Origin of the sequence: Gluconacetobacter entanii (assembly GCF_013155425.1) — a bacterium.
Classification (GTDB): domain Bacteria; phylum Pseudomonadota; class Alphaproteobacteria; order Acetobacterales; family Acetobacteraceae; genus Novacetimonas; species Novacetimonas entanii.
Map to the genome: position 1 here is coordinate 1 of NZ_JABJWD010000047.1, position 55608 is coordinate 55608.

The window sequence follows — 55608 nt, forward strand, 5'->3', positions numbered from 1 at the left end:
GCCCAGTCATGCACCCCCGACAGCGCCCGGTCCATCGCCAGCGCCCCCACCCCGCGCACCCCCGGCGGCGGGACATAGGGCCGCAGCCCGTCCCGCGCATCGGGCGGCAGGGCAGACGCCGCACGGCCAAAGCGCGGCATGGCGTCCGCACGCGGCACGACACGCGGTTCACGCCGCACGCGGGGCGGCGTGGGCGCGCGGTGGAACCAGTGTTTCATCGTGTTTTTTCCTGAACGTGTGGAGGCGTCGGCGTGTGCAACACCCGGGCGCTGCCCGGACCCGGCAGGGAGCGCGCTCCCTGCACCCTGATTCATTAAAAGTCATGGTTTCCAAAGGGCAATGCCCTTTGGTGGGGGTTCGGGGGCAAAGCCCCTGAGGACAGTCTCAACGTGCACCATCCGGGCGCTGCCCGGACCCGGCAGGGATCGCGATCCCTGCACCCTGATTCGTTAAAAGTCCTGGTTTCCAAAGGGCAATGCCCTTTGGTGGGGGTCTCGGGGGCAACGCCCCTGAGGGACAGCGTTCAGATCCCCCGCAACGCCGCCGCCGTAAAGGCCGGCATGCGCCGACGGTTGCGGATCACGCCATCCAGCGCATAACGCAGGGCATCAATCCCGTGGTCCCACCCATCGGCCAGCACCGGCAGCACGTCCCCCGTCAGGCGGTCCACGCGCCACGAATACATCCGCAGTTCCCGGGCGATGTTCTCACAACGCGGATGGACGCGGATGCGGCGGAACGCACGCAGGCGGGCGATGCCATCCTGCACCGATCCGGGCCATTTCGCCGCCGCCGTGATGCGAAAGCCAAAGCGCGTGGCAAGGTAGCTGATCGTTTCCGGCCGCGACGCATCGGCGCGCACGGGCCAGTCGCGCGATCCCGGCACCCGGTCGAACAGGGTGGCGAGTTCGTCCATCTCCACCCCCGTCGCAAACACCTCGTGGTCAACATGCACGATGTCATCGGCAATGAAACACCGCACCATCACCGTCGGATCACGCGCAAAGCCCCAGTCCACGCCAAAATACAGCCGCGCGTCGGGCAGGGTGGTGAATTCTGCCACCTCCACATGCCCGCCAAAGACCACCGCATCGCTGCGGGTCCGGCACTCGCCCTCCCACACATGGTCATAGGCGTCCGGGTCGTGGCGCAGCATGCGGCGGCGTTCGGCGTCCAGTTCGGGGGGAAACCACGGGTTGTCGCGCCATCCCACCCGGCGCACGATCGCGTCCGGATCATCGCGCAGGGCACACATCATCTGGTGCATCGGCGCGTCCTCGCGCTCCGGGTTGTAGGTGAACCAGATTTCCGAACCCGGCGCGCGGATGGTCGGCAGAAGGATGTCGAGGCTCGCACGGCTCAGCGTCTGGGCTTCCTCCACCCAGCACAGGTCCACCTTCTCCGTCGATTTGATGGCCTCCACATTGCGGCCCAGTCCACGAAACAGGATTTCCGAACCGCAGGTCGTGGTCATCAGGTTTTCACGGATGCGAAACCACGGCCCCAGGCCCAGCGCCGCAATCTGGTCCGACAGAAGGCGACGCACCGAATCGGCCATCGAACTGTGATATTCCCGACAGCACAGGATGCGCATCGGCCGGGCGGCAGCCATGGCGACGATCACCCGCGCCACCGTCCAGCTTTTGCCGCTGCCGCGCCCGCCATACAGGATCTTGTACCGCGCGGGACGCAGCAGGCCGGCGCAGGCGGGCGGGATTTCGACACGCATCACCGTCATGCCTGCGTGTCCTGCCCCGCCGCCGGGGCGGGCCGCAGCAGTGCTGGCGCAATCAGCAGCGTCGGCGCACCCGGCGCGGGCGGGGTGTCGGCGCTGCTGGCGGCGACCTTGCCCCAGCCCCGGTCGAGCATCTCCTTCAGCGCGGCAAGGCGTGTCGCCTCGCTCGACGCATTGCACGCAAGATCCAGCAGCGCCGCCACCACCACGTCGCGATGGCCGCGCAGCACCGCCTCAAGCGCATGCTGGGGGGATGCGCCGTCGCCGTGATCGGGCATGGGCGGTCCTCCGTCATAACTTTATCCGATGAAAATACCGGCGTTTGCGGGAACCGCCCCCTTTTTACGAAAGCGGTGTCCCGGATACATCCTGGCATGTGGCTGGTGCCTCAAGGTCGCGGGCGCACCCTTGACCGAGTAAGCGCAATATGTCGCGAAACCTGACATCCCTCAAGCAAAAAACGAAACCGCGCCCCGGCACGCCGACAGACCGAAGTCAGTCCCACTGTATCGCGGCGGCTTCGTGGATGATGACCCATTTCTGAAATTCGTTGATGGTTTCATAAATAATGCCATCGTCGGGTTTCTGCGTGTCGGTCACGAACCCGACCCGCCCGATGGAACATTCCAGTACGATCCGTTTTTCCCGGCCCCGGAACAGGGGGGTCCAGATCTGTCCGCCACAAACATGGAAATGATGATGCTTCATGATCAGCATATCTCCCGCACTCGCCTGAAAATGGATTGCATCCATATGGATAAATAAAGGTTAACGCGCGACAATAATCTAGGAATTTCGCCGGATTTTCGTCGAATATTCACGGCCGGACCTGTCCGCCATACAAAACAGCCATGGCAGGCATACGTGGTTTTCAATATGAACGTTGATCATATTCCGGCTCCTGAAGACCGGGATGCATAAAAATTTTGATGCATTTCGTTTCTACTTTTATAGATACATCCAGAATATCAGTTTTTACATCGCAATACTGAACTTTGTACAAAAACGATCCATATTCGTTTCGTTTGTGCCTGGCAACACAAATGTCGTTCAAATCCGCATCCCGTTCCCCTGCCCGTCACGTGACGCACATGTGCAACGCAATGGGGGTCTGTTCCGTTGGGGCTGCACTTATTGTAACCTGCGCGGGCGAGACTGACGCCAGAACGGACAAGGACACCCATGAGCAGCCCCCTTCCCGATCATGCCGAAACCGTTGCCCGGATTGGGGAACTGTTCCGCACCCACGGATATGCCGGCACGTCACTGTCGCAGATCACGCAGGCCACCGGCAAGGGCAAGGGAAGCCTGTACCATTTCTTTCCCGGCGGAAAGCAGGACATGGCCGAACAGGTCCTGGCCCAGGTCGAAGGCTGGTTCAGCGCCAACGTGTTCACCGTGCTGGACACCGCCGCGCCGGATGACGCGATCGCGCGCATGTTCGCCGCCGTGACGCAGTGGTACCGCGCGGGACGGCGCGGCAGCCTGTTTGCCGCCTTCACGCAGGAGGCCGCGACCCGTGCCCTGTTCGCCCGCCGGATCGAGGTGTTCTTCCGCCGCTGGGTCGTGGCATTGCGCAACATGCTGCGCCGCGCGGGCGTGACCGGGGGGCAGGCGACCTACCTAGCCGAAGACACCATCGCCGCCATCCATGGCGCCCTGATGCTGGCGCAGGGGCTGGACACGCCGCGCCTGTTCACCCGCATGATGGACCGCGCGCAGGAGACGCTTTACAACGCGCTGCCGCAATAGGGGATTTCGGGAAGGGCCGGTGGGCCTTTTCCACAGATTCTGGGGAAGGATTCACGCACAATCCTGTGGATAACGGGTAAGTACCCCCTGAATCACGGGAGGTCATCCCCACACAGCCGCCGGTCCCGCGCGGCGTCGGCGGCATCGGCGGCGCGGTTTTCCGCCGCGTCATGCGCGCGGTCCGCGGCCTCCTGCCCCACCCGCGCCAGCGCCGTGCGCAGGGTATCGCACTCATCCTCCAGATAGCCCAGCAGGTCCGCCCCGTCATACGTCCCGTCAAAGCGCGTGGCCGACAGTTCCGCCCGGATCTGCCCCAGTCGCACCAGACGCGCCCGCAACTGCGCCTCATACCGCATCGCCCACGCCTCCACTTCCCCAAACCGCATGACCGTGCCCTCCTGATGTCTGGTCCGAGGCATGATTGTGCGATTTTTATGCACAAAGGCACAAGGGGGAAGGTTATCGGCGCACGCCACACCCGGGCTCTGCCCGGACCCGGCAGGGAGCGCGCTCCCTGCACCCTGATTCGTTTAAAAGTCATGGTTTCCAAAGGGCAATGCCCTTTGGTGGGGGTTCGGGGGCAAAGCCCCTGAGGACACGGGCCGCCACCGTGCAAAAATTTCGCTTGCCTTCCGTGCGCATTTGTCGCACACCAATCTGTATGAAAAAAATGCACACACAGCCGGACCGAGATCCGGCCCCCTGCATCCGGGCGGCGTCACCGCGTCCGGGTGCGGGCCGCCGCACGCGCCCGCCGCGCATTGACTGGTCCCGCCTGGACCCGGAGGTCGCGCGCCTGCGGGCAGGCGGCCTGAGCAACCGGGAGACGGCGCGCCGCCTGAACCTGAACGTCAAGACGATGGAGACACGGTTGCGGCACCTGCGCCTGCACCGGGCGGGCACGCATGCGACCCTGCGCGCGGACGAGGTCCGGCGCACCTGCCTGAACTGTGACGCGCCGTTCATTGCGGACGGGCGTTTCCTGCGCCTGTGCCCGACCTGCCGGACGATGTTTGGATGAACGGCGAAACCGATATCCCCACCAATGCCCCGGCCCCGCTGTCGCCGCCGGAATGTGACCTGCGCGGGTATGACTTCATGCCCCTGTTCGGGCATCGCCTGTTCTGCGGGCGGCTTTATACCCAGTGTACCGATGCGGAATTCCGCGCGGCCCTGCGCCTGTGGTGGGCGGCGTGGAACCAGGTCCCGGCCGGCAGCCTGCCGCGCGATGACCGTGCGCTGGCGACGCTGGCGGATTTCGGGCGCGACCTGCGGGCGTGGCGGCGGGTGCGGGGGCGGGCGCTGGACGGGTTTGTCGCCTGTTCGGACGGGCGGCTGTACCATCCGTTACTGGCGCGGGAGGCCGTGCGCGCCCATGTCGGCCGCCTCCGGGCGCAGCGCCGCCGCAATGACGATGCCGAACGCCTGCGCCGCTGGCGTGATGCGCGCGCCGATGCCCCCGACACACACGACAACATGCCCGGCGACACGCCCGCGAAACGCGTTTCATCCGGCGTGGACAGCAACAGTCAGAGTGACAGTGACCCCACCGCCGCGCGCCCCGCGGCGCGTCCGCCGGGGGCCGGCGCGCGGGATGTGGCGGGGATGATCGCACGCACGGGCGACCTGACCGGGCGCGGGACGCGGCAGGCGCGCGCACTGGTGGGGCAATGGATGAAGATGGCGGGGGATGACGCGGCGTTGCTGGACGGGGTGCTGCATGATGCGCAGGCCCTGCGCCCGGCGGACCCGGTGGCGTGGGTCCGTGCCTCCCTGCACCAGCGCACCGGCGGCGATGGCACGGCGCGCGCCACGCACCTTGCGGCGTGGGACGCGATCCCGAACCTGCGGGGGATCTGAATGATGCACGACATGACCACCGCGCATGCGCACATCCCCGCCACCGTGCCCGACGGGTGCGCGTGGCGTCCGGCGACGGGCGATGTCGGCGGACTGGTGGCGGCCCTGCGCGCGGGGATCGCCATCCTGCCGCGCGACCTGACGCCCACGCGCCTGCACGCCCTGCGCACGCAGATGGCCCACGCCGACATCGCCGCCCGCCCCGCCCCGCCGGTGGTCATTGCCGCGTGGCTGAAGAAACTTGCCCCACTGGTCAGCAACCCGCCGCCATCCGCACTGGTGGTCGGACAGACCGCCGCGATTGCCGAGGTCTGCGCCGACATCCCCCTGGGCGCATGGACGCCCGCCACCCGCATGGCCTGGTGCCGGCAGCCACCCCGCAACGGATACCCCACCGGCGCACGCTGGCCCGCGCCCGGCGAACTGCACGCCCTGCTGTACCCAACGGCACAACGCATCCGCACGGAGCAGCATTACCTGCGGCGGTTGCTGGCATTGGGGGAGCGGGCGTGAAGGGTGCCTCAGGGGCTTTGCCCCCGAACCCCCACCAAAGGGCATTGCCCTTTGGAAACCATGACTTTTAACGAATCAGGGTGCAGGGATCGTGATCCCTGCCGGGTCCGGAGCAAGCCGCCCGGATTCCTCAACATCCTTACAACATAACCCGTTTTCAGGAATCCCCCACATGCCCCGTCTTCACTCCCCCACCTCCCCACGTCCCGACATGGGCGCACCCGGCCCGGCTGCGCGGGCGCGGGAGGTCGTGTCCGACATGGTCGTCACCACGCCACACACCCCGGCGCAGGCAGTGCGGCGAGTGCGGTGCGAATGTATGCTTGACCGGCTGTTTTACCGCGCCAACAGCGCCATCGATCCCGCACAGTATCGCGCGGGCCTGCGCTTTCGCGGGTTGTGGGCGCGCGCGGCGCGGCAGACGCCCCTGACGCAGTCCTATCGCCCCACCACGGGGGCCACGCGCGGCCCGGCGGGCGGGCATGACCCGGTGACGTGGGCGGTGCTGGAACTGAACGAGGCCCTGTCGTGCCTGAGCGCAGCGCAGCGCCGCGCCGTCATCGCCACATGCGGCATGGACGAACCCGTCGGCCTGCGCACGCGCACGCTGCGCGCGGGACTGAATGCGCTGGACACGTTCTGGCGCAGGGCCGCGCATGCAACCCCAGACGCATGAATGGCCCCCCGCTTCGTCAAACGTCATGGTTTCCAAAGGGCAATGCCCTTTGGTGGGGGTGTCGGGGGCAAAGCCCCTGAGGCCGTGCCGTATGGGGAATTTCCGTGGTGAGACAGGAAACCCGTCAGGTGACGTTGCACGTGACTGCCGATGCCTGCGAAAGGCAGGAAATCAGGAACAATCCGGCGCATGACATCGCGACCGGAAAGGGCACCAGACCCCCGCCAAGTGTCCATGACAGGGCGGGGATAGGGATGCGGTGCGCAGTCGCGCGGAAATGGAACTGGCCGTCATGGCATGGAAAAGCCGCAACCCCCGTCCCGTTTCGGCCAAATAATGGTCTTTACAGGGCAATACCCATTAACGGGGTTTCAGGGGCGTTGCCCCGGAGGCACAAGACACCGTCATACTCGCCTGTTATGCGCCATACCAGAAAAGGTCGGAGACGTATGTCTCCGGCAATGCAGATGGGGTGCGCACGGGCGGCGGCGCCATCCTGTGCCACCCATGGCGCATGGTCCGTCGCATGCGACAACACGCTGTCGCGCGATGCGCGCGGCTTTGACGAGGACAGCAACACCGGCGCGGAGGTCGTCTTCACCCGCGCGGCATGCCCGGCGGCGCGGGGCACGGTGACGCTATACGCGCCCGCGCCCCTTGCCCGCACGGCGGTCCGCGTGGATGACCGGACGCTCGTGCTGCCGGATGGGGCATGGGTGTATGCGGGGGATGGCGCATCCCTGACGACCGACCGGCCTGCCGCCGTCGCCGCCTTTGTCGATGCCCTGCGCCATGGCGTGGCCCTGCATGTCGGGGCGGACGCTGGCCCGGTGCCGCTGGACGGGATGGTCGCGGCGCTGTCCGGTATTGACGACCGGCAGGGCCGCGCGGGGGGCCGGACCGCATTGGTACAACGCGGCCCCCGTCGCGCCAGCGCCGTCCCTGCCGCGCCTGCGCCCGCCGTCCTGCCCGCCGCGCCCACGGTGACGCTTTCCCGGGTGGAGCAGCACCGCCTGATGGCGCGGGCACGCAGGACGCAAGCGCGCTTCATCCGCGCGCAGCACTGCGCCCCGCCCGGCGACAGGATGCGGCGATTCCTGAAAAATGGTGTCCATGGGCTGGATGATCGCAACGCCCTTGTCATCATGGGGTGCGAGATGGGGCCGTATCAGGGCAGTTCGCTGCTGTTCGTGGCGTCGCGCACGCCGGACGGACCGGTACAGCCCGCGCGGCTGCCGGTGCCGGTGCTGGATCCGGGCGATAGCGGCGATCAAGGGCCCGTCCTGACCAACCCGGACCTTGACCCCGCCACGGGCACGCTGGACACTGTGCAGATGGGGCGGGCGCTGAATGACTGCGGCATGCAGGCGGCGTGGCGCTGGGACCATACGCATTTCATGCTGGCCCGCATGACCCTGCAACGCCCCTGCGGCGGCAGTGCGCCGCGCGGCGACTGGCCCGTCCTCTACCGCTCCGTCATGTGAGGGGGCGTCGCATACGCGGCCCCTGTTGCCAAGAATTACCGATTTCCAAAGGGCCATGCCTTTCGGCAAGGGGACGGCGGTTAAATCCCTGAGATACCTGCAACATTCCCGGGCAGGGAATGCGGTCCCTATTTCACTATTTTTATGGTTTTAATTATCGTATGTGAAAAATATTACATGTTGACACGATATTTTAGCGCATATAGAAGCCGATTAATACGAACGGTATTAGTTTATATCGGGTTCAACACATGAAAGCGTTTAGTCTATTTCTGTTCTCGACGGTGGCCGTATGGACTGGACGCTCCTATGGGGCAGACGTCGCAACCGCGCACCGCACCGCCAGCGGGAACAGGGTGCGCCACCATGATGGGCAGCACCTGCCGCATCCAGGTGCCGCGCCAAGCGTGGAATCCATCGCGGTATCGGGAAGCCGGCATGTCTCCCACGGGCCTGAGCAGTTCGTCAGCCGCGAGGTCATGGACCGTTTTGTGCCGGGAACAAGTCCGCTTCAGGTCCTTGCCGCGACCACGCCGGGCGTAAGCTTTGGCTCGGACGATCCTTTTGGCCTGGATGGGGTCGCCAACACATTGTACCTGCGCGGGTTTACGCAGTCACAGATCGGCGCAACGCTGGATGGCATTCCCCTGGGCGATCAGGGTTTCATGCAATATAACGGCCTGGACATCAACGAAGCCGCGATACAGGACAACATTTCATCAATCGGCGTATCGCAGGGGGCCGGGGCCGTTAATGTTGCATCGGCGCAGAACCTGGGCGGCGTGATCCGCTATTTCACGTCCGACCCTGCGGACAAGGCAGGTGGAAACCTGTCACAGACATTCGGCAGCAACATGACATTCCGCACATCTGGCAGTGTCGATAGTGGCGCCCTGAATGCGACGGGCACGAAATTCCGCGCCAGTTTCGCCCGCACCGACAACGACAAGTGGAAGGGCTATGGCGACCAACTGGAATACCAGGCGAACTTCAAGCTCGTCCAGCCGATCCAGGATCGCGGCAAGATCAGCGCCATCTTCAACTGGTCGCAGTTCGACCAGTACAATTACATGAATTACAGCCTGAACATGCTGAAGAAATTCGGTGCGACGGGTTCCGACTTCCTGACGCCGAATTATGCTGCGGCCTATGAATCCGCGCTGGGCAACTACCCGTCCGATATCGCCGCGCTGGGCAATGCAACGGATGAATCCAACGCCACGCAATATGACGGCGCGCAGATCCAGCGCAATTACCTGTCCGCCATCACCAGCCAGTTGACACTGGCGCCGAACCTTGAAGAAAACACTGTCCTGTACGCCCATCTTTCCAGTGGCGATTATGAGGCCAGCCCGACATTCCCGTCCCCGACTGGCGCACCGTTTTCCCAACTCGTCAGCCACCAGGGCATCCGCAGGATCGGATTTACGCAGTCCTTTCGCTATACCATCGCCAGAAATCACATTGATACAGGCGTGTGGTATGAAAACAACTCCTACTGGTTCCCGGCCGAACTCTACAGCCAGCCAGCCCTCGGGCAGGGGACGCCGCGCAATGCGCTGGGGCCTTTCCTCAATCCCTATGCGACGTGGTTTTCGGATTCCTTCAATACCAATACGTTCCAGTTCCACCTGCAAGATACCTACGACATCCTGCCCAACCTCCAGATCAGTGCGGGTTTCCGGTCGTTGATCGCCACGACGCATGGTGGCGCCGTTTATAACAACCAGTCCCTGACGGGGCAGTCCGAACTCCCCCGTGGCAGCCTGACGGCAGCCAGCGCCTTTCTGCCGCATGTTGCGCTGGATTATCATTTCCTTGCGCATCATGAATTCTATATCGACATCGCGGAAAACATGCGCGCCTATACTTACAACCCGTTCCTGATGGCGGACGGCGCATGGTCCGTCGAAAACCAGTCCGAATTCCAGTCCGTCAAGACCCGGATACGCCCGGAACGCACATGGACCTACCTGGGTGGATATCGTTATAATGGCGAAAGGATTTCCGCGCAGGCCGACGCCTACCACGTCGATTATTACAACCGGCTGGAAAATATCACGACCGGAACCCCGACCGACCCCATCAGTTCCTTCGTCAACACGGGCAAGGAGACGATGACCGGCGTGGACGCAACCCTGACGCTACGCCCGGTCCGGGGGCTCGAGTTCTTCAACAGCATGAGCTACGCCAGGGAACAATATGGCGGTGGCGTCGAATATGAAGGCACCTATTATAACCTCAAGGGGAAAAAGCAGGTCGGATACCCAAGCTGGATGTACAAGACCAGCCTGTCCTACACCTACCATCAGGCCCGTGTGGGCTTCAACGCGACTTATACCGGTTCGCGCCCGCTTTCCTATGTCAATGACACCCATGTCGCGCCATACTGGCTGGCCGGGGTGTCGGCGTCCTATAATTTCGGATCGATCGGGTTCATGAAAAATTTCGGTGTTAATTTCAACATCTACAATCTTTTCAACACCACCTATGTCGGCGGCATGGGCCTGTTCGGCTACCCGATGTCCGGCGACTCGCCCACGCTGTTCATAGGCGCGCCCCGGCAGTTCTTCGGATCCGTGCACGCGTCATTCTGACATGACCGCGAACACACACGACAGGGGCGCGCCCGCCGCACCCGCGCGGCGGTCCGGGCTGGGGGTGGCGCTGTTCCTGGAGGCGACCGAGCGGTTCAGTTTCTACGGCATGCTCAGCATCCTTCTGGTCTACCTGCTGGATGTGCGGGGGCTTGCCGCGCCGCGGGCCAACCTGTTCGTCGGCAGTTTCAATGCGCTGGCGCTGGTCAGCACGCTTCTGGGCAGCCGCCTGGGGGGTGTGGTGCTGGGCCCGGCGCGGACCGTCCTTTATGGCTGCGCGATCCAGTTCATGGCGCTGGTGCTGCTTGGCCTTTCGGTCATGTGGCCCGTGCTGTTCCTGCCGGCGGCGGCGGCCGTCGCGGTGACGAACGGCCTGACACGGACGAACATGGCCGTACTGATCCTGCGCCACGCGGGCGGGGGGCGATCCGCCGACGGGCTTGCGACCCTGTACACCTTTGCCGTGAACCTTGGGGCGATGTTTTCATTCCTCCTCGTGCCATGGATCGGCAGGCGCCATGGCTATGCGCTGGCGTTCGGGGCCTGTGCCGCGGGGCTGTTCATGGGGGCTGCGGCCGCGCTGCTGAACCGGCGGGCACTGGCGGGCGGGGCGTCCGGCGGCACGGCGCGGGCCGTCCCCCGGGCGGTGGCGGAAACCGGCCTGGCCATCGTGTCCTACTGGGTTGTGCTGAACTTCCCGGCGGGGGGGCACTGGATCTTCTGGCTTGTCACGTCGGCCATTCCCGTGTTCTGGGCATGGGCATGGCGCAACGCCACCCCGGCGGAACGCCCGGGCATCGCGATCTGCCTGATCCTGGTTGCGGAGGCGATGTTCTATGGCATGTTCGACGAACAGACGACATCGACCTTCGTCCTTTATGCGCTGCATGACCTGAACCGGCAGTTCAGCGTGGCGGGGGTGACACTGTTCGAACTTGACGCACCGCAGATCGTCGCCATCAATGCCGGGCTGACCATGCTGCTCGGTCCGGTGTTCGTCGTGCTCTACCGCCTTGTGGATGCGAGGTTCGGCACGGTTGCGCTTTCGGTCAAATATGTCTGCGGTTCGGTCTTCATCGTCATCGGCTTCCTGGTCCTGTGCCTTGATACGGCGGGCGGGGCGCCGGGACTGCGCGCACCGTGGGGGATGTTCGGGGCCTATGCCGCGCTGTCGGTCGCGGGGCTTATCATGAACGGCCTTGGCCTGTCGGTCGTCACGACCTACCTGCCGGCGCGCATGCGCACCATGTCCGTGGCCGTCTATTACATCTCGACGGGCCTTGCGATGTATGGCGGCAGCGTGCTGGCGAACGCGATGGGCATTGGCCGCCTGCATGCCGCCACCCCGATCCCCGAAAGCCTGTCCACGTTCCATGCCCTGTTCCGGGGTTTCACGCTGCTGGCCGCCTGTGGCGCGGGCGGGATCGTCCTGCTGCTGCCGGTGTTGCGGAGGCTGGAAAGACGCGCAGGGTAGACCGGCACGGTGTTGTGGGGTAACATTTCGACGAACAAGAGCGGCAATTACTTTCTGGTTGCGCACGATACAGGCAGGAACAGCCGGCATTTTCTTGCGCGCCAGCCTGGTAAAACGCCCTCCCTGTTCCGGACCCATGCCGCATCGGAATGACGAGCCTACACCATGTTATTGATACTCAGCGTGCTGGTCGGCATTTATTCAATCCACCTGATCGACACGGGAAGCCATGTGACAGGTGGCCTGCTGCTCATCACGGATATCCTCTGTGTCATGTGGGGAATTCCCGTGGCAAGAAGCGATCCCCGGACGCAGGCACAGGCCGATGACACGCAGGACCAGGTGCCCGCGCCGCATCAGGATGCAGAACGGCCCGGCCCGCATGAAATCCCTCTGGTCACGCCGCACATGACGGCCGATGCCTGCGAAAGGCAGGAAATCGAAAGCAGCCTGGCGACAGACACCCCTCCGGCGGGATCGACGGCTTCGGCCATGAAGATGCTTCGTACGCTGGTGGATGATGTCGCGACCGGAAAGGGCACCAGACCCCCGCCCAGTGTCTATGACAGGGCGGCGGAAGCCGGGACCATGACCGTCCACAACGTCCTGGCGCGCATTGCGCAGGATGGCGGGAATGTCGAGGAAGCGCGCAGCCACGCGGAAAACATATTCTGTTCCGGATTCAACCAGTATCTGGACGAAGAAAACGTGGACAGCCAGTCGCAAGAAAGCCGCGCGGAAATGGAACTGGCCGTCATGGCATGGAAAAGCCGCAACCCCTGATCCTTTGGTGGGGGTTCGGGGGCAAAGCCCCTGAAATGGTTGGCACACGCACCATCCGGGCTCTGCCCGGACCCGGCAGGGATCACGATCCCTGCACCCTGATTCATTTAAAAGTCATGGTTTCCAAAGGGCAATGCCCTTTGGTGGGGGTCTCGGGGGCAAAGCCCCTGAGGATACAGGCGCACGCCACACCCGGGCGGCTTGCTCCGGACCCGGCAGGGATCGCGCTCCCTGCACCCTGATCCGTTTAAAAGTCGTGGTTTCCAAAGGGCAATGCCCTTTGGTGGGGGTCTCGGGGGCAACGCCCCTGAGGGGCTGCATCACAAATAACGGAAGACACAGGCTTTTCCCCCGCACGCTGCGTTAGTGCCTGCGCCGTGGTGCATCCTGCACCGCCGGGACAGAAAAGAAAGAACATCGTTCATGTCTCTTGTTGGGAAAGTGGCAGTCGTGACGGGTGCGGCACAGGGCATCGGGCGTGGCATTGCGCTGCGTCTGGCGCGGGAGGGCGCGGATGTGGCGCTGGTGGATATGAACGCCGACCGCCTGGCGCAGGTGCGGGGCGAGATCACGGCGCTGGGCCGCCGGGCCATTGCGCTGACGGCGGACATCAGCGTGCGCGAACAGGTCTTTGCCATCGTCACGCAGGCGATGGAGCAGTTGGGCGATGTTGACGTCATGGTCAACAATGCGGGCGTGGCGCAGGTCAAGGCGCTTTTGGATGTGACGCCCGACGACATGGGCCGCATCTTCCGCATCAACGTGGATGGCACGCTGTGGGGGATTCAGGCCGCGGCGGAGGCGTTCAGGAAACAGGGGCACAAGGGCAAGATCATCAATGCCTGTTCGATTGCCGGGCATGATGGCTATGCCCTGCTGGGTGTCTATAGCGCGACGAAGTTCGCGGTGCGCGGCCTGACGCAGGCGGCGGCGAAGGAACTTGCGCCCTATGGCATCACGGTCAACGCCTACTGCCCCGGCGTGGTGGGCACGGACATGTGGGTGGAAATCGACCGCCGCATGGCCGAGGAAACCGGCGCGCCCATCGGTGCGACCTACAAGAAATATGTGGAGGGCATCACGCTGGGCCGGGCGGAAACGCCCGACGACGTCGCGGGCTTTGTCGCGTGGCTGGCGGGGCCGGATTCCGATTACATGACGGGGCAGTCGGTGCTGATCGACGGTGGGCTGGTGTTCCGCTGACGCCTGCGCGGCCACATGTCGTTCACGCCCGCGTGTGCCCGGTGGCGCGGGACGGGGCGGGTGGTGTACGCTGTGGCCGTACGGATGCAACATCATGACAGGGACCTGAACCATGAAGATCGACCTTGCGGGCCGCACGGCCATTGTGACCGGATCGACCGGCGGCATCGGGCTTGCCATCGCCACGGGCCTGGCGGGATGCGGTGCGCGCGTGGTGGTCAACGGCCGCAGGGCACCGGCCGTTGACCGGGCGGTCGCCACCATTGCGCAGGCAGGCGGGACGGCGGTCGGCTTTGTGGGGGACCTTGGCACGGCGGACGGGTGCGCGGCCCTGGTGGCGGCGCACCCATCATGCGATATCCTGATCAACAACCTTGGCATTTTCGAACCGCGCGATTTCTTTGACACCCCGGACGAGGACTGGACCCGCTTTTTCGAGGTCAACGTCATGTCGGGCGTGCGCCTGTCGCGCGCGTACCTGCCGGGCATGCGCGAACGTGACTGGGGGCGGGTTGTGTTCATCTCCTCTGAATCCGCGCTGAACATCCCGGTGGAGATGATCCATTACGGCTTCAGCAAGACGGCGCAGGTGGCCGTGGCGCGGGGACTGGCCGAACGCATGGCCGGGACGAACGTGACGGTCAATTCGGTCCTGCCGGGGCCGACGCTTTCGGAAGGGCTTGCGGAAATGCTACGGCCGGAGCAGGAAAAAACCGGAAAGACGCTGGAGGAAGTCGCCGCCGAATTCGTGATGGAGCACCGCCCGTCCTCCATCATCCGCCGCGCCGCAACCGTGGAGGAAGTGGCGAACATGGTCGTCTACCTCGCCTCCCCTCTGGCGTCGGCCACCACGGGGGCGTCGGTGCGCGTCGATGGCGGGGTGTTGAGCGTGATCTGAAGGCTTCGGGTGCCGCGTTTTTTAAAAAGGCCGCGCCCGAAAACGCCCGTATGGCCTGACGGCCCCTTGACGGCGGGGTGACGGGGCGGTGCAATCGGGATTGATTGCGTAACTGATACGGAAAGCACGATCCCGATGAAACATTACTGCGCGACGCAGACGCAGGCGCTGCTGCCGTTCCCGGCGCTGGTGGACATGCTGGCGCGCACGGTGCGCGATTACGCGGGCGGCGCCATCGCGTGCCCCGAACGCACCACCATCCCCACCCATGACAGGGGCGGCGTGCTAATGTGCATGCCCACCGTGGGCGTGGACCTGGTCGCGGCAAAGGTGCTGACGATCTTTGGCGCGAACGCGGCGCTGCACCTGCCCACGGTGCAGGGGATCGTCACCTGCGCCGACGCGCATGACGGGCGGTTCCTGTTCGGCCTCGACGGGCCGACGGTCACGATGCGCCGGACCTCGGCCATCAGCATGCTGGCGATCCGCACCTTCATCCACGGCCATGTGCGCCGCGTGCTGGTGATCGGCACCGGCACGCAGGCCCTGGCGCATGTGGAGGCACTGGCCGCGCTGCATCCCGCCATCGAGGTCGCGATCCGTGGCCGCACGCCCGAACGTGTCGCGCGGTTCTGCACCCAGTACGCCACCGACCGCCTGACCCTGCGCCCCGAACTGGCCGAGGACGGGCCGTTCGATGTCGTCATCACCACGACCTCCAGCACAACGCCCGTTTATGACGGACCGGCGGACCCGCGCCGCCTGGTGATCGGGGTGGGGGCCTATCGCCCCGACATGGCCGAAATCACCCCGTCCGTCGTGCGCGCCAGCCAGGTCTATGTCGATGATCCCGTCGGCGCCCCGTCGGAGGCCGGGGACATCCTGCAGGCCGGGGTGCCATGGACGGATGTGCGCGCACTGGCGCAGGCGCTCGACACGCCGCCGGACCCGACGCGGCCCGTGTTCTTCAAATCCGTGGGGTGCGCGGCATGGGACCTCGCCGCCTGCCGCGTCGCACGCGACATGCAGGCCCGCGTGGGGGATGACGCCGGGGTGTGAGGGGGGTGTCTGTGTCTCAGGGGCTTTGCCCCCGAACCCCCACCAAAGGGCATTGCCCTTTGGAAACCATGACTTTTAAATGAATCAGGGTGCAGGGATCGTGATCCCTGCCGGGTCCGGAGCAAGCCGCCCGGCTGTGGCATGTGCCGACTGCCTCAGGGGCTTCGCCCCCGAACCCCCACCAAAGGGCATTGCCCTTTGGAAACCATGACTTTTAAACGAATCAGGGTGCAGGGAGCGCGCTCCCTGCCGGGTCCGGAGCAAGCCGCCCGGCTGTGGCATGCGTCGATGTCCTCAGGGGCTTTGCCCCCGAACCCCCACCAAAGGGTATTACCCTTTGGAAACCGTGACTTTTAATGAATCAGGGTGCAGGGAGCGCGCTCCCTGCCGGGTCCGGGCAGAGCCCGGGTGTGGCAAACGCAACGCCCTCAGGGACATCTCACACGCTGATGAGGCCGAGGGCCAGGGCGCGGATGACGGTGCTGATACGGTTGGGGCATTGCAGCTTGCGCTGTGCGTTCTTCAGGTGAAAATTGACGGTATTTTCATTCAGCATCAGGATATCGCCAATATCGCCTGACGTTTTCCCATGCGCCACCCATGTCAGGCATTCACATTCACGCGGGGTCAGCAGGTCGGGCGTGCCTTCTTCGGCCTGTGCGGCCTTTGCGGCGTTCAGTTGCTGGAAACGTTCGTAATATTGCGACACCAGCATCGACAGCGCCATGCGCGTGCGCAGCGGGAATGTGGGGGCGGACTGTTTCTGCCCGAAACTGGCATAGAACACGGACGCATCCGGCCCGTGGATCGGCACGGCAAAGCCGTTGCGCAGCCCAAGGTCGAAGATATCATGCGTCAGTGCGATCGCCGGGCCGCTGATCGGGTCGCACGACCGCCATTCAAACCCGGACATGCTGCGCAATGCACGCCGCAGAAGCGGGTCCACCCGGCCGTAATTATTGCCAAGGTAATGGCGGATCCATGTGCGCGGATAGGTCGTCAGCACGGGCCGCAGGCCACCGGGGCGGTATTTGGGCATCGTGCCCATCACGCAGTAAAAATCGCCCAGTTCACTGACCGCCTTCTGAAACCTCGTGGCAAGTTCATCCATGTTCCGCGCCTGGAGCAGCGTCTCCAGCGTATCCATGATATTGTTGCCAGAAAGTTCAGCCGTCACGAAACCCTATCCCGTCTTTCCCTGACCGATCGGTCATTTATCGGGTCGAACCTATCATAGCTATCTTCGCAATGCTACAATTACGCCGTGCCGCGTTACATATTGCAAGAATATATCAATAGTTTCATGTAATACTCCTCTTTTGCACCGCACTGCGGGGATCTGGCCGCGGGTCTTGCCTGCGGCGGGCCGGGGGGCCTAGAACACGGGGATGACCCGCATCTTCATCGACGCCGATGCCTGCCCCGTGCGCGACGAAACCTATCGCGTGGCCCTGCGCCACGGGGTGCACACGTTCGTCGTCGCAAACCGCATGATCGCCGTCCCGCCCTCCCCCCTGATCGAACGGGTGGTCGTGACACAGGGGATGGATGTCGCGGATGACTGGATCGCCGAACATGCCCGCGCGCATGACATCGTGATCTCCGCCGATATCCCGCTGGCCGCGCGCTGCGTCGCACATGGGGCCTGCGTGCTCGACCCACGGGGGCGGGTGCTGGACGAAAACGCCATCGGCATGGCGCTCGCCGTGCGGAACCTGATGGACGACCTGCGCTCCACCGGGGCCATCATGCAGGGCGGACGCAGCTTTTCCCGCACTGACCGCTCCAGCTTCCTCTCCGCCCTCGACACCGCCGTCGTGCGCGCACGCAAAAACGCCACACGCCCCAAACCACCGCCCTTCGTGCCCCCGCCGGAATGAGGGACCGTCGTCGCACGCCCTCAGGGGCTTTGCCCCCGAACCCCCACCAAAGGGTATTACCCTTTGGAAACCAGTACTTTTAAACAGATCAGGGTGCAGGGAGCCGCGCTCCCTGCCGGGTCCGGGCAGAGCCCGGATGTTCCATGCGCCGACACCCTCAGGGGCGTTGCCCCCGAACCCCCACCAAAGGGCATTGCCCTTTGGAAACCATGACTTTTAAACGGATCAGGGTGCAGGGAGCGCGCTCCCTGCCGGGTCCGGAGCAAGCCGCCCGGGTGTTCCACGCGCCGACACCCTCACGCGGGGGCATCAGCCAGTGCGCGCAGGGCGACGCGGGTGGCAAGTGTCAGGGGATCGGGCAGGTCGTCGGGTTCGAACCAGCGCACGGCGGACAGGGCCTCGGGCTCACACAGCAGCGCGCGGGCCGAGGTGATGGGTGTTGCGAGGTAGACGGGCGCAACCCAGTGGGACGCATCCTCCCGCGCGGTGGCGGGGGTGATGTGGTCCACCACGCACAACAGGCGCGTCAGGCGGATCACCAGTCCGGTTTCCTCCGCCACCTCCCGCCGGACGGCGTGTTCGACCGTTTCCATCCAGTCCACCTTCCCCCCCGGCAGGCCCCAGTGCCCGGCCTCTGGCGGGCGGCGGCGGCGGACCAGCAGGATGCGCCCGTCGCCACGACGCACCAGCGCGCCACATCCCACGCGCGCGTCCGTCATGCGGGCGGGGCGTGGGGCTGCCTCCTCCTGCGCCATGGCGGCCCGGCCTCAGTGCGCGGGGGTATAGGACTGCACGTCCTCGATCGTATGGCTCAGCACAAGGCGGTTGTTGTCGGTGGACGCGACCCAGTCGGCCGGGATTTCGAACATGCTTTCGGCGGGGCCATCGACCGTCACCTGGATCGTGCCGTCGCCCGGCACCGCGCTCAGCGTGCCGACGCGGCCACCCGCGGATGCGATGACGTCACGGCCTATCATCTGTTGGGTTACTTCAGCCATGTCGTGTCCTTTCGTGTCGATGCCATGGCGCACGCGCGCATCTTGCACCGGGTCGCGGTTCCCCGGCAGTCTCCCTGCGGTCCGGCGCAATGCCCGTCATGGTCGCGACAGGCAGGCCCGGCATCGTGTTTGCGGTAGAGCCAACTGTACCGACTGCCAGCGCCAACCACAACCCTGCCCGCCACAACCCGCCCGTGCCCTATCTGCGCGACCGGCGCCACAGCGCGGCGATGACGCCATACAGGCTAACGCCGCTCCAGAACAGTTCGATGCACAGTGACGGCATGTTGAAATGCACGCACAGCGAGGCCATCACCATCAGGCTGCCGCACAGGTTCCCCAGCGGATAGCCCACGCCCGCCGTGTCGATCCGCCCGCGCAGGCTGCGGTAATACTGCACCACGATCACCACGGACCCGGCAAAGCCCACCATGTCCGCCGCGATGTCCGCCCCCGTCATGGTCGCGTCATGGCCCGCGCCGGTGGGGGGCGTCAGTTGACGCCATACTGCTTGCGCCGGTTCATCATCGCGTTCAGCTTCTCGCTATATGCATGGTAGCTGCCCTTTGGCGCGCAACCCATTTCCTCCAGGTCCTCCAGGTGGACGCTGTCATTGATCCAGCCGTTCACCTCGCCAAAGGGAATGACGGCGGGCAGGGGGCGGTTGGCGAACACGATCGGGTCATCATGCCCGGTGACATACCCGAACTGCGCGAAATGGGCGTTGTGCGCCGCGCTTTCGGCGACCTCGCCGCACACCACGCCCGCGCCATCGACGCTGTGCGCCGCAAGGTGGCGGAAACGGGCGTCCTGCGGGTGCGCCAAGGTGGCGGCGACCTTCTTCATCGCCTCGTCCGCGCCGGGGACGTGCGCCGCGCTGCCATCGAGCACCGTCTGCGCCGCGCAGGTCCCCATGGAACCGCCGAACACCATCGCCCCGGACAGCGCCGCGCCGAAAACCGTCGCCACAATCATGGCCTTGTACATCTGTTGTTCCTTCCTGCCGTTGCGCATCCACCCCGCACAGGGTCAGCGCGAGACCTCTGTCAACGCGCAGGGGGCGTGGGCGATCACCTTGGTGCCCGTCTTCGCCGCCCGGGGTCAAGCACCCGGGACGGGTGTTTTTCCAATTCCATCAGGTTTGATAATATTGTGGAAAAACATGCGCCAAAACGGCCCGCCCGCACCGGACGGGCGGCGCGGGGCGCGCGTTTGTGCTAAGCCTGCCGCCCCACCAAGGACCAAGGAACCCCCGATGAGCACCGACCCCAGATGCCCGCAATGTGGCTGCGCCCATGCCTATCCCGATGGCAGCCTGTGGATCTGCCCCGAATGCGGCCATGAATGGAACCCGCAGGCCGAACCCGCTGACACCGCCGCCGCCGCGGATGACGCGGTGCACGACGCCAACGGCACCCCCCTGGCGAACGGCGACAGCGTGACAGTGCTGAAGGACCTGAAGGTCAAGGGCGCGTCCTCCGTCATCAAGGGCGGCACAAAGGTCCGCAACATCCGCCTGACCGATGGCGCGGACGGCCACAACATCGCCTGCAAGATCCCCGGCATCGGCGCCATGAACCTGAAGTCCGAGTTCGTGAAAAAAGCCTGACGCCCCCCCCACACGCAAGGCCGTCGGCACATGAAACACCCGGGCGCCGCCCGGACCCGGCAGGGAGCACGCTCCCTGCACCCTGATTCATTAAAAGTCATGGTTTCCAAAGGTCCACGACCTTTGGCGGGGTGCAGGGGCGGCGCCCCTGCGTTGGCCCCACACGCAAGGCCATCGGCACATGAGACACCCGGGCGCCGCCCGGACCCGGCAGGGAGCGCGCTCCCTGCACCCTGATCCATTAAGAGTCATGGTTTCCAAAGGTCCGCGACCTTTGGCGGGGTGCAGGGGCGGCGCCCCTGCGTTGGCCCCATACGCAAGGCCGTCGGCACATGGCACGCCCGGGCGGCCTGCGCCGGACCCGGCGGGTCGGGATATTATGAATACTTACAGAATATTTCTTATTTATGAACCATAATGGTCCGGGGCGGGATATTTGATGTATTTGAGTTGCAAGATATGGAGGCCATTACAGTGGAGATCAGAAATATCCTGGCTTCGTTTTTCGGGGATTATGCAGATGCCTTCTATATAGAAGCGATCGCCATTGACGAAATTACCATACTCAGGGATGGCAAGGCTGTGCCTGACACGTCGGGTATCCTGCGCGCCTTCATGGGTGCCGATGATAAAAGGACCATATTGAATACGGTCAGGGGCTTTGTATTTTATATTTCCGGCAATTCATATGTCATGGATTTCAGCAATTACATTACAACAAATACAAATCTATGCCCCAAGGTCACAATTGCAAAAAAGGGCACGGGGTTTGATATCCGACTGTTCATGAAACATGATTAGGAATACCCCCCGGTTCACTTAAAATAACTGGTTTCCAAAGGGTAATACCCTTTGGTGGGGGTCCGGGGGCAAAGCCCCCGGGAACTGCCGCACAAAACACCCACACGCCCACCCTCGACAGGAATCCCGATCACCATTCCCCATTCCGAATGACCGGTCCCCAAAGGGCAATGCCCTCTGGCGGCGGTTCGGTGGCAACGCCCCCGGGGACTGCCTGACCTGACCTGACCTGACCTGACCTGACCTGACAGGGGAATGGTATCCGGCGCGCTTAACCTCAATCTATCGCGCGCGGCTATTTTTGACATGGACAGAATCGTTACGGGGCCGGAGGGTTTGTGAAACACCCTCCGGGGCCGCCCGGACGGCGGGGGCGCCATGAGCGAAGGAGACACGGTCATGACAGGCGTTCCCCCTGCCGGTGGCATCCCGCCGTGCCTGTGGCCGTGACGCAGGCCGCCCCCACCGCGACATCGCCCACCGCGACATCGCCCGACGCGCCGCGCGGCGCATCGACGCGGGTCATTTCCATTGACGCCCTGCGCGGTGCGACGGTGGCGGTGATGATCCTGGTCAACAATCCCGGCGACTGGGACCAGGTCTATCCCATGCTGCGCCATGCGGCGTGGAATGGCTGCACGCTGGCGGACCTTGTGTTCCCGTCCTTCCTGTTCCTGATGGGGTGCGCGATCCCGCTGTCGCTGGACCGGCGCATCGCACGGGGCGCCGACCGTGGCATGCTGTCGCGGCAGATCTTCCGCCGCGCGGCGCTGCTGTTCGCGCTGAAACTCCTGCTCAGCGCGTATCCGTATTTCCACATCACCCACCTGCGCCTGTATGGCGTGCTGACGCGCATTGCCGCGTGCTACCTTGCGGTGGGGCTGTTCTGTGTCTGGGTGCCGGCGCGCCGCCTGCTGCCGGTCGCGATCGGGGCGATCCTTGTGGGATACTGGCTCGCCCTGCGCTATGTCCCGATCCCGCATGCGGGCCTGCCGGGGCGGGACTTCCCGCTGTTCGATGCGCGGATGAACCTTGGCGCGTGGCTGGACCGCGGCATCAGCACATGGTCGCTGCACTGGCTGCACATGGGGCGGCTGTATGAGGACGGGTGGGACCCCGAAGGCGCGCTGAGCACCCTGCCCGCCATCGCGACCACCATGCTGGGCGTCATTGCGGGGCGGATGCTGCGCGGCGGGGCGGCGGCGTCGCACCCGCGCCGGCTTCCCGCGCTGGGGGTGGCGCTGCTGGTGCTGGGGGCCATATGGGGCAGCGTCTTTCCGATCAACAAGTCGTTGTGGAGCAGCTCCTTCGTGCTGTGGACCGGCGGGGTCAGCATGTGCGTGCTGGCGCTGTTCCATTTCGTGTTCGACATGGCGCGCGTGCAGGACCGCTCCGCCGTGATGGGACGCATCCTGCTGGTGCTGCGGATCTTTGGCATGAATGCGCTGGTGGCGTTCCTCTTTTCCGGCTTCCTGGCCAAGACGCTGATGATGCTGCCCGCGCCGGGGGCGGGGGCGGCCTCGCTGTCCGACTGGCTGTACCGCGTGGTCTGCCATGGGGCCGGGTCGGGCATGTTCACGTCGCTGGTCTTTGCGATGGGGTTCTGCGCGGCGTGTTTCGTCCCGGTCTGGGGGCTGTGGCGGCGGCACATGATCGTCCGGCTGTAACCGGCCCCTACAGCCCGCCCAGCAGGCGCCACGCCCGCGCGACCGTGCACGGGCCGAACCTGTGTCCCCGCACCACCACCACCGTATAGGCGCACAGCAGCAGGGCGATCACCGCGCGCCGCGTGCCTGCTACAGCACCGCCCACATCAGCGCCGTGCCCGCAAAGGCGGTCAGCGCCGCGATCCCGGTCATGACGGTCCAGCTTGACAGCCCCTCCCCCACGCCCAGTCCCGCCATGCGGGTGACGATCCAGAACCCCGCGTCATTGACATGCGACAGCGCCATGCCCCCCGCCCCCATCGCCAGCGCCAGCAGCGCAAGGTGCGTCTGGTCCAGGTGCAGGCGGGCCACCAGCGGCCCGACAATGCCCGCCGTCGCCATCAGTGCCACCGTCGTCGGCCCCTGCGCCACACGCAGGATCATGGTCATGACGAAACACAGCGCCAGCACCGGCAGGCCCGCCGATGACAGCATCCCGCCCAGCGCGTCTCCAACGCCGCTCTGCACCAGCACCTGTGCGAACGCGCCGCCCGCGCCGGTAATCAGGATGATCCCGGCGGTGGACGGCAATGCTGCCGCCAGCACGTCCGACACGGTGGACAGCGCCATGCCACGCCGCAGCCCCAGCAGCCACGCGCACAGCACCACGTCGATGCCCAGCGCCACATACGGGATCCCCGCGAACGCGATGACGGAGCGCGCGATCCCCGCCGCCATCATGTCCGACGCCAGCGTGCCCGCGATCATCAGCACGACCGGCAGGCCGATCACCAGCGCGATTTCCCCCGGATGGACCGGGCGCGCATGCACCGCGGCGATCAGGCGCGCATCGGCGGGACTGCCCTGTTCGGGGCCCGCGGCCTCGCCCGCTTCGTCAACGATGGCGCGGATCTCCGGCGCGCAGCCAAGGGGACGGGCCATGACCGGGCGCGACAGGACATAGGTCAGCGCCACCGAAAACGCCGCCAGCGGCAGGCCCAGCATCAGCACCCGCCCCGCCCCCACGCCCAGCGCGCCGCCCACGGCCACGGCACCCGGATGCGGCGGCAGCAGCGCATGCACCGTCAGCATCGTCACCGCCATCGGCACGGCGAACACGGCGGGCACGCGCCCGGTCTGGCGCGCCATGCCATAGACAAGGGGCATGAGCATGATGACCCCGACCTCGAAAAACACGGGGATGCCGACGCCAAAGGCCGCGATCACGATCGCCAGCGGCACATGCGCCGCCCCCGCGCGCCGCACCAGCGCGCGCGCCACCGCCTGCGCGCCGCCCGACAGGTCCACCATCCGCCCGATCATCGCGCCCAGTGCGACGATGATGGCGATATGCCCGATGGTCCGGCCCAGCCCGCCCTGTACTGCTTCGGCCAGATGCGCGACCGGCGTGCCCGTCAGCAGGGCGACGGCGGTCGCCACCAGCAGCAGCGCGAGGAACGGGTGCACCCGCCCCACCACGATCAGCACCAGCAGAACGGCAATCGCCCCCGTTCCGATCAGGGCCAGCACAATGGGGGTCATACAGGTTCCTGTACTGCGGTGGCCGCCCCCGCATGCCGCACCGGGACGGATCGCGGCAAGGGGACAGATTCAGTCCCCTTTATCAGGGATCGGCGACCTGGCCGCAAGGGGGCGCGTGGCCCCGTGGCCGCCATCGCTGCGACGCACACCCGGCCTGCGCCAGAAGGTTGCCAAATAGTTTGTAACAGAACGTCTCGTAATGTATCTGTTATAACAGATGACGGGACTCGCACGGGTCCCATGACCGCCGGTCGTTCCACGTCTCTGGTTTCATGCCCGTTTCACCATGAAGGGGCCGGAAAGGCCGCCTCCTGACACAGGGCTTCATGGGTAATGACACAGGAATATACCGACTACAGTAACAAGAGTTACACGCTGACGACCAACAGCAATGGTTATGTCAGCAGTTCGCAGATCTTCGCGGCGCAGAACACCACCACCGATGGCGATGGCAACCCGGTCTTTTCCGTGGACAACATCAATTCGGTCAACAGCGATGGCCCGAACACGCCCGATCCCGGTTTCACCAACGGGACGAACACCATGACGCTCAACAGCCTGTATGAAAACGGCGTCAATGCCGGCTTTGTCACGGCGACGACCACCGGCGCCAATGGCGGGCAGGAAACCGCCCTGCTGCAGCAGACCCCCTATTCCACCAGCGACGGCGTGTTCCTGTACGCTCCGTCGCAGAGCATCGATGACACGGTCAACGGACAGGTGGCGCAGACCGAAAGCAGCGGGACGGGCGGGGCGTACCTCTATTTCACGAACACGGCCGCAACCCCGATGGAGGACGTCCCCTCCACCGTGACCGCCAGCAGCAACGGCAACGACTTCACCCCCGCCGCCACCGCGGCGGATGTCCCGTGCTTCACCACGGGCACGCCCATCCTGACGCCGCGCGGCGATGTCGCGGTGGAGGACCTGCGCGTGGGGGACGAGGTCGTGACCGCGTCCGGTGCGCACCGCCGCATCCGCTGGATCGGCCATCGCCGCATCGCCTGCCGCAGCGTCCCCGCCCACCTGCGCCATACCGTCCTGCCGGTGCGCATCGGCGCGCACGCCATCGCGCCGGGCGTGCCCGCGCGCGACATCGTGGTGTCGCCGGGCCACGCCATTGCGCTGGATGTGGCGGGGGCGGACGTGTTCGTGCCCGCAAGCGTCCTGGTCAACGGCGCGACCATCACGCAGGACGACCGGGTGCAGGCCCATTACTGGCATGTCGAACTCGACAGCCATGACGTGCTGCTGTCCGCCGGACTGCGCAGCGAAAGCTTCATGGATATCGGCAACCGCCATGACCTTGCCATCGGCGCGGCGGGACTGGACCCCGAACGCACGGCCGCCACGCTGGCGGACTATGCCCTGCCGTTTCACGACGCCGGTGCGGTGGTCGCCACCGTCCGCGCGCGCCTGCTGGCACGTGCGCGCGCCCTTGGCTGGGACCTGACGGATGCGGCCGACCTGCATCTGGTGGTGGACGGCCGCCGCATTGCGCCGGTCACGGCCGGGGGGCTGGTGCATTTCACCTTCCCCGCCACCGCACGGCACGTCACCCTGCACAGCGCTACCTTCCGCCCCGCCGACCTGGCGGTGGGGGGCCCGGCCGATGCGCGGGCGCTGGGCGTGAACGTGCGCGGCGCATGGATGGGCGGGGCAACGCTGGGTCTGGACCATCCCCTGCTGGCCGCCGCCTTCCACCCCGACGAGGGGCGCGACGGATGCGACTGGCGCTGGACCACCGGCATGGCGACGCTGCCGCCCGGACTGTGGGCCGGTCACGCCGGACGGGTGACGTTCAGCCTGCATCTGGACCACGCCGCCCCTGCTGCCTACTGGCACCTGCCGCAGGCGGGCCGCCGCGTGGCGTGACGCGCCCTCCCCCCTGGCGGGGCGCTGCCCCTGCACCCCGCCAGGGGGGCGCCGGCCGCGTGGCAACGGCCCCGGACAGTCGGGACAGCCGTCGGCAGATATAGTTTGCAACAATGGATTTCATAATGTAACCAGCGAAGTCAAAGAGACCATCCGGGACATTATTCAGCGAAAAAATAGAAAAGATGCATCGAAAACGCTGGATATAGTTCCTTCAGGCCGTCGCGGAATTATTTTTCAATCCGCCCGATATCGGAGACTTCGCAGAAATGGCGAACAAGTATACTGATTACCAGAACGCAAAATATACGGTTACGCTGGACAGTGACGGCAACGAAACCAGCAGCCAGGTCTTCCTGATCGACACGGCCGACAATTCGGATGATCCCACCGCATCCCCCGCATCCCTGCCGCTCAACAGCGATGGCAGCACGACCCTCCAGGTCCAGACGCTTTCTGAATATAACAGCGAAAATGCGCAGGAGTCCGCCGGTTCGGGCGGGACGGTCTATGACCAGGGGTTCGGAAGCGGCACCCAGACGCTGGAACTGAACAGCGTGTATGACAACGGCGTCAATACCGGCTTTGTCGATGCCACGCTCCAGAGCCCCGATGGCGGCACCGTGACGACGGTCATGCAGCAGACGCCGTATTCCACCCATGACGGGCAGATCCTGTACTCGCCGCCCCAGACGACGAACAACATGGATAACGGCAAGGTCGTGGACACGAACCAGTCCGGCCCGTCCTACGCCTACCTGACGGATACGACCTATACGACGTCCAACGACGTGCCCTCCACCATCACCGCGACCAGCAACGGCAACGATTTCACGCCCGCCACATCGGTGCCGAGCACGCCGTGCTTTACCGAAGGCACGCTGCTGCTGACCCCGCGTGGCGAGGTCGCGGTGGAGGACCTGCGCGTGGGTGACGAGGTCGTCACCGCATCCGGCGCGCACCGCCGCGTCCGCTGGCTTGGCCATCGCCGCATCCTGTGCCTTGGCATGCCCGCATGGCGCCGCTACATCGCACAGCCCGTATGCATCACCGCGCACGCCATCGCCCCCAACGTCCCCACGCGCGACGTCATGGTGTCGCCCGGACATGCCATCGCCATGACCCTGCGTGACGGCACCGACGTGTTCGTTCCCGCCAGCACGCTGCTCAACGGCATCAGCATCACGCAGGACGACCGGGTGGAGGTGCGCTACTGGCATGTCGAACTCGACAGCCATGACGTGCTCATGGCCTCGGGCCTTGGCAGCGAAAGCTTCATGGATGTCGGCAACCGCCACGAATTCGCCATCGGGGCAGAGGGCCTCGACCCGCAGCGCACGCCCGGACTGATCCACAAGCACGCCCTGCCCTTCCATCAGGAAGGCCCCGTCATCCGCGAACTGCGCGAACGCCTGCTGGCGCGCGCGCATGACATGGGATGGCGTCCGACGCAGGATGCGGACCTGCACCTGATGGTGGACGGGCGGCGCGTGGACCCCGTCATGGCCGGCGGCCTGACGCACTTCGCCTTCCCCGCCATCGCGCGCACCGTCACCATGCACAGCGCGACCTTCCGGCCCGCATATCTCGGCCTCGACGCACGGGGCGACGTACGCGCGCTTGGCGTGCAGGTGCACGAGGCATGGATCGGCGACAGCCACACCGGCGGCGGTGCGGCGCTGGGCCTGGACCATCCGCTGCTCGCCCCCGCGTTCCACCCCGACGAGGGACGCGACGGATGCACATGGCGCTGGACCACCGGCATGGCCCGCCTGTCGCCCGGACTGTGGGACGAACGCCGCGGCACCGTCACCCTCAGCCTGCAGGTCAACCACGCCGCCCACACCCGCTGGACCCTGTCCGACGCAACGCCGGACATCGCCCGCGCGGCCTGACGGAACAGGACACAGGGGCGCTGCCCCTGCACCCCGCCAAAGGGCATTGCCCTTTGGAAACCAAGACTTTTAAACAGATCAGGGTGCAGGGATCGCGCTCCCTGCCGGGTCCGGAGCAAGCCGCCTGGGGGGTGCATGCGCCGATGCTCTCAGGGGCTTTGCCCCCGAACCCCCACCAAAGGGTATTACCCTTTGGAAACCAGAACTTTTAAACAGATCAGGGTGCAGGGATCGCGATCCCTGCCGGGTCCGGGCAGAGCCCGGGTGTGGCATGTGCCGACTGCCTCAGGGGCGTTGCCCCCGAACCCCCACCAAAGGGTATTACCCTTTGGAAACCAGAACTTTTAAACAGATCAGGGTGCAGGGATCGTGATCCCTGCCGGGTCCGGAGCAAGCCGCCCGGGTGTGGCATGTGCCGACTGCCTCAGGGGCGTTGCCCCCGAACCCCCACCAAAGGGCATTGCCCTTTGGAAACCAGAACTTTTAAACAGATCAGGGTGCAGGGATCGCGATCCCTGCCGGGTCCGGGCAGAGCCCGGGTGTGGCATGTGCCAAGGAAGCGGGGCTTATTGCTTGGCCGAGAATGTTGAGACGCTGGAGGAGGCCGAGGTTGCCGACTGTGTTGGCGCGGCCGGGATGGCCGGGGTGGCGGGTGTTGCGGGAGTGGCCGGGACGGTGGGGACGGCCGGGGCGGCGGGTGTTGCAGGCGTCGCGGCCACCGTGGGCGTGGCGGGTGTGGCAGGCGTGGTGGAGACGGTGGCGGATGGGGTCACGTCGGGCGTCTTGGGGTCGCTGAATGCCGATACCGGGCCAAAGATACCGGCCTTGACGTGGCGCATCGAGGTGACGGGCTTGCGGATGCAGCCGCGCGTCACGATGGAACAGACGCCGTCCGTGCCGACGATTTCGTCGTCATCGCCGCTGTAATGCAGGTCCGTGACCTCGCCATTTTCGATGCGGATATCGGCAATGCAGGTCTTGCCCGCACCACCCAGCGCCGTCTGCGTCAGGTTGACGATCGTCTGTAGCGGGATGAACGTGGAATCGTTCGTCGAGGGAATGTTCAGGGTCCGGCTATATTCAAAAATCTGGATGCCGGGGCTCAGTTCCTTGACCTTGTCCGGGATTCCCACGCACGACTCCACCTCGTCGGCGCGCATGCCGATCATGGTCAACTGTGCACGATGCGCGGTGCGGGAATCGGTATAGCCACATCCCGCCAGTCCAGCCAGCGGCAACAGGAACATCCACGAACGCAAACAGCGGGAAACAGGCGCGGAGGGGAAAGGATAAACTGTCATTTTCTCTCTTGATGACGGGGACAAAGGGAGAATTATGAAAAATGTCTGAAGATTTATTGATGATCGCCTTCATCTAAAGGAATCTTATACTCAAAAGTCCATCGCTTTTTTGTAAGATAATGACACCTGTGGCTTTCATGCACGCCATGGCCGAAACGGATCAGGCGGCGCGCGCCGGCCGGGGGATTGCGATTCGGGGGAAAGGGTCCGTGTGGTTCCGCGGCCCTGCGTGCGGGCGGCGGATGGCTGCGCGCGGTGCATGCCCGCCATCGGGACAGGGCGGGAACCCGCGGGACATGGCGCTTTTCTGCCAATATGGAATGGGGCGGGAAAATGATCGGGATCGCCTGTCATTTTCCGCATTGACTTACGCCCCGGCCGGGGGCATCAGGCGCGACCGCCTACGCATCGAAGTCGTTTTTGGGGGCGTCTGATCCGCCCCGGGAAGCCACGCCATGTCCATTTCCTGCCTGCACTCCACCACCGCACGCCCGCCCCGCACGCAACGCGCCCTGTACCGGGTGCGCGAGGCCATGCGCGATATCTGGATCGGCCCCGTCATCGCATTGGGCAGCGTCCTGTGCGGCGGGTTCTTTACACTGCTGACGCACCTGCTTGGCCACGGCGCGCCCTGAACCACGCCGCCCCGCGTTTCACCTGAAAATACCGCTTGCCGAAGGATAACGCCCTTCAGTGCAGGCCATCGCCGCGGGGCGTGGTGTCAAGCCAGCCGCGCAGGATGCGGCGCACGCGCACCCATGCGATGGCGCGGCGGAAGTCCCCGGTACTGAGGAAATAGCCCGCGCGCGTCGTGGCCACCTGCAATGCCTGCGGCCCGAGCGCCTTGAGCATGTCGCACGCAAACTGCGTGGGATCATCAAACAGGGCCGCGTCCGGCGGCTTTGGCTGTTTGCGATCTTTGGCGCGTTCGATCATCAGCATCAATCCGATTCCGCGTCTGTCCATTCACGACAGGAACCCGACGAAGGCACCCCCGCAAGAAAACCGTCCCCTGCTCCCCCCGCAAGACACGGCATTGCACCTACCATGCCTGGCAAGTCTAGGTTATGGGCAATTTCTTACGTTGATCTGCATCAATCCTGAATTCAAAAAACAACAACCCAGGGTTTCATACGGAAATACAGGGAAATGGGCGCATATTTTACAATATATTCATGATATATTGTAAGAATACTTATTCTTTCCTGACCAGCGACATGACAAAAAGGCCCACACCAATCGCCAGCAGCCCGAACAGCACAGCCAGAGGTTGCAGGTACAGGACCAGCAGCACGACAAAGAGTACAAACAGCGACGCATATTTCAGGCGCCGGTCCTCGCCAGAGAACAGGTCGTTGATCCCCATGCGGATCAGCGCCAGCGCCTGGCGCGCCTGTGTGGCCGCCGGATCGGCCGCGATCACCTGGAACCCGGATTTTTCCAGCCGTTCCAGCACGTCGCGCGCCTGTGCCCGGCGGGCGGCGTCATTGGTGGGGACGACAGTGGGCGCCGCACCCGGCGCGGGCGCAAGGGCATCGGACAGGGCGGCGACGATTCTGCTATCCATGGTGTTTTCCCCACTTTCACGCCGCGCGATCGCCGCGTTTTCACATCGTTTTCCACATTACTGACGGATTTATCCACACGGTTACCCGCGCGCCTATCCCCGAATCTGTGGGTAACCCGGATCAGCGCCCGCACGCAATGCGCCGCCCGTCCTCCAGCGAGGGATCGACCGTCATTTCCCCGCGCGGCACCGGCCCGTCCGCCAGCTTGCGCCCCCTGCCCATATGGCCCGACCACGTGGCATAGGACAGGGTGCGGTACGTATTGGCGGCACAGTTGTACAGGACCGAAAACCGGACGGAGGCGAACGGCAGGCCGTGGCTGATCATCTCGTCATCGAAATCCTGCACGAACGTGGCGGAGGCATGGCTGCCGTGCACCCGGATGGAGGAACGGTCGATATATTCCGTCACCTTGTTCTGGTACGGCGGCAGTTTCTGCAGCACCGGGGCCTGCTCCGCGCCCGATGCCGGGGCCGTCGCCGTGGCCGTGGCCGTGGCCGTGGTCCCCATGGGAACCGCCAGTGCCGCGGGCGCGCCGGTGGCCATCATCAGTATCGACGCCATGGCCAGTGCCACACGATCCTTCATATGCTCCTGTCTCCATTGCATGCGGCGCCAGTGGCGGCATGCCCGTATTTATGCAGTTCCGGTGTATATCCCATACCGCAACAGGTTCGCATAGGGCGGATGCCGCAATGCAGCATGCCCCCGGCGCGACGGGGCGGGGCCGGGCGTCATTCCCCCGCGATCTGGCGAAAGCGCGTCCACGACATCTTGTCGCGAAAGATGAACAGGACGTAATAATCCTTGTGCCGCGTGCGGGTCATCGTGGCGTTGGCATAGAACGGAAACACGTCGAACGGCCCGTCATAGCCCGCAGGGATCGGGTCGGAGCGCAACTGGCTGCGCACGCGGAACAGGGGCGAGTATTCGTGGCTTGGCCCGGCGTTGCGGCGGACATAGTACAGGTTCTTGCGAAAGCGGCGCAGGCGGTCGGGCAGGATGAAGATCATGTTGCGTTCGATAAAGCTGTCAACCGCATCATGGTTGCGCAGGTACTGCATGTCCGGCGTCATGTCGCAAAAGAAGTTGTAGCCCCGGATAATCATGCCACCCCCAGATATTCCCCGCGCACCCGCGTCACGATGCGCGGTCATATCATACCCGCCCCGACATACGACAGCACGTGGCGGGGTTGAAACGCATCGGGGCGTGGTTTAATTCCATCCGGCTGGATTGAAACCACGCATATGAGACCGGATACGAGGCCCCATGGCGCGACCCAAGACAATCGACCGTGAAAAGGTACTGGAATGTGCCGAACAGGTGGTGCAGCGCGCGGGTGCGAGTGCGCTGACGCTGGACGCCGTGGCGCGGCAGGCGGGCATTACCAAGGGCGGGCTGCAATACTGCTTTGGCAACAAGGATGACCTGATCGCGGCCCTTGTCGAACGCTGGATCGCTGCGTTCGACATGCAGGCGGCGCTTCATGGCGGGCCGGATGCCTCGCCCCTGGCGCGGGCGCGGGCCTATGTCCGGGTATGCAGCCAGATCGACGACGCAACGCGCGCGCGCATGGCCGGGATGCTGGTGACGCTGCTGCAATCGCCGCGCCACCTGCAACGCATCCGCCAGTGGTATGCCGGGTGGTTCGGCCTTGATCCCGCGACATCCCCCGACACCGACCCGGCGCAGGCCGGGCGCATCCGCACCCTGCTGTTCGCGGCGGAGGGTGCTTTTTTCCTGCGCAGCCTTGGCTTCATCGACATGGCGCAGGCACAATGGGACAGTGTGTTCGCGGACATCCAGAACATGCTGTCCACCCCCGCCCCGGCCATGTAGAGCCTTTGCCGACGTCCAACCTTTTCTATTTCTTGCTATCTTGCACGGATATTTACAGACGATGGATACGACAGGTCACTCCCCCTCCCCCGCCGCCGATACCCTTGATGCGGCCCCCATGGCCACCGACCGGGGCCGCGCCGGCGCCACGCCGCTCATGGCGATGGGCAACAGCCTGACGCACGCCATTTCCGGCGCCTGCGACTGGCTGATGGGGCAGCAGAAGGCGGATGGCCACTGGGTCGGTTCTGTCGGGTCCAATGCCTCGATGGAGGCGGAATGGTGCCTGGCGCTGTGGTTCCTGGGGCTGGAGGACCATCCCCTGCGCCCGCGCCTGGGCAATGCGCTGCTGGAGATGCAGCGCCCGGACGGGTCGTGGGGCGTGTACCATGGCGCGGGCAATGGCGACATCAACGCCACGGTGGAGGCATACGCCGCGCTGCGCTCGCTGGGCTATGCTGCGGACACGCCCGCGCTGGAACGTGCCGCGACATGGATCGCGCGCAAGGGGGGATTGCGCAACATCCGCGTCTTCACCCGCTACTGGCTGGCGCTGATCGGGGAATGGCCGTGGGAGAAGACGCCCAACCTGCCGCCCGAAATCATCTGGTTCCCCAACAAATTCGTCTTCTCCATCTACAACTTTGCCCAGTGGGCGCGTGCGACGCTGGTGCCGCTGGCGATCCTGTCGGCCCGCAGGCCCAGCCGCCCGCTGCGCCCGGACGACCGGCTTGACGCGCTGTTCCCGGAGGGACGGACCCACTTCGACTACACCCTGCCGAAGAAGGAAGGCGTGGATCTGTGGTCCACCTTCTTCCGCAGCACGGACAAGGGCCTGCACTGGTTGCAGACCAAGGTCCTGCGCCGCAGCACGGTGCGCGAGGCCGCGATCCGCCACATGCTGGAATGGATCATCCGCCACCAGGACGCGGATGGCGCGTGGGGCGGCATCCAGCCGCCATGGGTGTACGGCCTGATGGCCCTGCATGGGGAGGATTACCAGTTGCACCACCCCGTCATGGCCAAGGGTCTGGCGGCGCTGGACGATCCGGGCTGGCGTCATGACCGGGGCGATGCGTCGTGGGTGCAGGCGACCAACAGCCCGGTGTGGGACACGATGCTGGCGCTGATGGCGCTGCATGATGCGGGGGCACAGGATCGTTACACCCCGGAAATGGACCGCGCGCTGGACTGGCTGCTGGCGCGGCAGGTGCGCGTGCGCGGCGACTGGTCCATCAAGCTGCCGGATGTCGAACCCGGCGGGTGGGCGTTCGAATATGCCAACGACCGTTATCCGGACACGGATGACACCGCCGTTGCGCTGATCGCGCTGGCCCCGTGCCGCAACCGCCCGGAATGGAAGAAGAAGGGCGTGGACGCCGCCATTGACCGTGCGGTCAACTGGCTGGTGGCGATGCAGAGCGAATGCGGCGGATGGGGCGCGTTCGACAAGGACAACAACCGCAGCCTGCTGTCGAAGATCCCGTTCTGCGACTTTGGCGAGGCACTGGACCCGCCCTCGGTCGATGTGACGGCGCATATCCTCGAGGCGTTCGGCCTGCTGGGCCTGCCGCGCGACATGCCCGCGATCCAGCGCGGCCTGGCCTATGTCCGGGCGGAGCAGGACCCCGCCGGCCCGTGGTTCGGGCGCTGGGGCGTGAACTATGTCTATGGCACGGGCGCGGTCCTGCCGGCGCTGGCCGCGATCGGGGAGGACATGACCCAGCCCTACATCACCCGTGCGTGCGACTGGCTGCTGGCGCACCAGCAGGAAGACGGCGGATGGGGCGAAACCTGCGCGTCGTACATGGACCCCTCCGCCATCGGGCGGGGGCAGACGACCGCGTCGCAGACGGCGTGGGCGCTGATGGGCCTGATCGCGGCGAACCGCAAACAGGACCATCCCGCGATCGCGCGCGGCTGCCGCTACCTGATCGACAGCCAGCAGCCCGACGGAAGCTGGCATGAGGAGGAGTTCACCGGCACCGGCTTCCCCGGATACGGTGTGGGACAGACCATCAAGCTCGACGATCCGATGCTGACCAAGCGCCTGTCGCAGGGCGCGGAACTGTCACGTGCGTTCATGCTGCGCTATGACCTGTACCGCCAACTGTTCCCCATCATGGCCCTGAGCCGCGCCGCACGCCTGATGAAGGCGGCGGGGTGAGCCGGGGGTTTCCGGACGCCGCCTTTTTCTGAAAAGGCGGCGTTCCTTCTGCCTTTTGCAGGATGTTGGCGGGGGCGGGTTTTCGGGATGCCGCCCTTCGCCATGTTTACTGGACCCTGACAGTAAGTTTCCTGTTGACCCGTTTCATAGCCGACAGGCGGAACACGCCTTCATGCCGGTCATCAGGCAAAGCTTTTCCAGTTCCGAAAAGCGGACATTGCCTTAACCCGATCAGTCGCTGCGGCACATGCCATCCAGCAAGACGTCCAGCGCGGCCGGGACTGGCGTTGGCCCGACCTTCTCCTCAAGCAACTGGTTACTGAGTGCCAGCATGGCCAGGCCATGCACCTGCGCCCAGCTTGCCGCTGCCAGGGCATTGACGGCAACCGGCCGAAAGCTTCCGTCGTGCTGTCCCCTTTCCAGAAGCCCCAGCAGAATGCCGAAGGTCGCCATGGCCGCGTCATGCAACTGCGTGTCCATCGCCTTGTCGGCATCGGCACTGAACATCAGGCGATAAAGGCCAGGGTTGTGGCAGGCAAACCCGATACAGGCCTGCGCCGCCGCCATGAATTGCGCGCGCGTGGACGGCAGATCGGGGGACATGGCCGCTGTCAGGCTCTCCCCAAGCCGGACGAAGCCGATCCGGGCCAGTTCCCGCAGCAGCATCCCGCGATCCCGGAAATGCTTGTACGGGGCTGCATGACTCACCCCCGTGCGCCGCGCCACTTCCCGCAGGGTAAAGGCCCAGTCCTGGTCCGCAGCCAGCATGTCCAGCGCCGTGTCAACCAGGGCGCGACGCAGGTCGCCGTGATGATAGGGGCGGTCCTTGGTTTCACGCATTCGCGAGGTCCATGTTTACACAAGAAACTTTCATTGACACCGGATCGTCATGCTCCATACCCTGCCTGCATAAGTTTCTCCTGTAAACATGGGGGACGTGATGTCCGATGTTACTCCTGCTGACCTGCATCGTCTTCTCGACCGCCAGCGCGCGGCGTTCCAGCAGGCAGGACCACCCGACCTGAAACAGCGCCGGACCGACCTGCGCCGCCTGAAGGCCGAAATCCTGACGCGCCGCACCGAAATCGTGCGCGCCCTGAACACGGATTTCGGCCAGCGCCCGGAACGCGAAAGCGCCATCGTGGAACTGATCCCGCTGGTGCAGTCGATCAATTACATGATCGCGCATCTGGGACACTGGATGAAACCGCAGCGCCGCCACGTCTCGGCCTATTTCCAGTGCGGTCGCGCCTGGGTGGTCCGGCAGCCGGTGGGTGTCGTGGGCATTATCGCGCCGTGGAACTATCCGGTCTCGCTTGCCCTCGTGCCGCTGGCGACGGCGATTGCGGCTGGCAACCGGGCCATGCTCAAGCCGTCGGAATTCACACCGGCCACATCGGCGGTGATCGGCCAGATCGTTCAGGCCGCCTTTCCGGCGGAGCAGGTTTCCGTCGTGACGGGCAATGGCGACGTGGGGGCCGCATTCTCGGCCCTGCCCTTCGATCATATCCTGTTCACCGGCAGCACGGCGGTCGGAAAGAAAGTGGCCGAGGCCGCCGCGCGCAACCTGACGCCTGTCACGCTTGAACTGGGCGGAAAGTCGCCCGTGGTGATCGAACCCGGTTTTTCAATGCAGCGGGTGGCGGACCGCGTGGCGTTCGGGAAGCTGACCAATGCCGGGCAGACCTGCATCGCGCCGGATTACGTGCTGGTTCATGAAGACGACAGGGACGCCTTTGCCGCAACCTATCAGGACGCCGTGAAAAAGCAGCATCCGGGTGGGTATGTGGGATCACCTGATTATACGGCCATTCTCAACACGCATCATTACGAACGGCTGGGCGGTCTGATCGACAATGCCGCGGCACAGGGCGCGCGGGTGATCCGGCTGGGACGTGATTCAGCTACGGGTCATGTCATGGCCCCCGTGCTGCTGCTGGATGTGACACCGCAGATGGCGGTCATGCAGGAGGAGATTTTCGGTCCCGTCCTGCCCGTGCTGACCTATCGCACGCTGGATGACGCGATCGCCTTCATCAACGCCCGTCCCCGGCCGCTGGCCCTGTATTATTTTGGCGACAGCCGCGTTGAACGCGACAGGGTGCTGAAGCACACGGTTTCAGGAAACGTGACGATCAACGGCACACTGATGCATTATGTGCAGGACGATCTGCCATTTGGCGGCGTGGGGGACAGTGGCATCGGGGCGTATCACGGCAAGGAAGGCTTCATGGCACTCACACATGCCCGTGGTGTGTACCGACAGGGACGTTTCAATGCGGCAACGCTGCTTCAGCCGCCATTCGGCAGGCTAACCGACGTCATCACCAATCTGATCCTGCGATGACGACGCACTCTGCTTGTCGGGCATCGCGTTGATGCGGCGCATGCCGCGCGACCCGATACCCTCGCCACCCCACTTCCCAACCCGCCACCTACTCACGCGACAGCGCCCCCGGCAGGGCAAGGCAGGCGAGAAGTCCCGCCAGCAGCACAAGCAGCAGCCCGGACCACCAGCCATACAGGAAGGCCCCGCCAACACCGCCCAGCGTGAAGGACACGACGATCGCGGCATGCAGGCCCAGCCGTTCACGCGTACCGGCCCGCCGGTCCGGGCCGGCCGGGTGAAAGAACGCATCCAGCCAGTCCGCCAGTTCCAGCCCCACATCGGTCAGCATGCCCGTCATATGGGTGGTGCGCACGCGCGCCCCGGAAATGCGCGTGACCGTGGCGTTCTGGAGCCCCATGAGGAAGCTCAGCCCGTAGGCCAGCATCGGGCCGCGCGGCTGGAGTGGGGACAGCAGGTCCACCGCCCCCAGCAGCCCGAGCAGGCAGGCTTCCAGAAGGATGCTGCGGGCATAGATCGACGGCACGCGGCGCCGCCGCCCCGCATTGACCAGCAGCGCCGACAGCACGGCGCCGACGACAAAGGCCACAACCAGGCCACAGCAGGACAGGACCGTCGCCATGCGGCCTTCATGCAGGCCGTTCGCCAGGGCGGAGACATTTCCGGTCATGTTGGCCGAATAATAACCGACGGCAAGGAACCCGGCGGCGTTCACCGCACCGGCAATCGCCGCCAGCGAACACCCCAGGCGTCGGTCGATGATGGCGTTGCGCTCCTCCCCTTCATGAACAAGCACCCGCCCCTCCCGCTTTCGCCAGTTCCGACCGGGGGCAGCGTAACAGCCACCGCTTCGTGCAACAAAATTCCCGCTTCGTGACCGCGTCGGGGGATGCCGCCCGACCCGACACCCCGCGCCACGGTGCCATGCGTGCGGCGCGGGGCGTGGCGGTTGCCCCGGCGGGCGGGCGGCGGCATGATCGCGGGCATGCGCCATGCCGCGCCATTCCCCTGATATCGCAGGACATCCCCCGACCATGGTTTCCCCGTTGCGTCCCTTCTGCCTGATGCTTGCGGCCCTTGTGCCGATGGTGGGGGGCCTGTCCGCGGCACGGGCCGCGCCCGCCCGCACGGGCGCCGTCAGTTTCGAACGCGCACCCTTCGGCACCACCGACGATGGCCGCGCGGTGGAGCAGTTCACCCTGCGCAACGCCCATGGCGTCAGCGTGCGCTTCATGACCTATGGCGGCACCATCACCGCGATCGAGACCCCGGACCGGCATGGCGACATCCGTGACGTGGTGCTCGGCTTTCCCACGCTGTCGGGCTACACCCATGACAGCGCGCGCGGCGGCCTGTTCTTTGGCGCGATTGTCGGGCGGTATGCCAACCGGCTGGCACGCGGGACATTTTCGCTGCAGGGCCATACCTATCACATTCCCATCACCGCGCCGCCCAACGCGCTTCATGGCGGCACCAAGGGATTCGACAAGCAGGTCTGGACCTTCGAGGGCGAAAGCACCGACGCCCACGGCGCCAGCGTCACGCTGGGACTGGTCAGTCCCGATGGCGACCAGGGCTTTCCCGGCACGCTGCATGTGCATGTGACCTACCGGCTGGATGACACCGATACCTTCAGCCTGCATTACACCGCGACGACCGACCGGCCCACGGTGCTGAACCTGACCAACCACAGCTATTTCAACCTCGCCGGCGAAGGCAGCGGCAGCATCGAAAACCATGTCCTGCGCATCAATGCCGATACCTTCACGCCCACGGACGCGACCTCCATCCCGCTGGGGCCGATCGCGACCGTCGCGGGCACGCCGCTGGATTTCCGCACGGCCCACCGCATCGGCGACCACCTGCGCGATAACGACCCGCAGATCATGTATGCCCGTGGCTATGACCAGAACTGGATCATCAACGGCCCCGCCGGGACCACGCCGCGCCTTGCGGCACAGGTCAGCGACCCGGCATCGGGCCGCATGATGGAGGTCTGGACCACACAGCCGGGATTGCAGGTCTATACCGCCAACTCGCTCGACGCGACATATGCCGGGGTGTCGGGCCGGGCCTATCGCCAGACCGACGCCGTCGCGTTCGAGGCCGAGCATTTTCCCGACTCCCCCAACCATCCCGACTTCCCCACCACGGAACTTCGCCCCGGCCAGACGTTTGACCAGACGACCCTCTACCGCTTTGGCGTCAGCGGGGCGAAAGGCCGCTGACCCCTGCCACAGGGCGTCGCGGCCGGGGGATCAGCCCTGATTCGCCAGAGGACGCCTTTTTCTTTTGCCCGCGCGTGTCTAAATAGATCACCAGAACGTGAGCATAAGGAAGATTCATGATGTGGACAGGCATGGCACGCATGTTGTGCGTCGCGGGACTTCTGGCCGGTCTGGGGGCCTGCGCATCACGCCAGCCACCCAGCGACCCCAGCCAGAGCGGCGGCGTGGGCGGCATGACCGGATCACCGGGGCAGGATGACAGTTCCGACGGGCCGGGTGGCTCCGGCGGCCCCGGCATGGGCTGAAGCCGCCTCCCGGGGGATGTTCCCCGTGGGAGACCATGATTTTTAAATGAATCAGGGTGCAGGGATCGAGATCCCTGCCGGGTCCGGGCAGAGCCCGGATGTCGCATGTGACGATGCCCTCAGGGGCTTTGCCCCCGAGACCCCCACCAAAGGGCATTGCCCTTTGGAAACCATGACTTTGAAGGGGGTTTAGCGTCGTTTTGCGCCCGTGGTCTTTTCGGGCAGGGCGAGCCAGTGGATCCGGGCGTCGCGCAGTTCGAAATTACGCTTGCCCTGCACGCCCATGTCCCCGAACGGGTCATAGACGATGCCGGTCACCTCGGCCTTGCACTGCGGGCGCATGCCGGTGTCGCCGCACATCTGCTGCGCCTTCTCGGACGACGCCGCCTCCAGCGACGCACCATCAAGCGGCACGCTGCCGTTCCAGTTCACGCTGCCGGGCAGGTCGTCGATGCGAAACGCCGCACAGGCCGCCCCCCCGGTATTGGCCGACGCGATATAACAGGTCAGCGTCACGCGCTTTCCCACCAGCGACGGCCCCTGCGCCAGCAGGGTCGGCACGTCCATGACGGGCGTCGGGGCGGCAGGCGGGGCATGGCGGGCGGCGGCATGGGCCATGCCCGACGTCATGGCGCACATGGCCGACGCGGCCACCGCCGCACGCCATGCGCGCCCATGAAACACTCGATTCACCTTTTCTGTCCTCCGTGGGGTCAATGCACTTGATGGGCGGGATTTTTTCCCATCCCATCCGCATTGTCACCACGGGGCAGAGCGCAGGCAGTCATGCACTGGTCGCGGTGCGGCCCTGCCGCCCCCTGCCGGGTCAGAACGGGTTGGCGCGACTGTCCGGTGCGTGGCCAAGGTCAGCGAAGTGGTTGGTTTCCGCACAGCCACGGAAGCGGTCCAGCACCGGCGCGCTGCCGGTCAGCGTCATGTTGACGACCGTGCGTTCGCCATACTGCACCGTCGCCTGCTGCCCACGTTCCATCCCGTTGAGCAGTTCGGCCATCTCCTTGGGCTTCAGGTCCACCGACAGCGTCGTCGCGTCGTTGGCCTGCATGTGAAAGACATGCTGGTACGCGCCGATGCGCACCGTCATGTCCCCCGTGGAGCCGGGCGTCAGCGTCCAGTGGTCATCCGCGCTGCGCATCTGTAGCGAATCGGCATCGGCGCGGACCATCAGCACCTCGTTCTCCGCCCCTGCGATGCACAGGTCGGTGTGCAGGCCATGGTCGGGGGAATGGTGGATGGCCACCCACCCGTCATGGCGTTCGTCGATGGTCATGGCCGGGGGCGGCGCGGGTTGCGGGTCGGGCGTGGCCAGCGCCTGGCGCGCGCCGGCGGGCGAATGCGCCCACTGCGTACTGTCCTGCAACTGCCCCGCCTCCTGCGCACCCGCCATGGCCGGCAACGCGGACAGGGCAACCGCCCCTGCGATAAGGAACTGGTATATCTTCACTTTGCAACAATCCCGTAGTTGCGACCCATTGGTTGACCCGATCCCGCCGCCCCGATGCGGCCGGCCGGGCATGTCCGGCGATGGCAACGCATGTCCCCGTGGCGGCGACCTGACATATATTGTCACTTTATCTTGACAAAAAAAGGGCATAGGCATGGTGGTGCCTGTTCCCGTGGTATTTTATATGAAAAAGGCCACGTTGTACGCGTGGCGTGTAAAACCTGACATAGCATGATGTCCTGATCCCGGGGCAATGCAGGGTTGCCATATTATGAACGTATTCTGGTCGTGATTTTATGGCATGGACAGGGCAATGAAAAATACTAAACAAGATTTTCAGATCCATGACCCCGTGGCCCATGCCATGAACATGATTCGTCTGTTCGGCGCGCGGGCGTCGGGCATCGCGAACCTGCGTTCGGGCATGTGCTTCAGCGCGGGCGACCTGGAAATGGCCGTCACATGGGCGCGCGTGCGCAATTCCATCCAGAACCTGATGGACGAGGGCGACATCATCCCCCCGTCACGCCTGGCGCACTGATCCCTCCCCTTCCCCTTAACGTCCTTCCCACCGTGACCGTGGGCTGCGCCGCACGCCATTGAGGCGCACAGCGCGGCGGGTTATCATGCGCGCCAAGTGCAGTGGCGTTGTCACCAGACGGAGGGAAACAGGTCGGGATGCGCATTTTTTCTGTCGCGGCCCCGGCTGTCGCATCCATCCGCATGGCGGGCGTCGCGGTGCTTGGCCTTGGCCTGGCCCTTGCGCCGTGCGTGCCCGCGCCCACCGCCATGGCGCAGGAACAGGCGGGCGCGCAGGATGCCGGGTGGTCGTTCTCCCCCGACGGGGCGCAGGGACAGCCGATGGTCATCTCGCGCCAGAACCAGCTTGACGTGATGTTCTACCGCACGCCCACGGGGTCGCTCGGCATGGCGGTGCATGACCTGCACAAACGCTATCGCAACCCGTCGGGCGTGACCACGGTGGGGGTCGTGATCGGCAAGTTCGAACTGGTGCTCCAGATCTTCTCCAGGGGGCGGAAATGGGACACGGCGGGCGGCGACATGAAGCCCGACGCCGTGGCCGACCTGATGCAGCAGTTGCATGCCACCACCACCGGCGCGCTGGTGCCCCCCGAACGCAACCCGGTGCCGTTTTCCGTCGTGGGCGCGGCCAATGCCCTGTCGCAGATGGGGGAATATGCCTCCGCCCATGCGCTGTGGATGCCGCCGCCGCTGGGCCCCGCGCCCGCCGCCCGCAACACCGCCCCCCCGCAGGATATAGAGAAGCTGGCCCACCACCCCTATGACACGCAGCACGGGCGCGCGGTGGCCCTGCCGCATTATCCCATCGCCCAGAACTGCGCCCGCGCGCATGTGGAAATGCAGGACAGCGACGCGGACTGCATCAGCGCGGAACAGAAAAGCCAGGCCGCCCTGTCCGGGTCATGGGCACGTTATGACAGCGACCTGAAAAGCGCGTGCCTGAACATGGCGGGTGATGTCGGACGGCTGGAGAAATACCAGGCGCTGGAGATGTGCCTCTCGCGCTATCAGGACGACCGCAGGCAGTGGCAGCTTGTCTCCGGCTCCTCCGGCAGTGACGACATCATGCCGCACGACCATCCCGCCACACCGCCCGCAGACCCCACGGGAAACGCCAGCAGATGAAGAAATCCTGCCTTGCGGTCCTGATGTCCGCGCTGTTCTGCGGGCATGCCATGGCGCAGGCCCCCACCCCGCGGGAGGTGGCGAAACAGACGGGCCTGATGATCGCACGGCAGAATTTCACCGTCCCTGAATATATGCACAAAACCGAACAGGAAGGCAGCGGGGCCGTCATCGCGCAGCGCTGCCTGAAGGCCTATCCCGACGACGCCTCCTCCCGCCAGACCTGCGCCATGGTTGCCATGGCGGAGGATTACCGCCTGTTCAGCGACACGGTGAAGGACACCGACGGCGACGCAAGGGGCGACGCCACCGCCCCCACACACGCGCCCGACGCCACCGCCGCGTCCCGCCCGACCTGACGCGCCGCCCCCGCCGCGCGACCGGCGGCAGGGCGCACGCACCGCTCCCCCCTTTTCACGACAGCACCCCCGACGCCACCGCGCCGGGACGCTCCGCCGTGCCCTGTTGGCGGCACGGTATGGGGGCTTTCCCACACGGGCAGGGGCCGCGTGTAATCGTACAATATCAGTTCTGTATTCCCGTAAAATAGATGCAGATTACATGCCTGTTTTTAATAAATTGTATTGCATGACCGGTCCACATATCATGAAGACATAATGATTCCTTCGGTAAAAGTAGAATATATTGCGGATGTTTAGGAATTTCACTTTCGCATGTCTTGTGCTGCTGCTTGGTGGCGGGAGTGTCCATGCCGCCACCGTGCAATACCTGCCGGGACCGCCGCCCGACCCGCACCATGCCCATACCCGCTTTGGCGATGCCGATACCTCCAGCGGGATGCTCAGCATCGCGGGACAGCAGACCCTGCCGCGCGCGGCGGGGAACGGGTCCCTGTTCGTGGAGAAGATCGGACAGGTGGGCGATACGGATTTCCTGCTGCTGACCTCCACCGGCAATGCGCTGTGTCCCGCCAGCTATTCCATCGTGCGGGTGGATTCCTCGGGCATTGCCATACCGACCGCGTTCTTTGGCAACTGCAACGACCATCACGAGGTCCAGATCGTCCACGGGCAGGACATCGCCGTCATCCAGCCTGAATTCACCAGCAGCGAAGCCGACACCCCCCGCACCATCACCGTCTATAGCAACAGCACGCGACGCCTCGCCGAAAACGGCACCCCCCTGCGCGCGGGATGCCCCAATAACCTGTGCGACGGGTTGTAGGGGGCCATGCACCCTCAGGGGCTTTGCCCCCGAACCCCCACCAAAGGGCATTGCCCTTTGGAAACCATGACTTTTGAACGGATCAGGGTGCAGGGAGCGCGCTCCCTGCCGGGTCCGGGCAGAGCCCGGGTGTGGCATGCGTCGATACCCTCAGGGGCTTTGCCCCGAACCCCCACCAAAGGGCATTGCCCTTTGGAAACCATGACTTTTAAACGGATCAGGGTGCAGGGATCGCGCTCCCTGCCGGGTCCGGGAAGCCGCCCGGCTGTGGCATGCGTCGATGTCCTCAGGGGCTTTGCCCCCGAACCCCCACCAAAGGGCATTGCCCTTTGGAAACCATGACTTTTGAACGAATCAGGGTGCAGGGAGCGCGCTCCCTGCCGGGTCCGGGCAGAGCCCGGGTGTGACGTTCGCCCACGCCCCCGCACAGTGGCCTCGCCAAGTGATGAATTGTGGGTTAACTGTCTGGAATGACGTGTGTACGAAAAGGGAACATTCTCTGCCCCTGCGCGCTGGCGGCCATGGTGGGCCTGATGACGGACCCGGCGGCGGCGCAGGGCGCGGTCTATCGGGTGCCGGCGCAGGCCATCGGGTGTGCGACGCCCATCGCCACGCGGCACCTGTCGGACGGGATCGTCGGGGCGGGATGCCGCCATGCGGGAACGGCCGCGCGCTGGACCCTGGTGCAGCGCGATGGGGACATCACCGCCCTGCGCCGCGATGACGGGCGGCGTGAACGCACGCTGTATTTCCGCACCCATGACGTCACGCAGGTCCCCGCGTCGGGCATGGTCGCACGGTGCTGGCACTGGCTGCGCGATGGGGTGGCCAGTGTCCGGGCGGCGCTGGTGGCCCATTCCGGCGGCATGGGACTCGGGCGGTATGCGCATCTGGTGCTGGCGGGTGTGGCGGTGCTGCTGGGATGGCCGGTGCTGTGCCTTGTCGCGCGGTGGTGGGCGCGACGGCGGGCGCGCGCGATCTGTGCGGCGCTGATTGCACGACATACCGAGACGCTGCGCCTGCGGCGGCGGCAGTTACTGGGCCGCAACAGCTATGGCGTCATCAAGCCGGAGAAATGGCACCGCGAACGTGACGAGTTCATCGCCACCATCCTGCGCCCGGCCCTGCGCACGGCGGGGCGCGCGGCGCAGTGGCCGCGAATCGCCCCATGGGTCACCGCCCGGATCGAGCAGGCCGCACGCGGCACGCCACAGCGCCCCGACATTGTCGGCCCCGGCATGGACCCGCTGGAATATGAACAGTACTGCGCCGCCGAACTGCGCCATGACGGGTGGCAGGCCGAAACCACCGTCGGCAGCGGCGACCAGGGGGCGGACATCATCGCCACGCGGCGGGGCCTGCGCATGGTGGTGCAGTGCAAGCTTTACAGCCGTACCGTCGGCAATGACGCCGTGCAGCAGATCACCGCCGCGCGCGCCCATTACAACGCGACGGTGGCGGCGGTGGTGTCCAACGCGGCCTATACCCGCGCGGCACGGCAACTGGCCCGCACCAACGGCGTATGGCTGCTGCATCACGACGAACTGCGCGGTCTGGCGCAGCGCCTGAAACATGGCGGCAGCCCGGCGGCGACGGCGTGATGCCCCGGTGCGACGATGCGACGATGCGCGGCCGGATTATGTCAAACTGTGTTTTTCATGGCCGGGCATCACGTTATAACATGACGCCCGTTTCCATGTGCCACCCGCATGCCAGTTTCCCGGCACATCCGGCGGCACCGGATGCGTAACCATGGACCGATTTCCCGGTTTTCCGGGCATCAGTCCTGTTTACGCGTCGTGTCCTTCGGCAGCGGTTTTTCACGCGGCACGCGACGGATGTTGATAAGAAGGTGGGCAATCATGCGTGCTGAGTTGCTCATGGCTCATGTCTCCTATCTCCTCTATACATATAAAACGTGGTGAAAGCGAAGGTTTCATGCGTCATCACGGAAAAATTCCGACATGGACCGTGACCGTCCGTGACGTGGCCGGGACCGCGCCGATCCTGTAAAGGCGACGCGACAGGCCGGGGCATCGTGCCCGCCGGCCATCGGGAGGGACGCGGCCATGGCCTATCTGTATCTGGCGCTCGCCATCGGGGCGGAGGTCACGGCGACTTTCTTCCTGACCCTGTCGGATGGATTCACCCGTCGCCTGCCATCCTGCGTGACGGTGGTGGGATACCTGACCGCGTTCTATGCCCTGTCACAGGCCCTGCGCACGATTCCCACCGGCGTCGCCTATGCCATCTGGTCCGGGGTCGGCACCGTCGCCATCACGGTCGTATCGTGGGCGTGGCTGGGACAGAAACTCAGCCTTGCCGCCATTGGTGGCATGGCGCTCATCATCGCCGGGGTCATGGTGATGAACCTGTGCGCCGGCACGTCCGGCCACGGATGATCCCGCACGACCCGGGGACGTGATCCCTGCCGGGGCCGGGGCACGCCGCCCGGCTGTTCCATGCGACAGTAATGCCGCACGTTCAGGGGCGTTGCCCCCGCCCCCACCAAAGGTCGCGGACCTCTGGCAACCGGGGCCTTGATCAACAGGTCTGGGTGCAGGGGGCGTGTCCCTGCACCGCTCGGGGTGTGACCTATCGGCGGCCGCCGCCACCGTGACCGCCACCACCGCCATGGCCGCCGCCACCGCCGCCGCCGTGACCACCGCCGCCACCCGGGCCACCGGGACCGCGCCCGCCGCCAAAGCCACCACCATGGCCGCCATCATGACCACCCGGACCGCCGGGGCCGTGTCCGCCGCCGAAACCGCCATGGCCATCGGGCCCACGTCCCGGGCCACCACGTCCCGGGCCACCGCGCCCGTGGTCGCCATAAACCGGGTAGCCCCCATAATAATCGCGCCCGTAATAGCCGCCGTAACCACCGCCGCCATACCCGCTGTAATAATCGTATCCGCCGTAATAGTTACCGCCGTACCCGCCCGGTCCACCCGGACCGACACAGGCGCACAGCGCACCGGCAAGGGCCAGTACCGGCATAAATCTGATGGGGTTCATGTTCCTGTCTTTCCACTGTCCATCCTGTATCGTCACGATCATCCGCCAGAACCGCGATCAGAACAAGGCACGCGGATGACCATCATGTGGCAGTGTACCACCCGTTTGCCGGACGGCCGTGCGGGACGCATCACGCGGCCATGGCAATAACGGTGGATATGTGGCGATCCGCGCCGGGGATGACACAAAATGCCCATACCGGCGCTACACTCCCGCCATGTGGCCGGGTGAGTGAGGGGAAACCGGCGTCAGATATGACGCGCGGCGTCTGGCCGGGTTTTCCGGTCCTGCTCCGAAGGTTGTACAATGAACCGACTTTTCACGTCCGCCCTTCTCCTGTGCGCCACGATGTCGCTCTGCGCATGTTCCGTTGCGCAACTGGAGGCGCGCAAGGCGCATTACCTCGACCATATGGGGGAGGCGCGGATGCAGCGTAAGATTACGGTACGCAGCGAACCGTGGCAGCCCTTCATCATCGTCAGCCAGGAACATGCCTATTCCGACAGCAATTTCTTCAATAGCTGGCTTCAGGCGCTGGTCATCAAGAAAGACGGCGCGGTCTCGCGCACGGGCGGGGGAACCTACAGGGCGGGGGATGTGATCTACATGCTCAGCGCCGACCTTGCCGCGGCGTCCGGGATCTACAGCCACATCGAATATAACGGCCCCAATGGCCCGCAATATGCAAAAATCATAGATGGCGACCAGAGCGTATCCTGCTGGGACCGCACCAACACCACGCCCGATGGCAAAATCTATGACACGGGGGAGCAGAGCTGCAGCTATGAAAGCCAGATGATGGTCCCGCTGCGCGCATCCACCATCACCTATATCACGCAGCAGGCGACCCCGTGGGAGGTCCGCTTCGTCACCGACCATCCCGACCGCGATGGCGACCGCCGCGACATCGTCACCGCATCCGAAGCCCGCGCCCTGGTGGACCGTGTGAACGAGGTGCGCGCGAACCTTGGCGCCCTGCACGAAGCCACCGCGCAGAATTACCAGCCATAACGAAACCCCGACCCCATACGGCATGCGGCGCCCCCCCGGATGGGAGGGCCGCCGCAGCAGCGTATTTTCCAAAACCCCGCCGCAAGAAGGCGGCGGGAATGGAATGAAGTTCCTATTTCTTGGCCGCCGCGCGTTTTCCAAGCAACTGGATTTCCGCCGCGCTCATGTTTTCCGGCTCAACCGTGCCCTTGCGCGCGATCGCCTGTTCCTCTTCGGTGGCATGTTCGCCCCCCTTGAGGACATGTTCGGAAAGGCGCGCGGTTTCCGCCTGCGTCATCAGGTCCGGCGAATGGGTGGCCTTGCGCACCAGGTCATGGATGGAACCGGCGGCATGGGGAACACGATGTTCTTTCATTATACATAACTCCTTATTGTAAAAGCATATGTGGAGCATGCGGCCCTGTATTCAATCGACAAAAGGACATATTTTTTATATGCGGGACGAGGTAATTGATATTTACATATCAACCATGCCCACAGGTCCGCGCATTACTTCTGCCTGACCGGCACTGTTGCGGTACGATGGCGGCGGGCGGATACTTTGCACGGCGCGCGGCATGTGCAACCCTTCCTGCCCGGACGGGACGGCCCCGCAACACACCGTCCCGATAACCGAGACAGACAGGAGGCGCACGCCATGAAACTTTACTACACGCCGGGCGCATGTTCGCTGGCCGCGCATATCATCCTTAATGAAACCGGCCTGCCGCACGAGGTCGAGCAGGTGGACCTGAAGGCCAAGAAAACCGCCAGCGGCGGCGACTACCTCGCCATCAACCCGCGCGGCGCGGTGCCCGCGCTGGAGATCGCACCGGGCGTGGTCCTGACGCAGAACGTGGCGGTCCTGACCTATATCGGTGCGCAGTCGGACATCCCCGCCCTGCACCCCGCCCCCGGTTCGCTGGAGCAGTATCGCCTGCTCGAAGCCATCGGCTTCTGCGAGGACGTGCACAGCGCATTCGGCCCCATGTTCGCGCCCGACCTGCCCGATGTGGTGCGCGACCGCCAGTTGGCCAACATCCGGCGCCGCATGACGCAGGTGGAGGCGATGCTGTCCGCCAGCGGCGACGACCACATGCTGCCGGTGGGCTTCACGCAGGCGGATGCGCTGCTTGCGGTGATCCTGAGCTGGGCGCCGCATGTGAATGTGGACCTCTCCCCCTACCCCGAGGCCAGCGCCCTGCGTGACCGGGTGTTCGCCCGCCCTGCGGCGCAGAAGGCGATGAAGGAAGAAGGCCTGGCCTGACCGCCCCCGCCCGTGCGCCCGGCCTGTGGCGCGCGGGCCATCATGACCGCCCCATTCCCCCAGGGACCGCGATGACCATCGACCTTTCGACCAATTTTTTCTACGACCGGGAGGATTGGGAACATTTCATCAGTTCAATGCTGTCGGGGGTCAGTTTCCACCCCACCAGCGTACTGGTGCGCGCGCTGTATCCACGCACGCCGGACGGGTATGAGGCCATCCATTACAACAACCACTGGGTCGCGCTGTCGTACGGCTTTGTCCTCGCCTTTACCAAGGACGAACACATCATCTTTCCCGCCTTCGGGATCGAGGTCCCGCTCCGGGGCGGGTGGCCCGAATACTTCACCATGCATCACATCACCTACATGACCGCCGTCAAGGAGTGTTTCCTGACGTTCAGGCAGGACGTCAACGCCCTGCATGACCGGCTGGAACGGACGCTGGTCCGGTTCGATCCCGAACTGCGCCTTGTCACGGATGACGATTGCGGCGTGTATGTCGAAAAGAACGGCAGGGTCATCGCGCACGGCACCATCACCGTCGAACAGGAGGTTCCCGACCTGCTGCGGCAACTGGCGCGCAACCTGAAATCCGGCATCGTCCTGCCGATCGATGCGCAGGAACGCCGCCGCGAACGCCGCAAGCCCCAGTTGCGGCGCGTCTATATCAATGGCGGGGGGAAGGAAATGATTGACAATTATGTCCTCAAGACCCGGCGCAGGTCCTGAGGCAACGCGAAGAACGCCACTTTTCCCTACGCCGGACCTGTCGCAAAAATCCGCGCCCACATAATAGTACGCAGACGTTCAAAAGTTTTTGGTGAAGCTTTTTCCAAAAAGCTTCGAAAGACGCCGCCTTTTTCGATCAAAAGCCGGCACCCAAAAACTTCTGTTACTTTCCCCCGCTTTTCCCTGCGCCGGGCCTGTCGCAAAAAGCCGTGCCCACATAACAGTACGCAGACGTTCAGAAGTTTTTGGTGAAGCTTTTTTTAAAAAGCTTCAGGAACCTTCTGCCGCGCCATTAAGGCAGATTTTAATATCCCGTGCCCGATCATTCGTGACATGTTTTGTCATGATTTACCCGCCATGAAATGGAATCGCGGCATGACCCACAATTCGGCAAAAGCAGATCCGGCCCCGCTGGGGCTGATGGGGTTTGGCATGACGACTGTCCTGCTGAACCTGCATAATGCGGACCTTGTCCCGATGGGGGGCGCGATCCTTGCCATGGGACTGGTGTTCGGGGGGGCGACGCAGTTTGTCGCCGGACTTCTGGAATATGCCAATGGCAATACGTTCGGCATGACGGCGTTCATGTCGTATGGCGCGTTCTGGCTGTCGCTTGTCGTGCTGCTGTTCCTGCCGCACTGGGGACTGGCGCCTGCGTCCTCACCGGGCCTGATGGGCAGCTACCTGCTGATGTGGGGCCTGTTCACCGCCATCATGACGATCGGTACAATACGGGCGTCGCGCATGCACCAGGTGGTGTTCTCCAGCCTGACCGTGCTGTTTGCCCTGCTCGGCCTGGCGGAGATCCTGCAACAGCCGGTACTGACGCTTGTTGCGGGGTACGAGGGACTGTTCTGCGGTTTCAGCGCCATCTACCTTGCCGCGGTGGAACTGCTTGCGGGGCAGGTGGGCCACGCAACCGCGCCAGTGGACGTCACCCCCCTGCCTGTCGAGGTGCCCGCCTGAAGGAACGCCGCCTTTTTCGATCAGAAGGCGGCACCCAGAAACTTCTGTTACTTTCCCCGACTTTCCCGAAACGACGGACCCGTCAAAAACTCCCACCCTACTGCGCAGGCGTCGTGCCCCCTTCGGGATGCAGGGCGCGGTCGAGGAACCGCGCCAGTTGCGTGTAGGCAAAGCGGGTCTGTGGCAGGTTTTCCATATCCCACGGATGGTTCGCACCGGGCAGGGTGACGAGGTCGAACATCTTGCCCTGTGCGATCATGCGCTGCGCCATCGCCATGGTGTCGGCATACAGCACGACCTCGTCGCGCGTGCCATGGATGATCATCAGCGGATCGCGCAGGCCCGCCGTCTGGTACAATGCCGACTGCCGCTGGTACCGCGCGGGGAAATCATGCCCCGAGGGCGGTCCCATGATCCATTCCTGTTCGGGATAGGCATGGGCGACGTTGCTGGCCGGTGCGCCGGCCACGCCCACGGCATAGAATCCCGGCTTGCGGAACAGCGACATCAGCGTCATCAGGCCACCATAACTCGACCCCCAGATGCCGATGCGCGCCGGATCGGCATAACCACGCGCAACCATGGAGCGCGCGCCGTCCTGCAGGTCGTCGATGTCGAGCGTCCCGTACTGCCCCAGCATCGGCCGGTTCCACGCCTTGCCCCGGCCAAAGCTGCCGCGGATGCCCGGATTGATGACGATATACCCGCGCGACACCAGATACTGGTCCAGCCCCCATGTCGGGTGCGCATTGCGCCCGCCCCACTGGTCACGCACCGCATCGGAATAGACCGAACCGACAATCATGGGATAGCGGCGGCTGGCGTCATAATCGGGCGGCAGCATGACACGCATCGTCAGTTGCGCGCCGTCCACGTGGCTTTTGTAATCCAGGTACCGCACATCCGCCCACCGCCGTGATGCGAACTGCGGCAGGGGGGAATGTGTCACGCGGGCAAAGGACGGCGTGCCCGACCCCAGGGCCGCGACATACAGTTCCGGCGGCGTGGAATCGTTGCTGAAACGGTCGGCCACATGGGCGAAATCGGGGGAGAACACGACCTCATGCGTGCCATGGGTCCGGGTGACGAGTTCGGGCGTCCCGCCCTCCATCCCGACGCGATAGACCTGCCGCTGCGCATAGCCCGCCTGGTTGGAGGTGAAATAAAGCTGCCCATGGACCGGGTCGGGCACGAAGGATTCGATTTCCCACGCCCCCTGCCCCGGCGCCACGCGCGTGATGGGACGTGGCTGCGCCCCGGCGGCGGGGATGTGGTAAAGCTGGTTATAGCCATACCGGTTGGTCAGCAGCACAAGCCCCGGCCCGCGCGGCGCCCATGCCACCTGCCAGTCGGGGCGGACCTGCGCGGGGTCGGCAAAGCGGTAGAAGACCTGCCGATGGCCGCTTGTGACATCATAGACGTCGATGCCGTGATGCTTGATCACAAGGTCGCTTTCATTGACGAACAGGGAGCGGCCGTCCGGCGACAGGCCGAAATTCCACACCGGGTCCTGTTCATTCTCCCGCGGCATCCAGCGCGGCGGCCCACCCGCGACATCGACCACGCCCACCGCAAAGCCGGTATTCGGATCCCCCGGAAAGGCGCGGATGACATGGTCATGATGCGCCTGCCCGTCATGGTCGTAATCAATCTCCACCTTATGGACCGCGCGGTTGTCGGCCATGACGACGGCGATGCGATCGGACCTTGGGCTCCATTCCACCCGGTCCACCCCATCCTGTGCCGTGCCGGGCACGACGATGCGCGCGGGCGTGGACGCCCGGTGCCCCATGTCACGCAGCCACAGCGCCCCGTCCGACACGAACGCCAGCCACCGCCCGTCGGGCGAGGGCGAGATCAGCCCCACCCCATGGCGCACAAGGTCCAGCACGCCCACATGGCCGCGCATGTCCGTCACCCGCAGCGCGCCATCCATCACGAACGCCACGCGCCCGTCCGGCAGCCATGCAAGCTGCGTCACGCCCGCGCCCCGTGCCGTGTTGCGACCGGCCTCGCCCATATGGGTCACCTGCTGCACCACGCCTGTCGCGGCCTCGTACACCCAGACGTCACGAAACGCCGTGCCACGGTCATTCCACGCAAAGGCCAGGCGCGTGCCATCCGCCGACCACGCATAATGTTCGGGCGAGGTGCCGATGATGCTCTGATCCGCATACAGGCCCGCAATCGTCAGCGGTGCGGGACCGTGCGGTGCGGGTGCGGCGGACAGCGCGGGCGTCGCCGCCAGCAGGGACGCCAGCAGCAGGCCGGCGGGCAGTCGGCGTGATCCGTGGCGGGTGTCATGACGTGTCGTTTTCATCATGGCCCATGTAACGGCGCGCGGGGGCGCATGGCAATATCGTTTCTTTCGCGTTAAGTGGTATTGATAAAAGTAATAAAAGTTTTCGGGTGTCGCCTTTTTTCAAAAAGGCGACGTCTTTCGAAGCTTTTTGGAAAAAGCTTCACCAAAAACTTTTAAATGTTTTGATGGATCAGGGTGGGAATTGACACCTCGCGCCCGGTGCGGGCAACGTTGGAGCCGATGATATCGTAACGATCGGGAACAGGAATGCTGCAAGAAATTCTGAAGCGCCGCACGACGGCCCTGCTATGTGCGGGGGCCATGGTTTTGTTGCCACAGTGTAACATTATGGCCACGTCCGCCCATGCCGCAAGCGCGCAGTTGCAGACGCTGTTTACCGACTGGCGCACGCTCGCCACGCCAGAGCAGCGCGACGGCGCGGTGGATTACGGCGCCAAAGCCCTGTCGCACAAGAAGGACGGCCTGAAGAAGATGCAAAAGCGTCTGGCCACGCTGGACCGTACCGGCTGGACGACGGAGGACGATATCGACGCGCGCCTGATCGCGGCCGAGATGAACGGGCTGGATTTCGACCTGCGCGTGCGTCGCCCATGGGCGCGTGACCCCGGCTATTTCGCCACCATCTTTGCCGAGGAAAGCGACGTCCCCGCGCATGAAGGCCCCTCGGCCGACACGATCGACCTGTTCCGCTATGACTATCCGCTCTCGCCGCAGGCGGCATCGGACCTTGCCGCACGCCTGTCGGGGGTGCCTGTCCTGCTGGAACGTGCGCGCGGGTGGCTGGCGAAAAGCAATACCGCCGACCTGTGGAAATATGGCGAACGCGATTTCCACCGGCAGGCAAAGGTGCTGGGCGCGCTGCTTGACGGGTCACTGAAGATGCGCACGCTGGAGGGGCAGAAGGCCGCGACCCTGGACGGCGCGGGCGCGCCAGTGCGCGAGGCGGCGCAGAAAGCGCTGGCGGCGACACAGGATTTCGGGAAATGGATCGCGGCCGAAGCCCCGCACAAGACCGGACCGTCCGGCGTGGGAAAGGCGAATTACGACTGGTACATGAAGAATGTGCAGCTTGTCCCCTACACCTGGGAGGAGCAGGTCAGCCTGCTGCGCCGCGAACTGGAACGCGCGCAGGCGTCGCTGCGGCTGGAGGAATTGCATAACCGCAACCTGCCGCCGCTGAAACCCATTGAAAATCCCGTGGCCTATCGCAAATATGCCACGACGAAGATGCAGCAGTTCACCGATTTCATCATCAAGACCGGACTGGTGCCGGACCAGCCATATTACCGCGCGGCGATGGCGGCGCAGACGCTGGATTACACCCCGCCGGAGGACCGCAATTTCTTCCTCAAGGTCACGGCGCTGGACCCGTGGCCGCTCTATTCCCATGACATCCACTGGACCGAGCTTGCACGGATCAAGGATGACCCCAATCCCGACCCGATCCGCCGTGGCGCGCCGCTGTTCAACATCTATGCCGCGCGTTCCGAAGGGTTCGCCACGGCGTACGAGGAAATCGTGATGCAGGCGGGCCTGTATGACCACGAACCGCGCGGGCGCGAACTGGTGTGGATCATGCTGGCCAACCGTGCGGCGCGCGGGCTTGCGTCGCTGTATGTGCAGGCAAACCAGATGGACCTCGCCACGGCGGGACGGTTCCATGCGTCGTGGACGCCGCGCGGATATTCCGATCCGAACAATTCCCTTGTCGGGTTTGAACAGTTGCTCTACCTGCGCCAGCCCGGATATGGCACCAGCTATGTCACGGGCAAGCTGATGTTCGACCAGTTGATCTCCCGCCAGGCGCATGAGGCGGAAGCCGCAGGACGCCCGTTCGATGTCCGCACTACCTTCGCCGGCATCGCCGCAACCGGCATCGTGCCGTGGCCGCTGGTGGAAGAAGCACTGATCCCGGCCAAGGCACTGGCGGACGCGCCTTAGGTAGAGAAGTTTTTGGTGA

The 55608-nt window shown here is 64.9% G+C and carries 60 protein-coding genes; 36 read left to right on the forward strand and 24 right to left on the reverse strand.

All coding sequences use genetic code 11. The features are described from left to right. The 4 genes from HNH97_RS08675 to HNH97_RS08690 all read right to left on the reverse strand — a co-directional run. Positions 1–218: hypothetical protein (locus HNH97_RS08675; protein ID WP_216657584.1), on the reverse strand; the 218-nt coding region annotated here is incomplete at its 3' end. A gap of 305 nt (positions 219–523) precedes the next feature. Continuing rightward, a complete protein-coding gene (locus tag HNH97_RS08680) occupies positions 524–1738 on the reverse strand; it encodes a PBSX family phage terminase large subunit (protein ID WP_171790623.1) in 1215 nt (404 codons plus the stop codon). Then, entirely contained in the window at positions 1735–2013 is a 279-nt protein-coding gene (locus HNH97_RS08685) for a hypothetical protein (protein WP_171790624.1), read from the reverse strand. The genes HNH97_RS08680 and HNH97_RS08685 overlap by 4 nt, the downstream gene beginning before the upstream one ends. 217 nt (positions 2014–2230) lie before the next feature. Beyond that, positions 2231–2443, reverse strand: coding sequence for a hypothetical protein (locus tag HNH97_RS08690; protein WP_146220689.1), 213 nt, complete (start codon positions 2441–2443; stop codon positions 2231–2233). Between the two features lie 474 nt (positions 2444–2917). On the opposite strand from HNH97_RS08690, the gene HNH97_RS08695 reads away from it, so the two are divergent. Continuing rightward, positions 2918–3487 carry a TetR/AcrR family transcriptional regulator gene (locus HNH97_RS08695; protein WP_171790625.1) on the forward strand — a complete coding sequence of 190 codons (570 nt, stop codon included), beginning with the start codon at positions 2918–2920 and terminating at the stop codon, positions 3485–3487. A gap of 92 nt (positions 3488–3579) precedes the next feature. Here HNH97_RS08695 and HNH97_RS08700 read toward each other — a convergent pair whose 3' ends face one another. Continuing rightward, positions 3580–3873, reverse strand: a complete 294-nt coding sequence (locus HNH97_RS08700) for a hypothetical protein (RefSeq protein WP_171790626.1) — start codon at positions 3871–3873, stop codon at positions 3580–3582. A 284-nt stretch (positions 3874–4157) separates the two neighbouring features. On the opposite strand from HNH97_RS08700, the gene HNH97_RS08705 reads away from it, so the two are divergent. The 11 genes from HNH97_RS08705 (at position 4158) to HNH97_RS08755 (ending at position 16034) form a co-directional block, all read left to right on the forward strand. Continuing rightward, entirely contained in the window at positions 4158–4508 is a 351-nt protein-coding gene (locus HNH97_RS08705) for a helix-turn-helix domain-containing protein (RefSeq protein WP_216657585.1), read from the forward strand. After that, a complete protein-coding gene (locus HNH97_RS08710; protein ID WP_171790627.1) occupies positions 4505–5347 on the forward strand; it encodes a DUF1376 domain-containing protein in 843 nt (280 codons plus the stop codon). Before HNH97_RS08705 ends, HNH97_RS08710 begins: the two co-directional genes overlap by 4 nt. Before the next feature lie 12 nt (positions 5348–5359). Further along, positions 5360–5860, forward strand: coding sequence for a hypothetical protein (locus HNH97_RS08715; protein WP_146220688.1), 501 nt, complete (start codon positions 5360–5362; stop codon positions 5858–5860). A 172-nt stretch (positions 5861–6032) separates the two neighbouring features. Next, a complete protein-coding gene (locus HNH97_RS08720; protein ID WP_171790628.1) occupies positions 6033–6536 on the forward strand; it encodes a hypothetical protein in 504 nt (167 codons plus the stop codon). A gap of 449 nt (positions 6537–6985) precedes the next feature. After that, the gene (locus HNH97_RS08725; protein WP_171790629.1) at positions 6986–8020 is read left to right on the forward strand and encodes a DUF1176 domain-containing protein; all 1035 of its coding nucleotides are present in this window, start codon (positions 6986–6988) and stop codon (positions 8018–8020) included. Between the two features lie 251 nt (positions 8021–8271). Further along, positions 8272–10617, forward strand: coding sequence for a TonB-dependent receptor (locus HNH97_RS08730; RefSeq protein ID WP_216657586.1), 2346 nt, complete (start codon positions 8272–8274; stop codon positions 10615–10617). A gap of 1 nt (position 10618) precedes the next feature. Next, entirely contained in the window at positions 10619–12091 is a 1473-nt protein-coding gene (locus tag HNH97_RS08735) for a POT-type proton-dependent oligopeptide transporter (RefSeq protein WP_216657587.1), read from the forward strand. Positions 12092–12256: 165 nt separating this feature from the next. Continuing rightward, positions 12257–12874 carry a hypothetical protein gene (locus tag HNH97_RS08740; RefSeq protein ID WP_171790630.1) on the forward strand — a complete coding sequence of 206 codons (618 nt, stop codon included), beginning with the start codon at positions 12257–12259 and terminating at the stop codon, positions 12872–12874. 423 nt (positions 12875–13297) lie between these two features. After that, positions 13298–14077, forward strand: coding sequence for an acetoin reductase (locus HNH97_RS08745; RefSeq protein WP_110913552.1), 780 nt, complete (start codon positions 13298–13300; stop codon positions 14075–14077). A 112-nt stretch (positions 14078–14189) separates the two neighbouring features. Next, a complete protein-coding gene (locus tag HNH97_RS08750) occupies positions 14190–14975 on the forward strand; it encodes an SDR family NAD(P)-dependent oxidoreductase (RefSeq protein WP_110913551.1) in 786 nt (261 codons plus the stop codon). Positions 14976–15110: 135 nt separating this feature from the next. Continuing rightward, positions 15111–16034, forward strand: a complete 924-nt coding sequence (locus tag HNH97_RS08755; protein WP_171790631.1) for a delta(1)-pyrroline-2-carboxylate reductase family protein — start codon at positions 15111–15113, stop codon at positions 16032–16034. A gap of 439 nt (positions 16035–16473) precedes the next feature. Here the strand turns inward: HNH97_RS08755 and HNH97_RS08760 are convergent, their stop codons facing one another. Further along, a complete protein-coding gene (locus HNH97_RS08760) occupies positions 16474–17211 on the reverse strand; it encodes an autoinducer binding domain-containing protein (RefSeq protein WP_110913549.1) in 738 nt (245 codons plus the stop codon). A gap of 211 nt (positions 17212–17422) precedes the next feature. On the opposite strand from HNH97_RS08760, the gene HNH97_RS08765 reads away from it, so the two are divergent. Continuing rightward, complete coding sequence (locus HNH97_RS08765) at positions 17423–17914, forward strand: YaiI/YqxD family protein (protein ID WP_110913548.1); 492 nt, start codon at positions 17423–17425, stop codon at positions 17912–17914. 296 nt (positions 17915–18210) lie between these two features. Here the strand turns inward: HNH97_RS08765 and HNH97_RS08770 are convergent, their stop codons facing one another. The 4 genes from HNH97_RS08770 to HNH97_RS08785 form a co-directional block, all read right to left on the reverse strand. Next, positions 18211–18669 carry an NUDIX domain-containing protein gene (locus HNH97_RS08770; RefSeq protein WP_171790632.1) on the reverse strand — a complete coding sequence of 153 codons (459 nt, stop codon included), beginning with the start codon at positions 18667–18669 and terminating at the stop codon, positions 18211–18213. A 12-nt stretch (positions 18670–18681) separates the two neighbouring features. Then, positions 18682–18912 (reverse strand): DUF2171 domain-containing protein, encoded by a 231-nt coding sequence (locus tag HNH97_RS08775; RefSeq protein ID WP_171790633.1) that lies wholly within the window; start codon positions 18910–18912, stop codon positions 18682–18684. Between the two features lie 199 nt (positions 18913–19111). Next, the gene (locus HNH97_RS08780) at positions 19112–19372 is read right to left on the reverse strand and encodes a CBU_0592 family membrane protein (protein ID WP_110913546.1); all 261 of its coding nucleotides are present in this window, start codon (positions 19370–19372) and stop codon (positions 19112–19114) included. A 32-nt stretch (positions 19373–19404) separates the two neighbouring features. Continuing rightward, positions 19405–19899, reverse strand: a complete 495-nt coding sequence (locus HNH97_RS08785) for a hypothetical protein (protein ID WP_171790634.1) — start codon at positions 19897–19899, stop codon at positions 19405–19407. A gap of 268 nt (positions 19900–20167) precedes the next feature. Between HNH97_RS08785 and HNH97_RS08790 the strand changes: the two genes are divergently transcribed. The 3 genes from HNH97_RS08790 (at position 20168) to HNH97_RS08800 (ending at position 22989) form a co-directional block, all read left to right on the forward strand. Further along, positions 20168–20521, forward strand: a complete 354-nt coding sequence (locus HNH97_RS08790) for a zinc ribbon domain-containing protein YjdM (RefSeq protein WP_110913544.1) — start codon at positions 20168–20170, stop codon at positions 20519–20521. A 417-nt stretch (positions 20522–20938) separates the two neighbouring features. After that, the gene (locus HNH97_RS08795) at positions 20939–21322 is read left to right on the forward strand and encodes a hypothetical protein (protein WP_244949371.1); all 384 of its coding nucleotides are present in this window, start codon (positions 20939–20941) and stop codon (positions 21320–21322) included. 434 nt (positions 21323–21756) lie between these two features. Further along, positions 21757–22989 carry an acyltransferase family protein gene (locus tag HNH97_RS08800; protein ID WP_171790635.1) on the forward strand — a complete coding sequence of 411 codons (1233 nt, stop codon included), beginning with the start codon at positions 21757–21759 and terminating at the stop codon, positions 22987–22989. Positions 22990–22996: 7 nt separating this feature from the next. On the opposite strand, the gene HNH97_RS08805 is transcribed toward HNH97_RS08800, so the two are convergent. Together HNH97_RS08805 and HNH97_RS08810 are read right to left on the reverse strand one after the other, a co-directional pair. After that, positions 22997–23134, reverse strand: a complete 138-nt coding sequence (locus tag HNH97_RS08805; RefSeq protein WP_171790636.1) for a hypothetical protein — start codon at positions 23132–23134, stop codon at positions 22997–22999. After that, positions 23119–24510, reverse strand: a complete 1392-nt coding sequence (locus HNH97_RS08810; protein ID WP_171790637.1) for a GntT/GntP/DsdX family permease — start codon at positions 24508–24510, stop codon at positions 23119–23121. The genes HNH97_RS08805 and HNH97_RS08810 overlap by 16 nt, the downstream gene beginning before the upstream one ends. Positions 24511–24843: 333 nt before the next feature. Between HNH97_RS08810 and HNH97_RS08815 the strand changes: the two genes are divergently transcribed. Both HNH97_RS08815 and HNH97_RS08820 read left to right on the forward strand, forming a co-directional pair. Further along, positions 24844–26385: a Hint domain-containing protein gene (locus HNH97_RS08815; RefSeq protein ID WP_171790638.1), complete on the forward strand. Its 1542-nt coding sequence runs from the start codon at positions 24844–24846 to the stop codon at positions 26383–26385. Between the two features lie 269 nt (positions 26386–26654). After that, positions 26655–28280, forward strand: a complete 1626-nt coding sequence (locus HNH97_RS08820; RefSeq protein ID WP_171790639.1) for a Hint domain-containing protein — start codon at positions 26655–26657, stop codon at positions 28278–28280. A 566-nt stretch (positions 28281–28846) separates the two neighbouring features. Here the strand turns inward: HNH97_RS08820 and HNH97_RS17930 are convergent. Next, entirely contained in the window at positions 28847–29581 is a 735-nt protein-coding gene (locus tag HNH97_RS17930; RefSeq protein WP_244949372.1) for a hypothetical protein, read from the reverse strand. A 455-nt stretch (positions 29582–30036) separates the two neighbouring features. Here HNH97_RS17930 and HNH97_RS08830 point away from each other — a divergent pair, with 455 nt between their 5' ends. Then, on the forward strand, positions 30037–30216 hold the full coding sequence (locus tag HNH97_RS08830) for a hypothetical protein (RefSeq protein ID WP_110913538.1): 180 nt from the start codon (positions 30037–30039) through the stop codon (positions 30214–30216). Between the two features lie 55 nt (positions 30217–30271). On the opposite strand, the gene HNH97_RS08835 is transcribed toward HNH97_RS08830, so the two are convergent. From HNH97_RS08835 to HNH97_RS08850, 4 genes are all read right to left on the reverse strand, one after another. Next, positions 30272–30547: a hypothetical protein gene (locus HNH97_RS08835; RefSeq protein WP_146220685.1), complete on the reverse strand. Its 276-nt coding sequence runs from the start codon at positions 30545–30547 to the stop codon at positions 30272–30274. A 229-nt stretch (positions 30548–30776) separates the two neighbouring features. Continuing rightward, a complete protein-coding gene (locus HNH97_RS08840) occupies positions 30777–31148 on the reverse strand; it encodes a hypothetical protein (RefSeq protein WP_110913536.1) in 372 nt (123 codons plus the stop codon). A 121-nt stretch (positions 31149–31269) separates the two neighbouring features. Further along, the gene (locus HNH97_RS08845; protein ID WP_244949373.1) at positions 31270–31737 is read right to left on the reverse strand and encodes a surface-adhesin E family protein; all 468 of its coding nucleotides are present in this window, start codon (positions 31735–31737) and stop codon (positions 31270–31272) included. Between the two features lie 146 nt (positions 31738–31883). Continuing rightward, a complete protein-coding gene (locus HNH97_RS08850; protein WP_171790681.1) occupies positions 31884–32258 on the reverse strand; it encodes a hypothetical protein in 375 nt (124 codons plus the stop codon). A gap of 163 nt (positions 32259–32421) precedes the next feature. Between HNH97_RS08850 and HNH97_RS08855 the strand changes: the two genes are divergently transcribed. Together HNH97_RS08855 and shc are read left to right on the forward strand one after the other, a co-directional pair. Further along, a complete protein-coding gene (locus tag HNH97_RS08855) occupies positions 32422–32991 on the forward strand; it encodes a TetR/AcrR family transcriptional regulator (RefSeq protein WP_110913535.1) in 570 nt (189 codons plus the stop codon). A gap of 118 nt (positions 32992–33109) precedes the next feature. Then, the gene (shc, locus tag HNH97_RS08860) at positions 33110–35158 is read left to right on the forward strand and encodes a squalene--hopene cyclase (protein WP_244949378.1); all 2049 of its coding nucleotides are present in this window, start codon (positions 33110–33112) and stop codon (positions 35156–35158) included. A gap of 231 nt (positions 35159–35389) precedes the next feature. Here the strand turns inward: shc and HNH97_RS08865 are convergent, their stop codons facing one another. Beyond that, positions 35390–35998 carry a TetR/AcrR family transcriptional regulator gene (locus HNH97_RS08865; RefSeq protein WP_171790641.1) on the reverse strand — a complete coding sequence of 203 codons (609 nt, stop codon included), beginning with the start codon at positions 35996–35998 and terminating at the stop codon, positions 35390–35392. A gap of 100 nt (positions 35999–36098) precedes the next feature. On the opposite strand from HNH97_RS08865, the gene HNH97_RS08870 reads away from it, so the two are divergent. After that, positions 36099–37505 (forward strand): coniferyl aldehyde dehydrogenase, encoded by a 1407-nt coding sequence (locus HNH97_RS08870; RefSeq protein ID WP_171790642.1) that lies wholly within the window; start codon positions 36099–36101, stop codon positions 37503–37505. A gap of 88 nt (positions 37506–37593) precedes the next feature. Here the strand turns inward: HNH97_RS08870 and HNH97_RS08875 are convergent, their stop codons facing one another. After that, a complete protein-coding gene (locus tag HNH97_RS08875; RefSeq protein WP_110913532.1) occupies positions 37594–38301 on the reverse strand; it encodes a YoaK family protein in 708 nt (235 codons plus the stop codon). A gap of 93 nt (positions 38302–38394) precedes the next feature. On the opposite strand from HNH97_RS08875, the gene HNH97_RS18165 reads away from it, so the two are divergent. The 3 genes from HNH97_RS18165 (at position 38395) to HNH97_RS08885 (ending at position 40038) form a co-directional block, all read left to right on the forward strand. Then, a complete protein-coding gene (locus tag HNH97_RS18165) occupies positions 38395–38517 on the forward strand; it encodes a hypothetical protein (protein WP_265176079.1) in 123 nt (40 codons plus the stop codon). Positions 38518–38539: 22 nt separating this feature from the next. Then, the gene (locus HNH97_RS08880) at positions 38540–39733 is read left to right on the forward strand and encodes an aldose epimerase family protein (protein ID WP_171790643.1); all 1194 of its coding nucleotides are present in this window, start codon (positions 38540–38542) and stop codon (positions 39731–39733) included. Between the two features lie 116 nt (positions 39734–39849). Next, positions 39850–40038 carry a hypothetical protein gene (locus tag HNH97_RS08885; RefSeq protein WP_171790644.1) on the forward strand — a complete coding sequence of 63 codons (189 nt, stop codon included), beginning with the start codon at positions 39850–39852 and terminating at the stop codon, positions 40036–40038. Positions 40039–40227: 189 nt separating this feature from the next. On the opposite strand, the gene HNH97_RS08890 is transcribed toward HNH97_RS08885, so the two are convergent. Together HNH97_RS08890 and HNH97_RS08895 are read right to left on the reverse strand one after the other, a co-directional pair. Then, complete coding sequence (locus HNH97_RS08890; protein ID WP_233044333.1) at positions 40228–40731, reverse strand: hypothetical protein; 504 nt, start codon at positions 40729–40731, stop codon at positions 40228–40230. Positions 40732–40864: 133 nt separating this feature from the next. Then, on the reverse strand, positions 40865–41500 hold the full coding sequence (locus HNH97_RS08895) for a hypothetical protein (RefSeq protein ID WP_171790645.1): 636 nt from the start codon (positions 41498–41500) through the stop codon (positions 40865–40867). 364 nt (positions 41501–41864) lie between these two features. On the opposite strand from HNH97_RS08895, the gene HNH97_RS08900 reads away from it, so the two are divergent. The 6 genes from HNH97_RS08900 to HNH97_RS08925 all read left to right on the forward strand — a co-directional run bounded on the left by HNH97_RS08900 (position 41865) and on the right by HNH97_RS08925 (position 46755). Next, the gene (locus tag HNH97_RS08900; RefSeq protein ID WP_167400337.1) at positions 41865–42041 is read left to right on the forward strand and encodes a hypothetical protein; all 177 of its coding nucleotides are present in this window, start codon (positions 41865–41867) and stop codon (positions 42039–42041) included. Between the two features lie 137 nt (positions 42042–42178). Next, positions 42179–43168 carry a hypothetical protein gene (locus HNH97_RS08905; RefSeq protein ID WP_171790646.1) on the forward strand — a complete coding sequence of 330 codons (990 nt, stop codon included), beginning with the start codon at positions 42179–42181 and terminating at the stop codon, positions 43166–43168. Continuing rightward, entirely contained in the window at positions 43165–43527 is a 363-nt protein-coding gene (locus HNH97_RS08910) for a hypothetical protein (protein WP_171790647.1), read from the forward strand. The genes HNH97_RS08905 and HNH97_RS08910 overlap by 4 nt, the downstream gene beginning before the upstream one ends. A gap of 292 nt (positions 43528–43819) precedes the next feature. Next, entirely contained in the window at positions 43820–44353 is a 534-nt protein-coding gene (locus HNH97_RS08915) for a hypothetical protein (protein ID WP_146220683.1), read from the forward strand. Between the two features lie 533 nt (positions 44354–44886). Beyond that, positions 44887–45954, forward strand: a complete 1068-nt coding sequence (locus HNH97_RS08920) for a restriction endonuclease (RefSeq protein ID WP_216657588.1) — start codon at positions 44887–44889, stop codon at positions 45952–45954. Positions 45955–46422: 468 nt separating this feature from the next. Further along, entirely contained in the window at positions 46423–46755 is a 333-nt protein-coding gene (locus HNH97_RS08925) for a DMT family transporter (RefSeq protein WP_110913526.1), read from the forward strand. Positions 46756–46948: 193 nt separating this feature from the next. Here the strand turns inward: HNH97_RS08925 and HNH97_RS17740 are convergent, their stop codons facing one another. Beyond that, the gene (locus HNH97_RS17740; RefSeq protein ID WP_208629996.1) at positions 46949–47371 is read right to left on the reverse strand and encodes a hypothetical protein; all 423 of its coding nucleotides are present in this window, start codon (positions 47369–47371) and stop codon (positions 46949–46951) included. Positions 47372–47677: 306 nt separating this feature from the next. On the opposite strand from HNH97_RS17740, the gene HNH97_RS08935 reads away from it, so the two are divergent. Further along, positions 47678–48382, forward strand: coding sequence for a hypothetical protein (locus tag HNH97_RS08935; RefSeq protein WP_171790649.1), 705 nt, complete (start codon positions 47678–47680; stop codon positions 48380–48382). A 112-nt stretch (positions 48383–48494) separates the two neighbouring features. Here the strand turns inward: HNH97_RS08935 and HNH97_RS08940 are convergent, their stop codons facing one another. Further along, positions 48495–48737, reverse strand: a complete 243-nt coding sequence (locus HNH97_RS08940; protein WP_171790650.1) for a hypothetical protein — start codon at positions 48735–48737, stop codon at positions 48495–48497. Positions 48738–49019: 282 nt separating this feature from the next. On the opposite strand from HNH97_RS08940, the gene HNH97_RS08945 reads away from it, so the two are divergent. The 3 genes from HNH97_RS08945 to HNH97_RS08955 all read left to right on the forward strand — a co-directional run bounded on the left by HNH97_RS08945 (position 49020) and on the right by HNH97_RS08955 (position 51325). Further along, positions 49020–49628, forward strand: coding sequence for a glutathione S-transferase N-terminal domain-containing protein (locus HNH97_RS08945; protein WP_110913523.1), 609 nt, complete (start codon positions 49020–49022; stop codon positions 49626–49628). A gap of 71 nt (positions 49629–49699) precedes the next feature. Continuing rightward, positions 49700–50359 (forward strand): hypothetical protein, encoded by a 660-nt coding sequence (locus tag HNH97_RS08950; RefSeq protein WP_171790651.1) that lies wholly within the window; start codon positions 49700–49702, stop codon positions 50357–50359. A 357-nt stretch (positions 50360–50716) separates the two neighbouring features. Further along, positions 50717–51325 (forward strand): acetate uptake transporter, encoded by a 609-nt coding sequence (locus tag HNH97_RS08955; RefSeq protein ID WP_171790652.1) that lies wholly within the window; start codon positions 50717–50719, stop codon positions 51323–51325. Between the two features lie 97 nt (positions 51326–51422). Here HNH97_RS08955 and HNH97_RS08960 read toward each other — a convergent pair whose 3' ends face one another. Further along, positions 51423–53648 (reverse strand): prolyl oligopeptidase family serine peptidase, encoded by a 2226-nt coding sequence (locus HNH97_RS08960; RefSeq protein WP_171790653.1) that lies wholly within the window; start codon positions 53646–53648, stop codon positions 51423–51425. Between the two features lie 246 nt (positions 53649–53894). Here HNH97_RS08960 and HNH97_RS08965 point away from each other — a divergent pair, with 246 nt between their 5' ends. Further along, a complete protein-coding gene (locus tag HNH97_RS08965) occupies positions 53895–55589 on the forward strand; it encodes a DUF885 family protein (protein ID WP_171790654.1) in 1695 nt (564 codons plus the stop codon). Positions 55590–55608 lie beyond the last annotated feature (19 nt).

Excerpts from the sequence above, each read along its gene's own strand:
- HNH97_RS17740 (WP_208629996.1), bottom strand. The coding sequence starts at position 47,371 with ATGAACCCCATCAGATTTATGCCGGTACTGGCCCTTGCCGGTGCGCTG.
- shc (WP_244949378.1), top strand. The coding sequence starts at position 33,110 with ATGGCCACCGACCGGGGCCGCGCCGGCGCCACGCCGCTCATGGCGATG.
- HNH97_RS08810 (WP_171790637.1), bottom strand. The coding sequence starts at position 24,510 with ATGACCCCCATTGTGCTGGCCCTGATCGGAACGGGGGCGATTGCCGTT.
- HNH97_RS08885 (WP_171790644.1), top strand. The coding sequence starts at position 39,850 with ATGATGTGGACAGGCATGGCACGCATGTTGTGCGTCGCGGGACTTCTG.
- HNH97_RS08915 (WP_146220683.1), top strand. The coding sequence starts at position 43,820 with ATGTTTAGGAATTTCACTTTCGCATGTCTTGTGCTGCTGCTTGGTGGC.
- HNH97_RS08785 (WP_171790634.1), bottom strand. The coding sequence starts at position 19,899 with ATGTACAAGGCCATGATTGTGGCGACGGTTTTCGGCGCGGCGCTGTCC.
- HNH97_RS08685 (WP_171790624.1), bottom strand. The coding sequence starts at position 2,013 with ATGCCCGATCACGGCGACGGCGCATCCCCCCAGCATGCGCTTGAGGCG.
- HNH97_RS08765 (WP_110913548.1), top strand. The coding sequence starts at position 17,423 with ATGACCCGCATCTTCATCGACGCCGATGCCTGCCCCGTGCGCGACGAA.
- HNH97_RS08855 (WP_110913535.1), top strand. The coding sequence starts at position 32,422 with ATGGCGCGACCCAAGACAATCGACCGTGAAAAGGTACTGGAATGTGCC.
- HNH97_RS08775 (WP_171790633.1), bottom strand. The coding sequence starts at position 18,912 with ATGGCTGAAGTAACCCAACAGATGATAGGCCGTGACGTCATCGCATCC.
- HNH97_RS08960 (WP_171790653.1), bottom strand. The coding sequence starts at position 53,648 with ATGATGAAAACGACACGTCATGACACCCGCCACGGATCACGCCGACTG.
- HNH97_RS08755 (WP_171790631.1), top strand. The coding sequence starts at position 15,111 with ATGAAACATTACTGCGCGACGCAGACGCAGGCGCTGCTGCCGTTCCCG.
- HNH97_RS08905 (WP_171790646.1), top strand. The coding sequence starts at position 42,179 with ATGCGCATTTTTTCTGTCGCGGCCCCGGCTGTCGCATCCATCCGCATG.
- HNH97_RS08680 (WP_171790623.1), bottom strand. The coding sequence starts at position 1,738 with ATGACGGTGATGCGTGTCGAAATCCCGCCCGCCTGCGCCGGCCTGCTG.
- HNH97_RS08880 (WP_171790643.1), top strand. The coding sequence starts at position 38,540 with ATGGTTTCCCCGTTGCGTCCCTTCTGCCTGATGCTTGCGGCCCTTGTG.
- HNH97_RS08715 (WP_146220688.1), top strand. The coding sequence starts at position 5,360 with ATGACCACCGCGCATGCGCACATCCCCGCCACCGTGCCCGACGGGTGC.
- HNH97_RS08845 (WP_244949373.1), bottom strand. The coding sequence starts at position 31,737 with ATGAAGGATCGTGTGGCACTGGCCATGGCGTCGATACTGATGATGGCC.
- HNH97_RS08745 (WP_110913552.1), top strand. The coding sequence starts at position 13,298 with ATGTCTCTTGTTGGGAAAGTGGCAGTCGTGACGGGTGCGGCACAGGGC.
- HNH97_RS08830 (WP_110913538.1), top strand. The coding sequence starts at position 30,037 with ATGTCCATTTCCTGCCTGCACTCCACCACCGCACGCCCGCCCCGCACG.
- HNH97_RS08725 (WP_171790629.1), top strand. The coding sequence starts at position 6,986 with ATGTCTCCGGCAATGCAGATGGGGTGCGCACGGGCGGCGGCGCCATCC.
- HNH97_RS08740 (WP_171790630.1), top strand. The coding sequence starts at position 12,257 with ATGTTATTGATACTCAGCGTGCTGGTCGGCATTTATTCAATCCACCTG.
- HNH97_RS08850 (WP_171790681.1), bottom strand. The coding sequence starts at position 32,258 with ATGATTATCCGGGGCTACAACTTCTTTTGCGACATGACGCCGGACATG.
- HNH97_RS08735 (WP_216657587.1), top strand. The coding sequence starts at position 10,619 with ATGACCGCGAACACACACGACAGGGGCGCGCCCGCCGCACCCGCGCGG.
- HNH97_RS08925 (WP_110913526.1), top strand. The coding sequence starts at position 46,423 with ATGGCCTATCTGTATCTGGCGCTCGCCATCGGGGCGGAGGTCACGGCG.
- HNH97_RS08780 (WP_110913546.1), bottom strand. The coding sequence starts at position 19,372 with ATGACGGGGGCGGACATCGCGGCGGACATGGTGGGCTTTGCCGGGTCC.
- HNH97_RS08955 (WP_171790652.1), top strand. The coding sequence starts at position 50,717 with ATGAAATGGAATCGCGGCATGACCCACAATTCGGCAAAAGCAGATCCG.
- HNH97_RS08820 (WP_171790639.1), top strand. The coding sequence starts at position 26,655 with ATGGCGAACAAGTATACTGATTACCAGAACGCAAAATATACGGTTACG.
- HNH97_RS08700 (WP_171790626.1), bottom strand. The coding sequence starts at position 3,873 with ATGCGGTTTGGGGAAGTGGAGGCGTGGGCGATGCGGTATGAGGCGCAG.
- HNH97_RS08865 (WP_171790641.1), bottom strand. The coding sequence starts at position 35,998 with ATGCGTGAAACCAAGGACCGCCCCTATCATCACGGCGACCTGCGTCGC.
- HNH97_RS18165 (WP_265176079.1), top strand. The coding sequence starts at position 38,395 with ATGCCGCCCGACCCGACACCCCGCGCCACGGTGCCATGCGTGCGGCGC.
- HNH97_RS08795 (WP_244949371.1), top strand. The coding sequence starts at position 20,939 with ATGGTCCGGGGCGGGATATTTGATGTATTTGAGTTGCAAGATATGGAG.
- HNH97_RS08840 (WP_110913536.1), bottom strand. The coding sequence starts at position 31,148 with ATGGATAGCAGAATCGTCGCCGCCCTGTCCGATGCCCTTGCGCCCGCG.
- HNH97_RS08920 (WP_216657588.1), top strand. The coding sequence starts at position 44,887 with ATGACGGACCCGGCGGCGGCGCAGGGCGCGGTCTATCGGGTGCCGGCG.
- HNH97_RS08900 (WP_167400337.1), top strand. The coding sequence starts at position 41,865 with ATGAACATGATTCGTCTGTTCGGCGCGCGGGCGTCGGGCATCGCGAAC.
- HNH97_RS08690 (WP_146220689.1), bottom strand. The coding sequence starts at position 2,443 with ATGAAGCATCATCATTTCCATGTTTGTGGCGGACAGATCTGGACCCCC.
- HNH97_RS08815 (WP_171790638.1), top strand. The coding sequence starts at position 24,844 with ATGACACAGGAATATACCGACTACAGTAACAAGAGTTACACGCTGACG.
- HNH97_RS08910 (WP_171790647.1), top strand. The coding sequence starts at position 43,165 with ATGAAGAAATCCTGCCTTGCGGTCCTGATGTCCGCGCTGTTCTGCGGG.
- HNH97_RS08950 (WP_171790651.1), top strand. The coding sequence starts at position 49,700 with ATGACCATCGACCTTTCGACCAATTTTTTCTACGACCGGGAGGATTGG.
- HNH97_RS08945 (WP_110913523.1), top strand. The coding sequence starts at position 49,020 with ATGAAACTTTACTACACGCCGGGCGCATGTTCGCTGGCCGCGCATATC.
- HNH97_RS08750 (WP_110913551.1), top strand. The coding sequence starts at position 14,190 with ATGAAGATCGACCTTGCGGGCCGCACGGCCATTGTGACCGGATCGACC.
- HNH97_RS08695 (WP_171790625.1), top strand. The coding sequence starts at position 2,918 with ATGAGCAGCCCCCTTCCCGATCATGCCGAAACCGTTGCCCGGATTGGG.
- HNH97_RS08965 (WP_171790654.1), top strand. The coding sequence starts at position 53,895 with ATGCTGCAAGAAATTCTGAAGCGCCGCACGACGGCCCTGCTATGTGCG.
- HNH97_RS08705 (WP_216657585.1), top strand. The coding sequence starts at position 4,158 with ATGCACACACAGCCGGACCGAGATCCGGCCCCCTGCATCCGGGCGGCG.
- HNH97_RS08730 (WP_216657586.1), top strand. The coding sequence starts at position 8,272 with ATGAAAGCGTTTAGTCTATTTCTGTTCTCGACGGTGGCCGTATGGACT.
- HNH97_RS08720 (WP_171790628.1), top strand. The coding sequence starts at position 6,033 with ATGCCCCGTCTTCACTCCCCCACCTCCCCACGTCCCGACATGGGCGCA.
- HNH97_RS17930 (WP_244949372.1), bottom strand. The coding sequence starts at position 29,581 with ATGACAGTTTATCCTTTCCCCTCCGCGCCTGTTTCCCGCTGTTTGCGT.
- HNH97_RS08770 (WP_171790632.1), bottom strand. The coding sequence starts at position 18,669 with ATGGCGCAGGAGGAGGCAGCCCCACGCCCCGCCCGCATGACGGACGCG.
- HNH97_RS08710 (WP_171790627.1), top strand. The coding sequence starts at position 4,505 with ATGAACGGCGAAACCGATATCCCCACCAATGCCCCGGCCCCGCTGTCG.
- HNH97_RS08940 (WP_171790650.1), bottom strand. The coding sequence starts at position 48,737 with ATGAAAGAACATCGTGTTCCCCATGCCGCCGGTTCCATCCATGACCTG.
- HNH97_RS08935 (WP_171790649.1), top strand. The coding sequence starts at position 47,678 with ATGAACCGACTTTTCACGTCCGCCCTTCTCCTGTGCGCCACGATGTCG.
- HNH97_RS08790 (WP_110913544.1), top strand. The coding sequence starts at position 20,168 with ATGAGCACCGACCCCAGATGCCCGCAATGTGGCTGCGCCCATGCCTAT.
- HNH97_RS08870 (WP_171790642.1), top strand. The coding sequence starts at position 36,099 with ATGTCCGATGTTACTCCTGCTGACCTGCATCGTCTTCTCGACCGCCAG.
- HNH97_RS08835 (WP_146220685.1), bottom strand. The coding sequence starts at position 30,547 with ATGGACAGACGCGGAATCGGATTGATGCTGATGATCGAACGCGCCAAA.